A 57,671-nucleotide genomic window follows, 5' to 3' on the forward strand; every position below is an offset into this window, starting at 1 on the left:
CAATAGCACAATGGCGCGAAGGCCTGTTTTGTACGGACGGATTTGCTGTATGGTGTATCGTTGCGCATGGGTGGGGTGTTACCTACGGCGTTTGCATCCTGTTTTGGTGATGACGCCCTTGGGTCAAACTTTGAAATCGCAAGGTAATTTGTGAGCAGAGTACTTCGCCTTGTCAGCAGATTATTTTATCGTTTGTCTACTCATCCCCGTTCATGACCACTGTTACTGTCACTGTCAAACTCTTTGCGGCGTATCAAGAGGCTTATGGTATGCCGGAGATGACGTTGGATTTGCCTGAGGGGGCGACGGTTGCCTCAGTGCGCGATCGCCTACTGGCAGACAAACCAGAGCTAGAACAGTGGCGCGACTTGACTCGGTTTGGCGTCAATTTCCAGTTTGTGGAAGCGGACAGCCCGCTAGAAACAGGCGATGAGGTCGTCCTGATTCCACCGGTCAGCGGGGGATAGTTCCGTCTCTCAATACGGTGAGAACTAAAAGGGGCAAAACCCACAACGGCCCACTGTTTTTGCTGATGTCGCGATTCAAACTGCCGTAACAGGATCTCGACGCCCCACTGAGCAGGTCAACGATGTGGAAATTGAAACGGAAGATTCCTGCGTCGGGAACACCAGCGTCAGTACCAGTCGTCAACTCCAGGTAGGTGGTACAGGCCACGTTCGCCAAGAGCGACAAAGCCGTCATCGTATTGAAGGCGGTGCACCTGAATCTCGTCCGACAGGCCCTACGGTCGCTGTTCCTGTCGAGGTCCAGGTTGACGTTTACAATCCTGCGGAGCGCTTACGCCCTTGAGCAGGTATGTCTCTCTAAGTCGATTTTGAGGAGGTGGGTAATGGATCGTCAGCGCTGGTTATTAGCTATCGGTGTTGTGGTGGGATTGCAGATGACGGTGATGCCGTCATCCATTGCTCACGTCCCTTTCCTGAAGCAAATAAGCTGGACGGATGCGCTCAAGTCAGATTTGCCCAACAACTTTTTAGGTGACAACGACTCGAAGCTCGCGATCGTGCAATCCTCTCAAAGACAAACTAACACCATCACATTGGACTCGGCTGATTTATCGCTGCCCCACGAATTGACTATCGAAACGTCAGCTGCATTAGATGGGCAGATTGTGATCAATGACGAAAGTGTTCTGTCTCTCTCAACAGGAACGACCACCCTGGATGTGGCTCCTTACATCGCGGATGATGGGGCCACAACAATAGAATTAACCGGAACATATCGTCCTGGAAACGCTGTCATCAAGTTACAGTTCGAAGGACCCGGTATTTCCATCAGTCAGCAGTCTGCGGGTATGGGACAGCTGGACTACAGTCTCAATTTGGAGGTGGACTAGCCAATGCTTGGGAGGCGGTAGCGGTGTCTAGGACACTACGGCAGAAATAGGCTCATCCTTCAAAACATTGGGAAAGCCCATCTGCCTTAGTTTTTAACTTTGAGTTTTGAGTTTTGAATTCCGCGTAGTGGTACTAGTGGGTCATTTGCTGTGCATGCTGCCATTACACGTTGCGGCTTCGGCGCTAATGTTTGACCAGGCGCTGCGATCACACCACTTGTCATTGGTGTGAGGCTGCTGATTCGTCCATCTTTACCGCTGCTACTAAATCGTAGTTCTCTCATGTGGCTACCATCCAAGCTGCTGTGTGGCTTGAATGAGTTTGGGATGCACCCACCAAAACCCCAGAACGAAGAGGGTAATGCCTAGGTAGGACGGACGTAGGAATTCTTGCCACTTGATCTGCTGCTTGCCCTGCCACACGGCCAGAAAGGGAATGACGGAGGTTCTTTCCTTTACAGCTTCGAAGGCCGAGCCATAGCGGGCCTGCCAGCGACGATCGCCATGCCAGACCGCAAACAGGTGATGGGCAATCAGGCCAGCGGACGTTACCACCATGAACGTTGTGCCTAACCACAGGGTGTGCGCGATACACCAGATGACTTGCCCTACCATTTGAGGATGGCGCGTGATGCGAATGATGCCCGTCTCGTACAGATGAACCTGAGGCTTTTCGATGGCGGCAACCTCTAAGAGGTTGAAAGTTGCCGGATAGAGAAAGAAGAAGGAGATGACTGAGACAATCCAGACCGCCTCAAACATGCCGGGGACGCCCTGAACATTCCAAAGCCGGAGACCATCGTAGCGGTGGTTGATGAAGTAAATGATCAAAACGCTGGCTGCGGGAATGCTGACTAGGGCAAACAAAACTCGATAAGCCCTAGCACCAATGATTTTTTCGCCTTTAGGACGAAGGGCTGCCAAACCACTGTGAGCGATCGCAAAGCCAACCAAAAGCGCCAGCATGATGCCATGACTGGGCGATAACCAAGACCACAATGTCATAAGTACTAAAAGCGTCCGAACTGCGTACTTGCAACGATATCAAAAATCCAGGGTTGTCATGAAAACTAACCCTAGAAGAATAGCTGCGATCGCGCCAATCGTCGTGTTGATGATGTTGACCAGTTCATTGGTCAACCAGGGCAGATTATCTTGAAAGGCAGCACCAATAACACTTTCCAAGTTGGTCGCAATGAAGGCTGCAACTAAACATAGCAGCACGCCTATCAGCGTAATGAGTCCTGTAGACCAGCCGACTGCCGCAATTACAATCGAACCCAGCAGACCCGCTAAGGTTCCCTCTAAACTAACCGCACCTTCTGTTCCGGCAGGGACAGGCTGTAGCGTTGTGATTAAGAAGGTTCGCTTGCCATAGGCTTTACCAACTTCACTTGCGGTCGTATCTGAAAGCTTGGTAGCAAAGCTGGCGACATATCCTAGACTCAGCAAAGTCATCCAAATAGCGGAGATATTTGGCAAGACGTTGTAGTTAATCAGTGCTACGCCCAAGGCACACAGGGTTGCAGTTAAAGCTGACCCCCATACATTTTCTGGGCCTCTGACACCGGATCGTTTTTCTGCAATACCTGCTGCCTCTTTCTCAGCTTTGCCAATGCGAGTGACGACTGAACCCACCAAGAAATACACCATCACCACGGTGTATCCGCGCCAGCCTAAACAGCCCCAAACGAGCACGCCCAATATCCAAGCATGACAATAGCCTGCAGGTGTGAGGAGCTTTTTGGGCAGTAACCAGGCGATCGCGAGCAGTGCTGTATTAAGCGCAAGGGCAACCAGCCAGGGCATTAGCACGAAAGGCATGGAACGGTCTCCAGATTTCAGTAGCGCATCTACCCTTCAGCATGGAGCTTATGCTAAGAAGCGTCAATGGGCGGCGTCGATATAGACCGTTCGGCAAAGCGCTTACGAATGTGCAAACAGTTCTGGTTGTCAGCGCTTGAAGTGTACTCAACTAGGTCAGCGACTCGATACATGATGCGGAGACCTCGTCCGCCTTCGGATTCAGACGTTGTCGTTTCGAGTTTTTGCTCCAGCGTAGCGCGCAAATCAAATCCTGGACCCTGATCCAGAATTTTCATGTCTAGGTAGTCTTCGGTGACGGTGACCTCAATGAGGATAGGGGTTTCAGGAGGAAGTTCTTGGTGAGCATGGCGGACAGCGTTTGTGAACCCTTCAATCAGCGCAAGCTGACATTGAAGCCAATCTTCTTGAGGAATTGGCAATTCGTGAAAGTCATCAAACCAAGATAAAACGCCCTTTAAAGCTTTTGGGTCCGTTTCAGTCTTATAAGTGCTTTGCTTTAGGATGCTCAAGGATCTAACAACCGATAAGGCCCAAATCTTTCACATGACATCTGTTGTGAGTTGCAAACCCATCCAACAGATTTTCTACTTCAAATACTTTCAACGGTAGAGAACCCAAATCGGGCAAATCTCGCTTTTTTTTGATGAATAATTAATCCCGCATCAACGTCTATCGCAAAAGGTATAACCGTTACTCGTTCCATAAGGACAAGACGGCGAGCTATCTGGCGATGCGCTAGGCACCGAGTGCTGTGGGATACACAAGCCTAGATGGTTAAAGCTCTATCAATAGGACTGACACAAAGGATTTATTCGATTGTTGTAGCTAGCGTAAGGTGGACGTTGTCCGCTCTACCTGTAGACATTTGCGTGAGTAGCCCTGTTTAGACTAAGCGGTCATGGTGATAGGGTGTCTCTATCAAGCATTCCCAATCGCGATCGCCGCTGCTCAAGACAGTGTTAGGAAAGCAGGAATCTTTAATTGCATTTGAATATGCTTACAAATGCTTCGTAATAAAGATTTCTGCGGTACTCCGTTGCTGTGCCATAGCATCTGCATCCTATTGATTGGTTGCTCGTCAGGCATGCGCAAGCTAATCAAGCACTTCTCAGGGCCACAATCGGGTCCAACTTCGCTGCCTGACGCGCTGGAAATACACCGAAAAACAGCCCGATGCCCCCGGAAACCCCAACCGTCACTGCGATCGCGACAGCAGAAACACCAGCTTCAAACGGCGTCAAGACACTGATCAGGACAATGCCGCTGATGCCTAATCCAGTACCGACTAAGCCGCCTGCAATGGAAAGGATGATCGCTTCGATCAGAAACTGCATCAGAATGTCTTGCTGAGCCGCTCCGATCGCTTTTCTGAGGCCAATCTCCTGTGTCCGTTCCCTGACGGAGACCAGCATAATATTCATAATGCCAATGCCGCCAACGAGCAAAGAAATGCCTGCGATCGTTGCCAGCATCACTGTTAAAGCACCCGTAATGGTTCCTGCAATGTTCAGCAAGGTGTCTTGACTTTGAATGAAAAAGTCATCTTCGCCTCGAATGTTGTGTCGCAAGCGCAGCAGATTAGCAATCTGAAACTCCGCAGTACTCATACTTTCTCGGTCGTAGGTCGAGACCGAGATGAAAGAGACCTCGATACCGTAAGGTGACTGTCGTCTACCGACCAAACGACTAGCCTGCGTGGTGATGGGGACCAGCACGGCGTCATCGTAATCCAGACCTAAATTAGACCCCTTTCTCTCCATGACGCCGATCACTTCGAAGCTAGTTCCCTTGATACGGATAGATTCTCCAATCGGCGAGGCGTCGTCAAACAAACGCTCAGCCAGGGTTGCCCCGACGACGACGACCTGACGTCGGCGTTCTAAATCTAGTTCAGAAATAAAGCGTCCGTAATCAATCTCGAAGCTGCGAACTTGCAGAAACTGCTCGTTGGTACCAACAACGCTTGTATTCGTGTTCCGGTTCCGGTACGTTACCAAATTTCGTGAACTGAACTCTGGCGTGACTCCGGCCACAGTGGGCACTTGCTCTTGAATCGCCTCGGCATCAGAGACAACCAGCGTTCTTGGGATGTCGATACTACCGAGCTCTCGGGTTTCTCGATTGCCAGGAGCAATAAACAAGACGTTTGGTCCCAGAGCCTGTAATTGGTCATCGATGTAGCGTTGTGCTGCTTCGCCAATGCCCACCATTGCGATGACTGAAGCGTTGCCGATGACAATTCCCAGCATTGTCAGACTGCTACGGAGTTTATTAGCCGTCAGGGTTTTGACAGCCATTTGTAAGCTCTCACCAAGGTGCATTTAACTCACTTCACCATAAGGGCACTGTCTCTAGGAAAGCACAAACGACGAGATTTGGTGGTCGACCGATGGGGTTTACTCTTGCTCACCCGTTAAGGCCACATAGCCTCCTAGGGCGATCAGTCCAGTGCCCGTAGCGTATCGCTGGGTAGCCCGAAGCCGAGGGCTATTGTGTAACAGCTGACCGATCGGGCCTGCCAAAAGGATCACAATGAAGTCGACAGCGGTGTTCAGCAGAACCGAGATTGTGCCAAGCAGTAGGAACTGGACAAAGATAATGCCGTCCGGGTTAATGAATTGTGGAATGAAGGCCAGAAAAAACAACGCTGTTTTCGGATTAAGCACTTCAACAACAACGCCCTGAAAGAAAGCACGGTTGTGTCCGGTTTTTTGAAAGCTACCGACCTGGGTAGAACTGTCTTGCCCAAGAAGCGTTTTGACGCCCAGATAAATCAGATAGGCTGCGCCCAGGTATTTCACTATGGCAAAAGCGATCGCAGAGGCTGCCAGCACAATTGAAATGCCCAGAGCGGCAGCGACAACGTGGAACAGTCCTCCCGCTGAAGTCCCTAGAGCTGAAGCGATGCCTTCTTGTCGCCCACCCCTCAAGCTGCGAGTCATGACGTAGAGAATACCAGGGCCGGGGGTAATCGCAAGGGCGATCGCGGCACTCAAGAACACACCAAAAGTGATTAGATCAGGCATATTGCTCCATGTTTACTCAGGTTGGATAAGGAAATGGATTGTAGATAGAGCTTATGCATATGACCCAACGGTTGTGAAGTAAGCCGCTACAGCGCATTAGCTTTTATGACTGATCAAGTCTTTGATATCCCCAGCTACAGACTATTTTTTCATAGACTGGAAAAGTTTTTTTGAAAGCGTTAATCAATCGCTTCCCACCAAGGGTTACAGTTCCTTCATGGGACCAATACACAATAGTTCTCAACTTGAAATCTGTGATGCAAAGTTCGGAATGCCAGTAACCAAATCCCATTGGCGGAGATTCAATCCAAGCCTCATCATGCTCTGGAAAAACGTATACGCCCCCTGCTTGATAAAATTCTGTGATGAAGTCTTGAAACTCTTCTTCTGGCAGTTCTGCTTCCATTAGATTGCAGTCAAAAGCCAGCAGGTCATTTCGCGAAGCTGGCTCTAGTGGAAACCAATAATGACTGTTCCAACCCCATAGTCGTTTTAGCTCTTTTAAGGCAGACTGAAGCTTATCCTTATCGTGGCCATGATCTATGGGCGACATAATATAGAGACCAGTTTTTGGGCACTTCGCTTTCACATTTCAACTATTACGTACGCTCTGACTGGAAACGTCCCGAAATTTTTAACTTTGACCGGTACAGCACTGAATTTAAAGGGCTTATTGGGTATTTTTTCCAAATTGCATAAGTGCTCAACGATTGGGATATCAGCCCCCAACAACGTTGAGTGTACAGGCCGTGCTCCACTCGTTGTATCGTCAATATTCAACGAGTCAATTCCAACTAACGCCGCACCAGATTGCTTTAACCACTCGGCTGCTTCGGCGGTTAAATACGGGTGATTTTCGAAATACTGATCTGTTCTCCAGTGGCGATCCCAACCAGTCTGAATCAGTACAGCTTGCCCTTCCACCTCCAGACTAGAAAACAACTCAATACCAATTGGACGCTGCTCGGGATTGACTCGGACTATCACAGCGTCCAATTGGGCTACTGATTCCAGCGCTAATTGGGAAAGATCTTTCCCATCAGCATACCGATGAAATGGGGCATCAATATATGTTCCAGTGTTTGCCACCATCTCAATCTTGCCAATGTGAAACGTTGTCCCCTCGGCATAATGTAACTTGGAGGCTTCTCGACTCAAAAAATCACAAATAATGGGGGCGGGTAGCCCTTTGTATGTAATCATCCCGTCTTCTACGGTGTGACTCACATCAATTAAAGTGACCATATCGATTATTTCCACATCAATAGATTGATCTTAGGGTCGTTAAGGAGATTTCTGAAAACAAAAAAATACCCAGCTGTGGTGCCTTACACTGCGCTAATGACACCACAGCAGCGGTCAATTCTTTGATGGAGATCCCTCAACGATCTTAAGGGGTCTTGTCTTGTCCAAAAGGAGTTAGCCAGTGACGTTGGGTGGCAAAGGTGAGGAGCAGCGCCGTTAACCCGAATATGGCAAAGCTCTCGCCGCAAGCCGATAAAAAAGGCCAGAAATTTTGAGCGATCGCGGATCCGGCATCGACTTGAGCTAAGCCCCTCACCAACGTGAAGGCCAACACAACCCCTGCATTGAGTTGCACATTGTTATCTTGGCGGACGGCATAGCGATAGGTTAGGGCAAATAGCGCTCCAGACAGGGTTGCGATCGCAGCATTCACCAGCAAGGTCAGATTTGCCATACCGGCTAGAAGATCCAGTGAAATTAGCGTGAATCCAAATACCCATACTCGATGCAGACCTAGCAGCATTAGACTGACTGACCCAGCACACAGTCCGCCGAGGGCAGCAGCTTTTAAGGAGGTCAATCGCTCAGTAGCCGTGAAGCGAGAAGAAAAAGTCATCAGGAGAGTATTCGTTTCTTCACAATGGAAGGAAGCTCTCTCATTGAAGCACTCAATTCGCCCGATGAGGTTGTTCGCTCTTGATAGTTTGTTCGATTGGTGGTGTCTCTAAAGCGGCTTGACTCAAGATTTGGGAGAGTTCCTATCAGAGCTGCTAGGTAATCGAACTGCCTTGCGATGTGCTTTTGCGTGGCGCCGTCCTACTTTGCCTAATGTTTCTTGTAATGTTCCCATCGGGCAGAAGGCGCACCATGCTCTGGGGCGAGTGGCAATACCCAATGGAATGGCAATCAAGCTAGTCACCACACACATACTGATGAACACGCCACCGATCGCAACGGGATTGCCGCCGGTTGCCATTATGCGAGCAATGAACACACTCATGAAAAACCCCAACACGCTCCACCTGAACCATTTACGGGTTAGTAGTCGAGGATAGGAACGATCAAGCGTCAGGTAAGGCATCACGATGTCTAAAAAGGCTCCTCTGGGACAGAGATTGCCGCACCAATACCGAGCTTTGAAGTAGGAATAGATGACGAGAAAGACCATCATGGCCAACATCACGTATCCCAAAAATGGATAGAACAAGCCGCCGATCGCAATCAATGGGTAGAGCCAAATCATGATCCGCTGCGATCGCTTAACTTTGGATTTCCTAGTCATTTCTCCTATCCTCCTACCGCCACCAAGGTTGTTTCCCCGTTCGTGGATCAAGCTCTGTCCAGGGCGAAATCCAGATAGCTTCTCCTTCGACCAAAACATGAACGAGCTTGAGTGGACGATCTGCTGGACCTCGTACTACGGAACCATCAGGGGCAAAACGAGAACCATGACACGGGCATTGAAACTGTTGTTCACCATCGTTCCAAGGAAACGTACACCCTAGATGCGTGCAGTTGTCTACGATGCCGATCGCATCTAATGTGTCGGTTTCCGTAACGGTCAGATAAGTGGGTTCACCTGCTAACCCAGCAACCAACGCGCGACTTCCAGGAGGGTTGGCCAACAGTTGAGAGACAGGAATTGGATGACTCAACTGATCCTTAGCCAGGATTGCGCCCCCCTTTCCAGTTTTGGGAATAGGCATCAAGGATTTGACCGCAGGGTAAACGGCTGAGCCAGTTGTGACGGCAACTGCTGTCCCCGTCAAAAAGTTAAGAAACTGCCGTCGATTCAAATCAGAATTATCAAGAGAAAGATTAGTCTCCATGTCTGTGATCCTCCTGTTTTTAGAGATCAGGGAGCGATTTTGAAGTGGGTCTTGCGACTATGCTGAGTCTAGTTTTGGGGCGACTTATAGCCCTGTGCAGCTCTTGGTTCAGTACATCTCAGGGTCTGGGGGAGCGGGGAATAGGGCGCAGGGAATGGAGTGAGTTTGACTCAAATGCATGCCGCTATGTCTATATCAGGTCAGGACTAACGCAAATGGACGCATCGACTTCCAGAGCTAGCGTGAACCCTACCTGTCAAGTTCTGTGCAAGTCCTATCCGGTTGTTTGTTGTTGGAGCAGAAGAGGTTGGTAAAGAGCGGAATTGGGCATAGTTTTTGATCAGCACAAAGGTGGCGATCGCGAGCAAGAAATAGCCAAATCCTTTTTGTAGCTGACGCGCCGAAATGAACCGTCCCAAGTAGTTCCCCAATCCTGTTCCCAAACTAGCGGCGAAAGTAAAAGAAACCGTCAGCTGCCAATCCAGGTCAATTTGCCCCAGATAGCCCAGCAACCCCGCGATGGAGTTGCCTGCAATAATCAGCAGTGAGGTTCCGATCGCTTGTTTCATCGGAATTTTGCCGAGTAAGACCAGAGCAGGAACAATGGCGAATCCGCCGCCTACCCCGACTAAACCTGTTACAACGCCCACTCCGAGACCTTCGGTCATAAGCCACAGCCAGCAATATTTGCACACGGGGGGCTGATAAAACGCCTCGTGCTGCACGATGTCAGGAGACGGTTCAGATTTTGCAGTGCGGCGGATCATCAGTCCAGCTGCCAACAGCATGGCAACGCCAAATAACCCCATCTGAAACGTTGTCGTGATCCAGGGCTGAGTCGCTAACCGCGCTCCCAGATAGGCGCCTAGCATTGTGCTAGAACCGAACGAGATTGCTATTTTGCCGTTGAGATTGCCCTGTCGCCAGTGGGGCATCACGCCAATTAAGCTCACCAAACCCACGATGATCAGCGTCATCGCGATCGCCGATTTGGGCGGAATGCCCATGATATACACCAACACTGGCAGCGCTAAAACCGAGCCGCCACTCCCTAACAGTCCGAGACTCATGCCAATGGCGATCGCAAAGAGATGGCCCACTGCGTACAGCATCGTATCGCCTCAATTACAACCAGCGCTGTCCGATGCTGCGGTTATAGGGCAACTGAGCAAGCAGCATTCCCAGCACACAGGTATTGGTGACACCGGCAAAAACTAATCCCGTTCCCATAAAACCACTGAGAAGTAAGCCCCAAGGTAAAACTGTAGCGCCCAAGATGGTTCCTAACAGAACCAGCAACCCTACTGTTATTTGCACTTGGCGAAACAAACTGATGGGCGCATTGCGACTTTTTTCGAGTGGGTATGCTTCAGCTTTCCAAGCGGATAGCCCACACTGTAGTTCCATCACATTGATCGTGCCTGCGGATCTGAGCTGTGTCCCTGCCCGAGCAGACCGTTTGCCCGACTGACAATACACGACAAGGCGTTGTCCAGGTTGGGGATTAATCTGACTGGGATCTAATTTAGATAACGGACGAGAAACAGCCCCAGGAATGTGCTCATTGGCGTATTCCACAGGTTCACGAACGTCGATGAGCAGGACTGATTTCTGCTCAAGCCACCGCTTGAGCATGGGCGCAGCGATGGTTTGAGCAATGCGTGCTTGGATTTGAGTCATCATGAATTCCTTAGTGGACAATCATTAATTTGGACTGGTCGAGGCGATCGCTTCAGGGAGTGGATCTAAGTCGTCAGCGATGCAACATTGCCGCAGTGTTGGTTGGTTGGCACGGCTTCGGCGATCTTTTGAGGATCGGGCAAGTTTAATTCACTCATCAATTGCATAAATGCCTCTCGGCTTCGACCCGCCAATCGGGCATTCCATCGCTTTTCTTCGCCAATCGTGGAAACGGTTTGTCCTTGATAGTCATGTCCTGGATAAACCAGTGTGTCATTGGGCAAGGTAAACAACCGTTGTGTAATCGAATCAAATAAGATCGCTGCGTTGCCGCTTTGAAAGTCTGTACGACCGCAGCCACGAATTAGCAGAGCATCCCCTGTTAGCAGATGACTGCCGTTGATTAAATACGCCATGTGACTGTCGGTGTGTCCTGGGGTAGCGATCGCCTCAATGTCCACCACCCCAACCTGTAGGCGCTCGCGATCGCCAATCAACCGATCCGCACAGGCTATCTGGGCGGGTTGTGGCACCACACCTTCACATCCTGTCTGCTTCCGTAGCTCCGATGTCCCTGTAACGTGATCGGCATGAATATGGGTTTCTAAGCAATAGCGCAGGGTCAACCCCAATTGACTGAGCAAGGTCATATCCCGCTCTACCTGCTCTAATACTGGATCGACCAAAATGGCCTCTGCAGTTTGTGGGTCCGCTACTAGGTAAGTGTAAGTACTTGTAACCGGATCAAAGAGTTGTCGAAACAGCATAGCTACTTCTCCAGAACTGATTTAATCATCATACTACTATATAGTAATATAATAAGAGAAGGTAAGATTAAATTGAATCCTTTTCTTGAGTAACGGAGTTTCATGTCTCAGCTTTCTACTGCCGCCCTTGCCCAGGTTGCGGAGTATTTCAAAGTGTTGTCGGAACTAAGTCGACTTCAAGTTTTGTGTGCTCTCAAATCTGATCGCAAAAATGTCTCCGAAATTATGGAGATTACCGGCTTGGGGCAAGCTAATGTCTCAAAACATCTCAAAATTTTGGCGCAGGCGGGCATTGTGATCCGCCAGCCGCAAGGGGTCAATGTGTATTACGGCCTTGCTGATCCGTTGATTTTTGATTTGTGTGAACTCGTCTGCGGCAGGCTGGAAACTCGGTTGCAGGAGCAGTCACAGCAACTTCAGTCTCTGGAGGAGCTGCGTCAGCCATAATCGCCAATTTACGAGAGGTTCGCTATGGCTCATGTTGTTGTCATTGGTGCTGGATTGGGTGGTTTGCCGACTGCCTATGAACTTCGTCACCTCCTGCCCGACCCACATCAGGTCACTGTGATTTCAAAGGCACCTACTTTTACGTTTATTCCGTCATTGCCTTGGGTTGCGCTAGGCGTAACGTCTTTGGAATCGATTCAGATTCAGGTGGAACCGAACTTGACGTCACGTCGGATTGGCTGGGTGCAGGGTGAGGTCGACCAGCTTGATCCTGTCAGGCGCTTGGTTTGGGTGGGAGAAAGGCGCATTACCTATGATTATCTAGTTGTTGCTCCGGGTGCAGAACTGGCGCTGGATGCGGTCCCAGGTTTGGGGCCTGACGGAGGTTACACCCAATCGGTTTGTAATGCCCATCACGCCCACATGGCAAAGGCTGCATGGCAACAGTTTTTACAACAACCCGGTCCCTTAGTGGTTGGAGCCGTTCCTGGAGCCAGTTGTTTTGGACCAGCTTACGAATTTGCCCTGTTAGCAGATCGGCACTTACGAAAATTAGGGCTGCGCGATCGCGTCCCCATTACGTTTGTAACGCCGGAACCCTACGCAGGGCATCTGGGGATTGGCGGTATGGCAAACTCTGCCCAGCTAGTTACGAACCTCATGACAGAACGCCATATTACGGTGATTGAGAATAGGGCGATCGCTGCGATCGAACCAGATTGTCTGCACTTGGGCGATGGTCGTACTCTTCCGTTCGCATATTCCATGCTGCTACCCCCGTTTCGTGGAGCTCGTTTTTTGAGAGAAGTTGCAGGTCTAGCGGATTCCAAAGGATTCATGCCAACGTTACCGACCTATCAGCATCCTAACTATCCCTCCATTTACTCAGTTGGAGTGATTGTGCAACTTCAACCCCCTGAGCAAACCCCCTTGCCTGTTGGTGTTCCTAAAACTGGTCAGATGACCGAGGCAATGAGCATGGCCGTCGCACACAATATCGCGATCGCACTCGGGGTAATGTCTAGTCAACCCGTAACTCCAACTTTGGAAGCCATTTGCTTTGCCGACTTTGGCGATACTGGAATTCTCTTCCTTGCCGATCCTGTTTTGCCCCATCCTGAAACTGAAAAACGTCGCCGTTCTGTGGCTCTTCGAGGAATCTGGGTGAGTTGGATGAAAACCGCTTTTGAAAAATATTTTCTGATGAAAATGCGCTTCGGTAGCGCTGTTCCCTGGTTTGAGCGATTGGGACTGCGAGGGGTCGGCCTCTCACTCACCGAACGCATTCAGGTGAAATAGAACCTACAGGGTTGAATCTGAACTGAGCGAGTACCGCTGCGCAGAATTCAAAATTTGAAATTGAGAATTCATTGAGAATTCAAAGCTAGGGCAGATAAGCTTTCCTAATGTTTTGAAGGGTGAGCCTATTTCTGCCGTGGTGTACTAGTCCCACCGATGTTGACGAGCTTCATCAACTATCCCTTTAGCCTCTTCGAGTGAAATATCATAGCGGGTGCTCAACAGTTGAGGAATGAGATTGCAGTCGCGATTGGGATCGACATCAGGCTGTTGGGAATAAGCCGGCAGGGCAACATTACACAAGAAAGGTGAAGGTTTTGCCTCTAGTTGAAGCGGTTCAAGATTTAGAACTTCTCGTGAATTGATAAAAAATAGCAGGGCACCGCTGAAATTAGCATCGCTCAGGTTGGCATCGCTCAATAGGGTGCAGTTGAGATCGGCCCTGCTCAGGTTGGCATATCTAAGATCAGCGCCGCTGAGGTTGGCATGTCTAAGGTCGGCATCGCTCAGGTCAGCATATCTGAGGCCCGCACCGCTGAGATTGGCACCGCAAAGATTGGCACCGCTGAGGTTAGCACCGCTGAGGTTAACACCGCTGAGGTCGATACCACCAAGGTTAGCACCGCCGAAGTCGGCACCGATGAGTGCTTCGGTCTCTGAATTTTGTTGGGCTATACGAAAATTAAGCAGCAGGAAAATTCCACCGGCAACTACCGCTGTCATTCCCAGATCACTGGTGGGGGTTTCACTGTGGGGATAAGCAAGGGTTCCTTTTTTGGCCTGGAGTAGGCGATCGCCACCTGTTTGAAGGCTGCGATTAGGGAGTAACCCAAGCCACCACACCATCCAGAGAAGAATGGGAGTGGAGATCGCTCCCATCACCCACCACTTGTTGATTCTTATCCTTGACTGCCACTGCTTGAATCGTTCCTGCATACTTGAGATTTCTCAATGCTGAGCCTATTATTGCTTCCCTAATCCGGAGAACGTTCTGATCTTTATGCACGCTTAACCCTCCATTCACTCCAGAGTAAACAGGATTCTTTCAAGGGCTTCCAGACAGTGGTGCCCAGTCCTCTCCTTTTCCTAACTCAATCTCTGGTTTCTGCTGGCATTTCTGAAGAAACCAGAGATTGGGATCTGGGTTACTCAAACAAGCGGTCTCGCTGCAAGTAGCGCAACACGTCACCGGGGTCTTGGCGAATCAGCACACCGTTTTCCGGTACGTCGATCTTCGGACTCCACTCGATGCGCTCGATGCAGTTCCGCAGGTGGAACAGGTCGATCGCACTTTGGGTGTCTGCTTCGGTGCCGACGAGATAGAGGCGCAGGCGTTTGTGTCGTCGCTGGGGGTGAGTAGGATGACTCGGCAGCGACGGCGGTGCCGCCTCAGTGTGATGAGACGGCAAGAAGTATTGAATGGTAATCACGAGGATTCCTCCAAGAATCGGTTTGGGTTGGAATCCCCGAAGATTCAGTCGCCCTTAGACGAAGCGCTTCGGTGGGGCGACCTAAAATAGGCAAAGCCCGTACGACAGATTGTTCCTGTCTATGGGTTAGGCGCTGGTTTGTGTTGCTGCACTTGCCAGTGCCGCCGACTAAACGTTCGGGGACAGCAAGCTGCACGGATGCAGCTATGGTTGGTGATGATAATTCATTTGATCCCCCAGGGCAACCGTATAGAAAGGATGGAGACGCCATTGCTCCAAAAACGGCATTAAAACGGCATTAGGTGAGAAGTGATTAGCCTACTCAGTTGGTAGCAGCTGTTCGACAGCCTCAATCGTGAGACCCAAGGTGTCTGCAATTTGCTCTGAGCTGAGACCGAGGGCCGCAAGTTTGGGAACGGCTGCCCGCTGGGCTTGCTCGGCTTGTTCGGCGCGATCGCGTTCTTGGTTGCGAGCTTCAACCGATTCGGCATAGTTAGTTAGTTTTTCGCCAGTTTTAGGGTCAAACAATCGCAGCGGGCGAGGAATCTGACCTTGAGCCACCACTGTTAAAGCAGTGCTATCGGGTGGCGGCAGACAGAAGTCTAGATCCAGTGCGGCGCTGTGAATCATCAACTTGCCGTCCGGTTTTTCTGCCAGCGGGATAGGAACATAGCTACCGTCCACCAAGGTAAACCCCTTGAGTTGGGGAACGAGATAGTCTCCTGTCGGGTCGTACTGGAAGTATTCCTGCACGCCTAGCTGAGCATAGAGTTGAGGCTTGCTGTCTTCGTCCTGTCGGCGAGTCGTGCGCGAGGTGATTTCGAGGACGAAGGCGGGCACTTTTCCCCCTTCTTCCCAGGTTTTGTACACTCGCCGCTGACGCTTGATGACCCCGAAGACGACAAACACATCGGGTGAGACGACCTTGCGGGGATTGCCTTCCTCGTAATAGATGAACAGGTTGCCGGAGACATAAACCTGGCTGCGGCTTTGGAAAAAAAGTTTTAGCGCTTCAACACAGTAGGTCAAGTAGTCGCGGGTTGGGTCGCTTTCGGTCATGGGCTGCCCGTCAGATTCGGGATAGTGGAGGGCAGTGCTGAATTGAGAGGTCATGGCTCATCCTGCTTGCGGTCCTTCTGTGTATTTCCAATGCTAGCGAGCTAAAGCGGTTTAGAGTAGCCCAAAGCAGTTTTGGTTTTTTCCAAAGTCATGAGCGCGATCGCCTCAGCCTTTTCCCGTCCCTGCTGCAAGATGGATTCCAGATAGGTACGATCGCTCATCAATCCGTGAAATTTATCCTGAATGGGTTTGAGCGCCTCTACCATCGTCTCGGTTAGCAGCGGTTTGAACTGCCCCCATCCCATATCAGCGCACTCTGTCGCCACCGCTTCTTTCGTCTGTCCCGACAGCAGCGTATATAGCGTTAGCAGATTATTACACTCCGGACGCTCTGCATTGTCGAATTCCAAACCTCGCACTGGATCAGTCTTACAGCGCTTAATTTTGCGCTGGATCACCTCTGGTGGATCAACCAAATCGATTCGGCTCATCTCCGAGGGGTCAGACTTTGACATCTTTTTAGTGCCGTCTGCCAAACTCATAACCCTAGCTCCAGCCGCTTGAATCAGCGGTTCAGGCACTTTGATAATTGGGTTTTCCTCACTGCCGTATTGAAAGTTGAGACGATTGGCAATGTCCCGAGTTAATTCAACGTGCTGTTTTTGATCTTCTCCCACAGGCACCCGATCGGGTTCATAGAGCAAGATGTCGGCAGCCTGTAATACGGGATAGTCGAGCAAGCCTACGGTGACGTTCTCCCCCTGCTTGACGGCTTTCTCTTTGAATTGAATCATCCGCTCTAACCAGTTCAGCGGGGTTATGCAGTTGAACAACCAAGCTAATTCGCTGTGAGCAGAAATATGAGACTGCACAAACACAGTAGATTTTTGGGGATCAATGCCACAGGCAATGTAGGTGGCAGCGGCTTCGTAGGTATTCTCAGCTAGCTTTGCCGGATCGTGCGGCACTGTGATCGCGTGCAAGTCTGCCAGAAACAAGAAGCTGTCGTATTCCTCCTGCAGGTTGACCCAGTTTCGGATCGCCCCCAAATAGTTTCCCAAATGTAAATTACCGGTCGGTTGAATTCCGGAGAGAATACGGTTCTTGCCCATGAATAAGAGGTTATCAATCTGTATACTCTGCTTAAGTATTGTATAGGAAGCTCTCAAATAAGCTGAGATTTCAAATCTGTTTTTCTGTTGTTGAGACTTTAAAAAGCCCCATGAATAAGACCTCTGTACAGTCCCCAGTGCACGCTTTGGAAACTGCGATCGCCCTCGCCCAAGACTCTCAAAATCATAGTGAGGCTCACACCACATTTAATGACCTCTACGAATCGGTTAGGGCAGAGAACCCGCAAACTGCGACTATGCTTCAGTTACTCTGGCGCGAGTATGTCACGACCCAACGGTCAGCGGCTTTTTGGCAAGAGCTGTGCCAAGTTGAAAAACATCTTTCTGAGCGCATCACCGAAAGCCATATTCAACTGCGCCAAAACTATTTGCGATTAACGCAGGAACAATAAGCGATCGCATGATCTCCTATAGAGCGAGATATTTTCAGAGATTCTATTAATGATCTAGAAACCTGAATGACAAAGATATCTCGCTCCTGCCAATCCATCCCATTGCCCCCATCTCTATGCGCTCTCCTTACACCGCCGTCCTAATTGTGCCTACGGGCGTGGCAGCAACTATGGGGGGTTACGCTGGGGATGCTCTTCCCATTGCTCGGGCGATCGCTCAAGTTGCCGATACCCTCATCACTCACCCCAACGTGATGAACGGCGCCCAGCTCTATTGGCCTTTACCCAATGGCCTCTATGTTGAAGGCTATGGTTTGGATCAGTTTGCGGCTGGTCGATGGGGATTACGTCCGGTTCATTGCAATCGCATCGGGCTGATCCTAGATGCTGGAATTGAAGAATATCTGCGCTATCGACATCTTCAGGCCGCCGATGCGGCTCGGGCAACCTTGGGTTTAGCCATGACTGATTATGTTGTGACTGATGCGCCCGTGAACGTCACGCTAAAAACGGCAGTATCGGGATCATCCTGGGGCACCGTTTCCGACTCTGGCACCCTATTAAGGGCTGCTGAAAAATTGATGGGTATTGGAGCGGAGGCGATCGCTGTCGTGGTTCGCTTCCCCGATGATGAAGACTCCGAAGCTCTACAAAACTATCGCCAAGGTCAAGGGGTTGATCCTTTAGCAGGCGCAGAGGCTGTGATCAGTCATCTCGTGGTACGTGCCTTTCAAGTTCCCTGTGCCCATGCGCCTGCCTTACAGCCGCTACCGCTTGATCCAGCCCTGTCTCCCAAATCAGCAGCCGAGGAAATTGGACATACTTTCCTACCCTGCGTGCTGGCAGGACTGAGCCGTGCCCCCCAATTCATCACTGACCCAATATCATCCCCAAATGCGTTGTGGCGGGATCAGGTTGACGCCGTGATCGTCCCTGCTACAGCTTGTGGTGGTAGCGGCGTTTTGAGCCTTAGCAGTACTCAAGCTCAGATTATTGCGGTAGAAGAAAATGACACCGCTTTATCTGTTAGTCCTGAGCAGGTTGGCATCGGAGCAATTCGAGTCCGGTCTTACTTAGAAGCGATCGGAGTTATGGCCGCTCATAAGGCAGGGATCAGCTCTGCAGCGATCGCACCTAAAGTTCTGCCGCTTAAATCTGCCTAGCGAACGCCGTCTCTCACTCCCCTGAACCTTCTCCCCTTGAGTTCTTGCCCGTCTTCGAGATGTCTTCTTCGTAAGATAATCTAGACAGAAGCGAAGTCAAATTCTAGAAGCTGGATCAAAATGGGATTACGGGCGGGATTTATTGCTAGAGCAGGGTTTTTGGGAATTGGAATAATTGCTGGGTTACGTCCCGCTCCTGCGATCGCACGCACCTGTCAAGCCGTCGCCCCCATTCTGCCCAGTGATGAGCTGAAAGAGTTTCGCATTCATGCCTTCGATCTTGCGCTAAATATTCCAAGCAACTATCGCTCGATGTTACGGACTGACGGGCATATTACCTTTCATGATCCCGGCAGCTTTGATCTCATTCAGTGCTTAATACGAACGGGCGAGTATCGTGAGATCCCTCTTTATGCTGCTCTAGAAGTCCACTCAGGGATCGCTCCAGAAGAAGAGCTGGCAGACATTATTCGTATCAAGCGCCCTTGGGTGGATTACTATACCCCTGAATATACTCCAGTCGAATTTGCTGGACGTTCCGGCCTACGCTATGAGTACACAAATGAACTCTACGGAATTTCCATCTCGAACATCTCGTTTTTGTCTGAAGCTGGGGATACTTTACTCACCTTGACGGGACCAACTGTTCATCCCATCATGGCCGATGCATTGTCCAGCCTTGATCCCACGGCAACAGTCTCAGATCAATAGTTGCTGATTAACAGTGACGATCCGTCTACATGACTGCGCGATTTGGGTCAGGTAGTGCTACAACAAAGCAAACGGAATAATCCAACTTTCTTTTCTGGCATTATGTCTAGGGCGTTGCAATTTATCCAGTCTCAAATCCACCATCAAAACTGACAGAGTACCTTCATTGTCAACTCATCATGTCTGAAACCGTAGCTCCCACGGGGACTGAAAAGATTACAGAGGAAATTATTGAACAGCTTCACGGACTGGGTGTAGACGAGTTGCATACCATTCAGGAATTTGTGAGCTATTTAGCTTGGAAGCAGCAGCAGGCGAAGAAAAAATCGGCTGAAGAAAGAGCTATCGAACGGATGGGCGACAGTGGTGATCCCACAAAGTGGATCACTGTGGTTGAAGAAGGAGAAGAAATTGACGAGATTGCCTTAAATAATTGGTTAGAATCCCGTGGCTATAAAGAAGAGGTACCAAGTCAAACTTCATCAGAAAGTTACGGAGAGAGATCTGCCTGAATTGCCTACAGTTCTTCGAAATGACGTGGTTCAGTACCAGCGTGTTTTGTCGCTTGATCCAATCACGACTAAAAATATTCCGAATCACTCTCTCAAAGGAAAACTAGCCAATTACCGTGCTTTGGAGATTGACTGGAACGGGATTGCGTATCGTTTGGTTTACCGTATTTATGATTCTCCGGCTCCCAGAAGAGTAGACGTGTTGAGCTTTGCAGAGCACGATCCGGCTTACGAAAGGGCGATCGAGCGACGACGGTAACTGACGTACACCCGAACAAAAAAATGATTCGAATTTGATGCGAATCCCTGTAAAGAACAATTTCGAAATGTTAATGTGCTGTGGAAACCGATGCGGGATCCGTTATTAGTTCAATGTGTATGGCACTCAAGTTTTTATTCGCTACCGTCTCGGATGAGTGACCTCAAGCTTTGTAGGAAGACTTCCATTCGTTAAAGCATTTTGTTGACAGCAGTTTCGATCTGCTGATTAGATCCAAGAGCGCTTTCAAGCAGCGCTGATTATTGCTTCTTTTCACCCATTCCTGAAATGCTCCTCGACATCAGATGTTCTTGATGCTGGATTGAGAAGTCTTTGATCCCGTTGTACCGTGCCAGTCATGACACTGGCTTAAAAAATATATGAGTGAAACCAGCGCAATTTCCCAACCGTCACTTCTTCAGCATCACGAAGCTGATCCCCACTACAAGACGGGGGTTTGTGTCTGTATTCATGGGCATTTCTATCAGCCACCTCGCGAGAATCCTCATTTAGGAACAATCGAGGCACAGCCTGGTGCAGCTCCCTTTCATGATTGGAATGAGCGCATTCACCACGAGTGCTATCGACCTAATGCTTATGCTCGGGTCCTCAATGAGCACGGCGAAGTCATCGATATCGTCAACAACTTTGCCCACATCAGCTTCAACATTGGCCCGACGCTGATGAGTTGGTTAGAGCACCATGATCCCGAAACTTATCGCCGGATTCTGGAGGCTGATCGCGAAAGCTGCGATCGCTTCTCAGGTCATGGCAATGCGATCGCCCAGGTCTATAACCACATCATTATGCCGCTGGCGAACGATCGCGATAAACACACTCAGATTCGCTGGGGCAAGGCAGACTTTGCCGCTCGCTTTGGTCGTGCTCCCGAAGGGATCTGGCTAGCCGAAACTGCTGTTGACTATCCCACTTTAGAAGCGCTGGTAGACGAAGGGTTTCGGTTTACTATTTTGGCTCCCTCTCAGGTACAGCGATGTCGTCCGATCCCGAGTCCAGAACATCCAGAGCTGGATTGGTATGAGGTTGGAGGTGGTCAGATTGATCCCACCCGCCCCTATCGCTGCTATCTGCCTAGTGCTCACCCAGATGGTTCTCAGCGCTATATCGACGTTTTCTTCTATGACGGTCCTATCTCTAGAGATATGGGCTTCAACGATGTCTTGGATTCATCGCAGCACTTTGCGGGACGAGTGGGGCAAGCTGTGCGTGGGGATCATCGCCTCTCTCAAATGTTGGCGGTTGCCACAGACGGTGAAACGTTCGGTCACCACAAAGGTGGCGCAGAGAAAACCCTGGCCTATGCAGTCACCAAGGAATTCCCGAATCGCGGGTGGACTGTTACTAACTTTGCCTACTATCTGAAGTGCAACCCACCCACTTGGGAAGCCGTATTGAAACCTGTCACCGCCTGGAGTTGTTCTCACGGCGTTGATCGCTGGCAGGACGACTGTGGCTGTGGCGGGGGCGGCCTGTGGCATCAAAAATGGCGTCGTCCTCTAAGAGATGCTTTAAATTGGCTGCGTGATGAACTCGCCGATATTTTCGAAGTAAACGGTGCTCACTTCTTTAAAGATCCGTGGATGGCTCGCGATGCTTACGTGCACGTGATTCGCGATCGCACCGAAAAGAGCCGCGAAATCTTCCTAGAAGCACACCAGACTCACGAGCTGACCCCTGCTGAAAAAGTCGATGCCTTGCGTCTACTGGAAATGCAGCATCATGCTCTGCTGATGTATACCAGCTGTGGCTGGTTCTTTGACGAAATTTCCCGTCCTGAAGGCACCCAGATTTTGCGATACGCGGCCCGAGCGATTGAACTTGCTGGGGAAGTGGCTGGCGTAGAACTCGAATCGCAGTTTGTCGAACAGCTAGAGCCGGGATTGAGCAATGTCCCTCAGTTTCGCAATGCTGCCGGCGTTTATCGACAATTGGTGATCTCTTCTCAGGTGAGCCTTGAGCAGGTGGCGGCTCACTATGCCATGAGTTCTCTCTTCACGCCCTACCATCGTGAACAGCAGCTCTATTGCTACACCATTCACCAGCATGACTATCAGGTCCAGCGGATGGGTCCCCTCTCCCTTGCCGTGGGTCGGCTCCAGATCACGTCTGACGTGACGGGCGATCGCTCTGATCTGAGTTTTGCCATGCTGCATCTTGGCGGCTGGGACTTCCATTGCTGTGTTCGTAGCTTCCGCCGTCGTCTGGACTACCAACGGGCTAAAGATACTGTGATGACGGCTTTTACCAGCGCTAGCTCAGCTCAGGTCATTCTTGCGATAAATGAGGTCTTTGGGAATCATGCCTACAACTTACAGACCCTTTTTACTGAAGAACGCCATCGCATTATGCAACTGCTGAGCCGCGAAACCTTGCAGCGACTCGATCAGCTCTACAGCCAGGTCTATCGCAACAACCATGGGTTAATCAAAGCTTTCCAAAGGGATGGATTACCTGTACCTAAAGAGCTTCAGGTAGCAGCAGAGGTGGCAATCAGACATCGCGTTTTAGAAGGACTGCGAGCGCTGGAGCAAGAGACTAGCGACCTCAACGGGGGACCTCTCCATCGAAGGTCGGTCTATCTGACAGAGCTTGAGTCAGTCGCTCACGAAGCTCAACAATTTAACTGCGACTGCTGTATGCCCGAAGGCCAGCGGATGTTAGAGGGCGTCATCTGGCGATCGCTGCGCCGCTTCCTTAATGCTCCTCGTCCTGAACATATTCTGGACGATGTGGATTGGTTGAGGCGACTAATTGAGTTGGGTCGTAACCTCGGCGGCATTTCTCTCGTTCGCCATCAAGAACTGTACTGGAATGACAGGGATAATTGGCTGGCATTCTTGCGTCAGCAAGAGCCTATGCCAGCCAAGGCAATGATGAAGGCATTACTCAAATTGGCTCAGCACTTAGCTATTGATCCCAATGCGCTGCTAGTCCATGGCGCCGACCTGCATCATCTGGTGGAAATCCAGTAGCGATCGCTTTACGTATCGAACTAGCGGTAGCACCCTACTCAGCTAAGGGAAACGATCGCGCTGCAAAAATTCAACTCTGGGAGGCATGGGATCGCTGACTAGGCCAACGCCTGAAAATCCCCAACGACTCAGCAAGTCCTTAATTTGGTAAGCCGGAACCGATTCAACTGAGAAGCGATCGCGCAAATCTGATGCATGGGTGCTCAAATACGACAGTGCCTCGTAATCCGCTGAAAACATGAGCAAAAATGTTTTCTCTGTTTCAGACCCATCAGGCCGAGCCGCTAAATGCCGACCATCCTGTTTCGACCGAAGCAAATAATAAACCTGTGAATACATGGGTGATATCGCTAAAGGCGGAAGGATAAATTGAATGCTTCCCCTCAAGCACTCCTAATTCATTTCCGAAAGCTTGATACGGGGATCCGCTATGGTCAGTGCAATATCAGCGAGTAGGTTACCCACAATCAAAATGACGGCTCCCATCATCAAGCTTGCCATCACTAGATAAAGGTCCTGGGCCTGTACGGCTTGCAGAATGAGTCGTCCTAATCCAGGCCAGTTGAAATAGTTTTCAGTAATAAAAGCCCCTGCCAAAATGTTGGCGAACTCAAAACCCAACAGGGTGATCATCGGATTGATGGCATTTCGCAAAGCATGGACGTAGATTACGCGATCGTCCGGTAGTCCTTTAGCCCGAGCAGTACGAATGTAGTCCTGACGCAACACATCTAGCATTTGTCCGCGCATGATGCGCTGTAGACCTGCATAGCTCGTGATGCTTAGTGCCAGGGTTGGCAGTATCAAATGCCAACCCACATCTAGGATTTTGCCGAACCAGTTCAGATCAGCATGATTGATGCTGGTAATCCCGCCAATGGGAAACAAAGGCGCTGTCATCTGAGCAAAGAACAGCAGCAGTAGCCCGGTAATGATAGTGGGCAATCCCTGCCCCAGATAGCTAATCACCCGCAAGAACTGATCTAGAAATTTGTTTTGTCTAACTGCGCCAATGATGCCTAACGGGATCGCGATCGCCCACGTTAGCAAAATTGACGACAGCGATAATAGCAGCGTATTAGGAATTCGCTCCCAGAGCACCTCTGCAACTGAACGCTGGTAAGCAAAGCTGATGCCAAAGTTGAAATGAGCTACCACCTGTACAAGCCACTGCCAGTACTGCTGGAGCGCAGGTTTATCCAACCCAAACTGTTCTTCCAACTGTTGAATCGTTTCAGCCGAGACTTGAGGATTTTGTCGATAAAGATCTAGAAAGTTACCTGGCGTCAGTTGAATGACAAAGAAACTGAAGATAGAGGCCAGAAACAGGGTCAATAGAGCCTGCAAAATACGCTTGAAGGTATATAAGCTGGTTTCACTTGTGAGAAACCGCTTAACGACATACCAACCTTCAACGGGCGATCGCTTGGGGTTAGGCTGAAATGAGGGTGTTGGAATTTGAGTCATTCAGGCAGAGAGCAAATAGTTTCATCCATATTAGTACTGCACCAGGCTAACAACAGGTACATCAGGTAACTTTTCGCGTCCTTTCAAATCCAGCAGCTCGATAACAAAACCGAAGCCAGCCACCACACACCCGGTCTTTTCAACCAGTTCTGCTGCCGCTGCTGCCGTTCCCCCAGTCGCAATGAGGTCATCAATAACGAGAACTCGACTCCCGCTCATAAAGGCATCCTGATGCAGCTCCAGCTGATCCGTTCCATACTCTAGGTCATATTTCACTATGTGAACGGCTGATGGCAATTTGCCAGACTTTCTGATTGGGGCGAAGCCTATTTTCAGACGATCCGCTAGCGGTGTACCAAAAATAAATCCTCTGGACTCAATTCCTGCAACATGGTCAGGCTGCATATCCTTGCACTGAACTTCCAGTTGGCCGATGGAATAGCTCAACGCCTGAGGATTAGCCAGGATTGTTGTGATGTCTTTGTATGAAATTCCCGGTTTTGGAAAGTCTGGAACTTCTCGAATGAGACTTTTAAGATCCATAAGCTATCAAGAGAAGCAGATAAACCGTGAGTAAAACGCACCGTAATCCTACCATTAAGATTTATCGCTTCAGCCATCTAGGATAGTGCACCTAACAGCGTCTAGGTTCTTAGCGCATTGCTAGATGGCTCGTCGTCTTGTCTTGACTGATTAACGGCAAACCTGCTCGTCGTTCGCAGATGTCAACGAAAAAGCATCGAATTCATTCCCTTCAAATTCTCCAGTTAGGGTGACAATGTCGCCCTCGGCAACATATTGAACTGTGTTGTCACCACAGACTTCCCAGGTGTCTACTCGAAGTATGCGATCGCTCGTTTCGAGACGCAAGCCATCTTCCCAAACTTGCTGCACGTTGCCTGTGAAGGTAGTTTCCTGCTGGCGAGATCTGACAGACCCCGTTGCTAGACCGACCCCCAGAATCACCCCTAAACCTCCTAACAAAACTAATCCCACAGCCAGCTTTTTCATGATTAACCTTCTCTAAATAGATAAAAGTCAATGGTTCTTTTATTGAGCTAATCCTAACTCAGGTTGGCAGGGAGCATATTGGGATTTCTAATGGCAATCCAACCGACATAAGCTCGCCATCCAAGTTGGTGATCTGGCAAGCTTTTGCCTTTGGGAGAGTTCGACAAAAAGAAATTGCCTGGACAAGCTAAGGCGGTAGGTTGCGGTTGATGTTAGGAAACTCGACAGAATAGAGGCTTTGAGCATGTTGGGTCTCGTTCCTCGATACCGACCTACGGAGGGATATTCATAGCTAGAAAACGTCTTAGCTACAGGGATCTTGATGTCACTTAAAAAAGGAGCCTTTGCAGTTCAAAGGCTCCTTTTTTTGCTATGAACCGTCCGCGAGGCGGTTTGATAGACACGCAAGGACTACATGATGTCGCTGTTATCGTCGATCAACAAGTCATCATCTAGTACGGCGCCGTTTGGCTGCGAGGACGAATCACCATTGTCATTGGGGGTCTCAGCTTGATTTGAAAAGCCGACCATTTCGTCATCTTTCAGAATGCCGCCTAAACCTCCTTCAAGGTTATAGCTGCGTGCAGTTTCATCGTCCAATACGACATCCCGAGCAAGAGCATCGTCGATCAAGGCTCCGTCGTAGCCTGCTGAGATATCTGTATCAAGCGTTGGTGCTGGCTCCTCATAAGCATTGAAGCCCGTACCAGCAGGAATCAAACGTCCGATAATGACGTTCTCTTTCAAACCTCGTAGCCAATCCGACTTTCCTTCGATCGCAGCTTCAGTCAGAACCCGTGTTGTCTCTTGGAAGCTGGCTGCTGAGATGAAACTGTCTGTATTCAAAGAGGCTTTGGTAATACCCAATAGTACAGGCGTGTACTCTGCTGGAGCACCTCCCGTGATGGACATCGCATCATTGACTTGTTCGATCTGATAAATTTCCATCAGCTCGCCCGGCAGCATAGTGGTATCACCACCATCCTCCACGCGGGCCTTAGAGGTCATTTGTCGGACGATAACTTCAATGTGCTTGTCTGAAATATCAACCCCTTGAGACTGATAAACAGACTGCACTTCATTCACCAAGAAGGTTTGGACTTGCTGCAAGGCTTTCATTGCAGCATCATGGGTGCCTTCTCCCTGCGACAAGTGATACTTAAAGAAGACTTCCAAAATCTGGTGCGGATTAGCAGGTCCATCGGTCAATGGTTCGGCTGCTTCAACGTACTGACCATCGTTGATCAATAGATTTTGTCCAGGGCTGAGGGGATATTCTGTGACAACGCCATCTTCCTCGACCAACTTGATGTTGGCAGTCTCATCATCGGTAAAGACAACTTGGGCAGTGCCAGGACGCTCTGCAAGAATGCAGGCTTCCTTCGGTTTACGAGCCTCCAAAAGTTCCTCAATTCTGGGTAGACCTTGAATGATATCTCCCGTTTTCGCCCGCTCAAATACCAGCAGTACCAAACTGTCACCCCGCTGAACTAGATCTCCGTTTTCGATATGGAGAACGGCTCCTGTCGATACTCGATAGGGTCTAGCAAGGCGTAGGGTTATATGCGTATCGGTAATAGCGGTAATCTCACCAGATTCTTCCAGCGTGATGCCAGGCGCAATCTCGCTACCATCAACGACGAGATCGCCGACCTGAACGGTGGGTTGTTGACCGTCCAGGGTGACCTGAATGCGATCGCTATCACGAACAACGAGAATTCGGCGAATAGCCTCCATTCCCTCTCGAATTCCTCGAACTTCACCCGCTTCCTTACACTGAATTTCAGTCCGCGCGACAACCGCTCCTGGTTCAATTTGCTGGCCGTCTTCTACAAGAATGCGAGTTAAAGTGCTGCCCTGCGTTTGGTCTGCAATGACATCCCGACGAATAATGATGGACTCCAGAATGACGAGCTGCAACCGCATGACATCTGGATTAGTCTCGTCAGGGACGCATTCAATATCAGCCTCTAGGTGAGAAGACTCTTCCCCGATCTCTAATACTAATTGCGTGCGCAATAGCTCCTGACCTTCGACAGAGCGGACGCGATCGCCATCCTTGAAGGAAACTCGCTGCATCGCTCGCAGACGAATATGACAGCCAGAATCACTTGTAGAATCCTGACTCGGCACGGACGGCTCATCGGGTACCGTGTATTCTTCCACGGGGCGAATGAGTAGCGCAGGTCCTTCTGGGGACTCAACAAATTCAACGTAAGACAAAATTGAGGTGGACAGTCCTGCCATCAGTTCCTCGCCAGGAGGCACAATGGTGGCATCCCGATCCATCACCTCTTCAGGGTTGTCCACCATATGTAGATCACCAGGCTTAATGACGATCTCTCGAAGGATGTCATTCTTCTGCGTTACCTCAACGACGCCACTGCTCTGGCAAAAGATATCTTTGACAACTTCGGTGCCTGCTTCAACGTACTGACCGTCTTCTACCAGTAGCAGAGATAAATCCTTGTTGACTTCATGGGTTTCTTCAGGAATCCACAACAGCTGGCCGCCTTTGGTGACTTCGTAACCCTGCTTACCTTTACCCTTCTTCGCGGCTTCAATACCGGAATACTTGACCATACCTCCAGTACTGGTGTGGTAAGTCGTATCCTCTAGTTCCGCAACGACGCCACCACTGGAGAGCTTGGTTCCAGGCGTTGAAATCAGGGAGAAGCGCTGACCATTAGCCGTCTCAATGACATAGTGCTCACCCCCTTGTCCGCTCTCCATCTTGACCTCGGCCTGGTCTAAGAGCACTGACGCTGTGATGACTTCAACTTCACGGGCATCCTTGCCTTCAGTCACTTCAGGAAGACGCACAAGGCCGCCACGTTCGCTCATCTGACGAGTTTCTGCGATGATGCCGTCGGCTACAATCCCGTCACCGTTCTTGACAACGGGCTCTGCGTTGGGAGGCAGGTTATAGACTTCGCCGGACAAGACCCAAATTAATCCACCTCGTTGGGCTAAACGAGTTGTATTGCCCTGGCGGTCAATTTTTTCCTCCTGAACCAGTCCGGCAAACTTGACCTCACCAGACAGGTCACTGTTCACATCTTTAGTGGCCTTCTCCGTGACCTTACGAACTCGGCTAGAGGTCGGCATTTCAGCAATCAACTGATCTTTAAGGACGCGATCGCCTGGGTTAACAAACAAAATTGCACCTTGTGGTAACGTTTCTGTTTGTGGTCTGCCGGTCTCACCCTGAACCGTAAGCTTAGTGGTATCCTCGATTAGCAGTGAATCTTCCCCGTGGCGGGTCCGGAAAGGACGACTTCTAAGCTGAGGGGGTAGTTCAACAATACCTTCGCGCTTGGCTCGAATCTGAGGCGTCATTTCTCCGGTGAACGTTCCGCCAGTGTGGAAAGTCCTCATGGTGAGTTGGGTGCCAGGCTCACCAATCGATTGGGCTGCGATGATGCCTACAGCTTCTCCCAAATCCACCATTTCTGAGTGCGCCAAGCTCCAGCCATAGCAATAGCGGCAGACAGAACGAGTCGCTTCGCAAGTCAGGGCAGAACGAACAACCACCTCTTCAACGCCGGCATTGTAAATGTCGTCTGCTCTACTTTGAGAAAGCGCTTCATTGCGCTTGGCGACAACTTCACCCGTTTTGGGATGAATGGCATCTTCGGCTAACACCCGTCCTAACAAACGATCCCCTAGCGGAATGAGGATCTTATCGCCAGCTACCATACTGCTCAAGCGAATGCCTCGCTCAGTGCCACAATCGCTTTCACGAATGATGACGTCTTGAGAGACATCCACCAGCCGTCGGGTTAGATAGCCTGAGTCGGCAGTTCTCAATGCAGTATCTACGAGTCCTTTACGAGCACCGTAGGACGAAATTACGTATTCCGTAACGGACAGCCCTTCACGAAAGTTCGTTCGGATCGGCTGGTCAATAATTTCCCCTTGTGGATTCGCCATGAGGCCCCGCATGCCCACTAGCTGACGCACCTGAGAGATATTTCCCCGGGCGCCTGAAAAGGCCATCATGTAAACGGAGTTCAGCGGATTATTCTCCTTGAAGTTTCTGACAACCTGATTCTTTAGCTCCTCGCTAGTTCCGTTCCAGGTATCGATTACTTTTTGGAATCGCTCGACCTCCGTAATCTCCCCGCGAGTATATCGCTCCTCAGTGGTGCGAATTTCTTCATCCGCTGCATCCAGCAAATCCCGTTTAACTGCAGGTACCTGTAGGTCTTCGACGCTAATGGATACCCCTGCCCGGGTTGCATAGCGAAAGCCCAATGTCTTCATCTGGTCGGCCATTTGAGCTGTTCGAGCCGTACCAAAGCTTTCAAAAGACCAAGAGATCAGCTTTTTGAGTTGCTTTTTGTCAATCACTCGGTTTCGGAAAACCATGGGAGTTTGCTTGGATTCCTGCTCAGCCATTTGCCCTCTCTGCCTTGTCCGGTTTACTTCTCAAAAATTCCAATGGAAGCAGTCTGCCTGCTGCTTTCCGCGATCGCACTGCTCAAGACTAATTCGCTAAAGCGTCATGCACCGTCTTGTTGTAAATCACTCGCCCTGTTGTGGTTTTGATGTACTGAGAAATCAAGTTGCCGTCTGTATCTTCTCGGGTGCGGCGGTCCTGATATAGTCTTCTCACCGTTCCATCGGCCTCAGTAGATTCCTCAACTAAACCATCACCTCCACCGGACTCAACCGGTCCATCAAACCGCAACCATATCTCGGCATGAAGATCGATCGCGCCCTGCTCAAAAGCCAGAATGGCATCTTCCATAGAGCCAAATGTCCGTCCTGCACCCCTCTGCTGATAGGGGTTTTCAGCCGTGAGGTAATAACAACCCAAGACCATATCCTGACTAGGGGTAATGATGGGTCTACCCGTTGCAGGCGACAAGACATTATTAGAGGCCAACATTAAAAGTCGCGCTTCTGATTGGGCTTCCAAAGATAGGGGCACATGCACTGCCATCTGGTCACCATCAAAGTCAGCGTTGAAAGCTGGACAGACGAGCGGATGCAGTTGGATGGCACGTCCTTCTACCAAGATGGGTTCGAAGGCTTGAATGCCTAAACGGTGCAGCGTTGGTGCCCGGTTAAGCAATACTGGGTGGCTCTCAATCACCTCTTCTAGCACTTCCCAAACGCTGGGATCATTGCGCTGAATTAGCTTCTTGGCAGCTTTAATGTTGTTCACCATGCCCTGACGAATCAGACGATGGATGACAAAAGGCTGGAACAATTCGATCGCCATCTCTCGGGGCAAACCGCACTGATGAATCTTGAGGTTTGGACCCACCACGATGACAGAACGGCCTGAATAGTCAACCCGCTTGCCCAAAAGGTTCTGTCGGAAGCGCCCCTGTTTTCCTTCAATAATGTCCGAAAGGGATTTTAGCGGGCGGTTGTTAGCACCCACAACAGTCCGCCCACGTCGTCCATTGTCAATTAGCGCATCAACGGCCTCTTGCAGCATCCGCTTCTCGTTTCGGACGATAATTTCAGGCGCTAAGATTTCTTGAAGTCTAGCCAGGCGGTTGTTGCGGTTAATAACGCGGCGATAGAGGTCGTTCAAGTCCGACGTAGCAAATCGTCCACCATCAAGTTGGACCATTGGCCGTAAATCTGGGGGAATGACGGGAATGACATTGATAACCATCCATTCGGGTTTGGATCCCGTGGCAATGAAGTTATCGATAACCCGTAGGCGCTTAATGAGCTTGGCCCGTTTTTGTCCCTTAGAAACTGCAATCTGTTCTCTCAGACCCTCAGCTTCTTCCTCAAGGTTGAGGTCTTGTAACAAGCGCTGAAGTGCTTCTGCGCCAATGCCAACTTCAACCCCCACTAGTTGGGACTCTTCGTCATACAGCTGATCCTCAATCTCAATCCACTGATCTTCGGTCAGCAGCTGCTTATAGGACAAGTTGTCGGCATTGCCAGGATCAAGAACCACATAAGCATTGAAGTAGACGATTTGTTCGACGTCCTTCAACGGCATGTCTAGCAGAATGGCGATATAGCTGGGAATTCCCTTGAGGTACCAAACATGAGCAACCGGAGCAGCTAGCTTGATATAGCCCATGCGGTGACGGCGCACGCGCGACTCCGTGACCTCAACGCCACACCGTTCGCAAACAATACCCCGGTGACGAACCCGCTTGTACTTGCCGCAATGACATTCCCAGTCCTTCGCAGGGCCAAAAATCCGCTCACAAAACAGGCCGTCCATCTCAGGCTTGAGGGTCCGGTAGTTGATTGTTTCGGGCTTGGTCACTTCCCCCACAATCATGCCGTTGGGTAAAGTCCGCTCTCCCCACTGACGAACCCGATCAGGAGATGCAATACCAATCTTGACGTAATCAAAACGCTGTTCCAGCTTAGCCATGCTTAGCTCTTTCCTTCCACAGATATGCGCTTGTGTTCAACAAATCAGTTTTAGGGCTGAGGTTAGTCCCAGCCCTTAGGGGTTTAACCCTCTGCCTCTTCCATCTCTTCAGGTGCAGCAGGCGTGATGATGGATTCGTAAGTCGGTCGAGGCGGTGTGCGACGGTTGCTCAGGTCAGACATCAAATCAACTTCAACATCTCGACTAGTGCCGTCTTCCTGGGTTTCGACCTTGTGAACGGCAATATCAAGTCCTAAGGACTGCAACTCTCGCATGAGGACCTTGAATGACTCGGGGGTCCCTGGTCGAGGAATTGCCTTACCCTTAACGATCGCATTCAGCGCCTCGTTCCGCCCTTGCATATCGTCAGATTTCACGGTTAGCAATTCTTGCAGTGTATAGGAAGCGCCATAGGCCTCAAGTGCCCAAACCTCCATCTCACCAAAACGCTGCCCCCCTTGCTGTGCTTTACCACCCAAAGGCTGTTGAGTAACCAAGGAGTAAGGCCCTGTGGAACGAGCGTGAATCTTGTCATCCACTAGATGCACCAGCTTCAGCATGTAAGCAACCCCGACTGTCACCGGGCGATCAAAGGGCTCTCCAGTCCGACCATCATATAGCTGGATCTTGCCCGGGTCATCTGGGTTATACACCCAGTCCTTGCGGGTTCGGTCGCGCGCTGCCTGAAGCTGCCCATGGGTTGTGTTCCGAGAAGCTTCCTTGTCGTACATCTCATCGAAGGGGATGATCTTGAACCGAACATCCAGATTGTCGGCGGCCCAACCCAATAGACATTCAAAAACTTGGCCCACGTTCATACGAGAAGGTACGCCTAAGGGATTGAGAACAATGTCGATAGGAGTACCATCCGGCAGGTAAGGCATATCTTCCAAAGGCAGAATTCGAGAAATAATGCCTTTGTTGCCGTGGCGACCCGCCATCTTGTCACCCACCTGGATCTTACGTTTCTGAGCCACGTAGACCCGTACCACCATATTGGCACCTGGAGGAAGCTCATCCCCTTGCTCACGGGTGAAGACACGCACATCTACTACGCGACCTTTTTCACCGTTAGGGACTCGCAGGGAATTGTCTCTGACATCCCGAGCTTTTTCGCCAAAGATAGCCCGCAGCAGCTTTTCTTCAGGAGGTTGGTCAGACTCTCCCTTAGGGGTCACTTTACCAACCAAAATGTCACCCGACTCCACCCAAGCACCAATGCGAATGATGCCTGTTTCATCTAACTGACGTAAGGCATCTTCGCCCACGTTGGGAATTTCGCGGGTAATCTCTTCAGGCCCTAACTTAGTTTGACGCGCTTCAATCTCAAATTTCTCAACGTGAATTGAGGTGTAGACATCCTCAAATACCAGCCGTTCGCTAATCAAGATAGCGTCTTCGTAGTTGTAGCCTTCCCAAGGCATGTAGGCGACAACTACGTTCTGGCCGAGGGCAATTTCGCCCCCTTCAGCTGCGGACCCATCTGCCAAGACCTGGCCCGCTTGCACGTGCATCCCTTGAAAAACTAAGGGGCGCTGATTCAAACAAGTATCTTGGTTCGATCGCTGATATTTCTGTAGCGGATAGTCATGGATTTGGCCCTGCTCGTCCTGAACCTGAACCAGATCAGCATCAACGTAGACAACATTCCCAGCCGTCCGGCTGACAAGTACCATGCCCGAGTCGCGAGCTGCTTGAGCCTCTAGCCCCGTACCGACCAAAGGCCGCTCTGGACGCAGTAGGGGAACTGCCTGCCGCTGCATGTTGGACCCCATCAAGGCTCGGTTAGCGTCATCGTGCTCCAGGAAAGGAATTAGCGAGGTGGCTACCGAAATAATTTGGACAGGCGATACCGCTACGTAATCAACCTCTTCCGGAGGAGAAACGGCAAAATCCTGACGATAGCGTACAGGTACCATGTCGCCGAGGATGTATCCGTCTGCATCCGTTGGTAGATCACCTGCAGCAACCCGCAGATCGTCCTCTTCGTCCGCTGTCATGTAGGCCGGTGGCAGATCGCGCCGCACGCGACCATTCTCCACCCGGAAGAAGGGCGTCTCGATAAACCCAAAATCATTGACCCGTCCGTGGGTTGCCAAAGAACCAATTAGACCGGCGTTAGGTCCTTCAGGGGTCTCAATGGGACAAATACGACCGTAGTGAGACGGATGAATATCCCGCACGGCGAAACCAGCCCGTTCCCGAGTCAGCCCGCCTGGCCCAAGGGCGCTCAGACGACGCTTGTGAGTCAGCTCGGCCAGTGGATTCGTCTGGTCCATGAACTGCGACAGCTGGCTAGAACCGAAGAATTCCTTAATGGCGGCAACCAGAGGCTTCGGGTTGACTAGGGATGCCGGAGTCAACGATTCAGCATCCGATACCGTCATACGTTCTCGGATAATCCGCTCCAAACGGTTAAGACCCACCCTCACCTGGTTTTGTAACAGCTCACCCACGGAGCGCACGCGACGGTTGCCAAGGTGATCGATATCGTCGACCATGCCGATATCGAATTCTAAGTTAATGAGGTAGTCGATCGCTGACAGAATATCCTGAGGCGTCAATACCCGAGTCGAATCAGGAATGCTGAGGCGCAATTTACGGTTAAGCTTGTGGCGACCGACTCGACCTAGGTCATATCGTTTGGCATCAAAGAAGCGAGATTCTAAAAGCTGCTGACCACCGGAAACCGTGGGCGGCTCACCGGGTCTTAGCTTACGATAGAGCTCTAAGAGTGCTTCGTCTTCGCTGAACTGCCCCTCTTTCTCAATAGTTTTCTGGAAATATTCGGGATGACGAAGGGAATCAAAGATCTCAGCATCTGTCAGTCCCAGGGCCTTTAGTAAAACTTGGGCAGAGATTTTACGAGTTTTGTCGATTCGGACCCAGACTAAGTCGTTCTTATCCGTCTCAAATTTCAGCCAAGCACCTCGGTTAGGAATGAGATTGGCATTGTAGGTACGACGTCCGTTTTTATCAGTTTCCGCCTTGTAGTAAACTCCGGGACTGCGAACAATCTGATTGACAATAACCCGCTCAGCACCATTGATGATGAAGGTACCGCGATCGGTCATCAGAGGCAAATCTCCGATGAAGACTTCTTGCTCTTTGATTTCGCCGGTTTCTTTGTTAATCAAACGGGTAGGGACATACATTTGTACGCCGTAAGTTGCATCCCGTCGCTTCGCTTCATCCACCATGTACTTAGGACTTTTGAGTTTGTAGTCCTTCCCGATAAAATGAAGCTCTAACTTGCCGGTGTAGTCTGTGATGGGTGAAAAACTGTCTAATTCCTCAATTAATCCCTCTTCCAAAAACCATCTAAAGCTAGAACGCTGAATTTCGACTAGATCGGGCAGCGTGAAAGTGGAAACCGTGGTAATTTGGTCGGTCATGCGTCTCCTCAGGCGGACAAACCCTACAATCTCTACAGAAAAAGTCCATCAAACAAAAAGCAACTACCCCAAATGATATGGGGTAATTTTCAAAAAGCATCTTCTAGAGCGGCACAGAAACTCCGTGCCCTACCTCTTTTTTTTTCAACAAAGCCGTACCCACAAATTTATTCCGTTTAGGTTCTTACAACGAATAAACATCTTCGAGCCAGGATAGCCCTCTTTATCCAGCAGCGAAGCAGCGCTTTCTAGACGAATCAGAATACCTCTGAATGGCCCAAAGCGACATATTATCTAAGACCGGATCTGTCAACACCTCATATTTCAAACCAGCTTAACAAAAAGAACGTACTTTAAGTTATTTGTCAACACTCATTTCTCGGTAGAGAGTATTAAGACTTTGTCAACTCACCCCTGTAGGCTCTGAGAATCTGTTGCCCTCTCGACTAGCTTCACAGTCCTTCTCTTTAGCAGAAGACAACTTGAACAACCGCATTGCATTCGCTGTAGTGCGCTCGGCCAAGAATTCGAGAGGTTCCTGCCGCAGTTCTGCAAGATAGTTTGCTACGTGAGCAACATTGGCAGGCTGATTGCGGCGCTCCTTTCTCTTAGGTACTGGTGTTAAAAAAGGGCAATCGGTTTCTACCAAGAGTCGGTCAGTAGGAACCTGGCAGGCAGAAGCCTTAACCTGATGAGCATTTTTGAAGGTGACAATGCCGCTGAAACTAATGTAAAAACCCAAATCCAAAAATAATTGGGTTTCCTCTGGTGTTCCTGACCAACAGTGCATCACGCCGGCTATGGCCCCTCTTTCGGCTTGAAAGGTTTCAATCAACCTAGCGGCCTCTATCGCAGCGTCTCGGCAGTGAATGATGACGGGGAGATCAAGCGACTTAGCAATTGTAAGCTGCTCCCAGAAGGACTTTTCTTGAACGAGCTTATCGTCAGCTTTGTAAAAGTCAAGTCCAGTTTCTCCGATCGCAACGACCCGCCGATCAGAGCGAGCCAGCGTCTCAATCTGGGCAGCAATATCTGGTGTCCATTTGTCCATGTCTAAGGGATGTAGCCCAACTGACAAAGACACCTCAGGATAGCGATCCGCGATCGCCTGCATTCCCTCAAACTCACTCGGCTCCACACAGGAGTGAATTAGATGGGTGATGCCAGCAGCACGCCAAGCAGCAGCCACCTCGTCCAAATCAGGACGAAATGTCTCGAAGTTAATGTGAACGTGGGTGTCAATCAACTGCATAAGCAGTCTCCAGACCTCCTAACTTAGGATGCTTCAGCCTGCTGTGATTCTACGGATTTGAATGCCTGACTCAAGCGGGACTTGCGACGAGCGCCCGCATTGCGATGATAGACACCGCGCTTGACAGCTTTGTCGATCTGACTGAAGACCGCAGACAGTTCCTTCTGAGCGGCTGCCATCGTTTCTGAGTTAGGATCAGCCGAGTAGTTTTCGAGTGCTGCAAGGTACCGTTTCGTAAGCGTTTTAACCGCAGACCGATAAGACTTATTGCGCAGACGATTGCGTTCTGCGACCTGGATACGTTTGATTGCAGACTTGATGTTTGCCACGGCTTACCCAAACTCAGATATAACATTAAACAGATTAAGTATCATAGCATCGATTTTCAAAACTGTTTAGGAATCTACGGATAGGCAAATGAAACCGCGTTAAGCTATAAGACAGTAGGGGCTTCCTTGCATACCAAGTTTGGAATTTGAGAGTTGATTCTCCATACCTCCAGGCTCTATCGCTTATTTAAGTCAGGTTTTGTGCGAAATGTTGCGCATTATCAACCAGTTAGCTGATGCTCAGGTAGAGTTGCAGCGCATCTGTGACCGCACCCACGATGATCAGGTTTTTCACAAAGAATCTACGGTGAGAGAAATCCTGCAGGCTGTACAGCGCAAGGGGGATGAAGCCCTGCTGCAATACACGGCGGATTTTGATAACCAAGTATTGGTGGCGGATGACCTGCGCGTGCGGGGATCTGAGTTCGATGCTGCTTATCAACAGGTCTCCAAAGAGCTGATCGATGCCATTCGTCTAGCTCATAGGAACATAGAGGCTTTTCACCGTAAACGCATCCCCTCTAGCTGGGTGGAGTTTGAAGAAGATGTCGTTTTGGGGAAACGCTACTCTCCGGTTGATAGGGCTGGTCTCTACGTACCCGGTGGTCGGGCGTCTTATCCCAGCACTGTTTTGATGAATGCGGTTCCTGCCAAAGTGGCAGGCGTTGAACGTATTGTCATGGTGACGCCTCCGGGCGATCGCGGCGCCATCAATCCAGCCGTTCTGGTTGCTGCCCAAGAAGCGGGAGTCACTGAAATTTATCGGGTTGGGGGGGCCCAGGCGATCGCAGCATTAGCCTATGGAACTGAGACCATTCCCGCCGTCAACATCATTACAGGTCCCGGTAACATTTATGTGACGCTAGCGAAGAAGCAGGTATTTGGTACCGTTGGCATCGATTCTCTGGCCGGGCCTTCAGAAGTCTTAATTATTGCTGACCACACCGCTAATCCGGTATACGTCGCGACTGATCTGCTCGCTCAAGCAGAGCATGATCCCATGGCGGCGGCGATTTTGATTACAACGGACATGTCCCTTGCTGAACAGGTTGCCGCTGAGGTTGCTAGACAATTGGATGGTCATCCTCGTCAAACGTTAACCGAGAAAGCGATCGCCAATTACGGTGTGTCTGTTGTTGTCGATAACTTACAAACAGCTGTGGCTCTGTCGAATGAATTTGCTCCAGAGCATTTGGAACTCGAAGTTGAAGACCCGTGGGCTCTGCTAGAGACTATTCGTCACGCTGGAGCTATCTTCTTAGGACACGCAACGCCCGAAGCTGTTGGTGACTATCTGGCAGGCCCTAATCACACATTGCCGACTTCAGGAGCAGCCCGATATGCGTCTCCTTTGAGTACTGAGACGTTTATGAAACACTCCAGTTTGATTCAATATTCGTCAGCTGCTCTATATAAAGTTGATGGCGCGATCGCCCGATTAACAGAAGCAGAAGGCTTGCCGTCTCATGGAGATTCGGTCAAGTTTCGGACCAATCCTCAAAAGCGTTCCGATAGGCTCTAAAGGTTCTCTAAATGTCCTTGACGTTGATCAAGAGGACTCAGCTGAGTCCTCTTGATTTATGACTTCAGCCATCTTGTTTATGACACTGATGGCCCTACGTAATGGCAGATTGTTTAACGATCAGGGACTAGGAGTACCCCTTCACCATCCTTTAGTTCAAACGAGCGAAGATCATGTCCGTCGCCTCGCAATTCCAGTCCGGGAGTTGCCAATGCGACCCGCCAGGCAGACATCTCTAGCTGTAGCCAGTCTCCTGGACTTACCATCATGGGTTGCCCCCCCATGTGCGTCATGAGGACAACTTCTTGAGGTCTCCCTTCTGGATGAGGCTCACTGCGATAGCCATAAAAAATAGTGCGGCAATCATCACTGATGCGGTTGAAGCGATCGCGTCCGGTCAAGTTTTCTCGCAGCCAAGGATGACTGAGGCGAAACTGTCGCAATTTAAGACTAAAGCGAGTAATTGAGCTGTTTAAACCCTCTAAATAGCGGCCCACGTTACACATATCGTGACTGTCTTCCATGAAGGCCATAGCAAATGTCTTCAGCTTGGGCACATCAAGCGTGGCCAAAAAGCGGGGTAAATGAGCCTCTTCGTTGAGTTCTTCCAACGCAGGTACCTCACAGGCAATACCATCAGGGTCACCTAAACAGTGCTGACAGATTTGAGCGACGGCTCCTAAGTCATAATCGGTTTCAAGCATGGCGTCTCTCAGGGCGTAAGCAAAGTCGCGCAGCTGCTCGTATTCTAGAAAGCCCAGTGCTTTGAGCCTTAGGAAAGCATCGGCATCAGCATACATGTCAGGCTCAATTTCCCAATCCAGAAAGCCGACTTCCTCAGACACCACTTTGACCCCATAGCGATCGTCTGTGTTGCGGAAAAAGCCCCACGGCGTCTCGACTGTGGCATTCAAAAAATCCATAGGTAATCCAGGCGAAAAGCCATGCACCCATAAGAGCGTGGCCGGATTGTTATAAGCCCTATGTAACACCTGAGGCAAGGTTTTACCTAAGTTCCAGTTGATATCAGCATTGGTCTCAACCTGATTGCCTCGCCGGACAGTATCATGATTGCCGCAACCTGTGATCCAGTGGTCGCCTTGAAAAATCACTTCACAGACCCGGCGCCACTTGCGGTCCCAAAATCCCTTTACGGTAGGCGTATTGTGCGCAAAAATGAGAGGCCCCCACTGGAATGAACCCGGCTTCATTTCTACCAATTCGCGATAAGTTGACTTTTCTTCCCACCCCTCTTCCGGCCAAGGGCGACCGTCTTCAAAGATGGTAAACATCAGTCGCCGATAACCCTGAATATTTTGCACAACATCGCTCATCCCAAGTAGGTAGGCGTCGTCTTGCTCCACCCTACCGGAAAGAGGATTAAAGAAACGGAAATCTTGTCCTCCGTCGACGCGCACCCCATCAGCCCCAGTATTAATCTTGCGGCGCTGCATTTCTAACAAAATTGCTCGCACCTGAGGCAGTTGATGGTTCAGGTCTTGCCCATACATGTTAGGCCCCTTGAAGAACTGCTGGGCTAACAGTTCCAGACCTTGATTGTCCGAATGACCGTAAACGAGGTCATAGATCAGATGGATAGGCCCGCCTGCGAAATTATGTAAGGTCGCAATAAAGTCCACCGTTTCATCCGGTCGTAAGGTGCCTAACACAGCTGGATTGGTTGCCGAAGACGCCAAAATAGGAACGTCATATCCCCAGTTTTGGGTGTTTGGCTTGCGCAGAGTCACTAAGACTGCATTGTGAGGACTATTGGTTGACTTCTGTGCTTCATCCGCTTGAGTGACATCCTTTAGTGTCGCTTCCTTCTTTTCTAAAGCGGTTTCCTCATTGCCTTCAACGTCCTCCAGAACCGTTTCCCCATCACCATCGACGGGAACCTTTTTCTCTGCGGGCTGTTCGTTTTCAGCCTTTGAACTGGCAGGCGCTTCAGACGAAACTGGCAAAGACTGTATCGCGAAAAACTCATGCTCGCCGCTGGTATCTTCTCGCCGATACTCAATGGTTGGCTCCACGGGCAAGAGTTGTACCGCATCGTATCCAGCATAGACCTCGTCAGCTGGAGTCAGCGTCTCACCAGCCGCTATCTTTTCAGAGACTCGTTTGAATTGATGGGTTAATCCTTCTAGGGTTCCTTCAGGAGAAGCCGTCTTGACGTGAATCTGAAGAATATTGGTAGGTGTAGGAACGCGAGGAATTTCCGCATCAGCAACTCCTTTAGGGGCAGCCGTCCGTCTGAAATAGCTCAAATCAGCCCGTCGCCGCTGCAGACGCCGCATATCGTAGACTTCTGCGGGACCAAAGATGCCGTAGGGGGTGGAGTAGGCTAGCGGATCACGAATGATATGCACTCGCTGATCGGCATCAACGTATCGTAGCCAGTAGAAAGCGCCAGCGGTTGTCCGGTTTCCAGCTTTGACGCCAGAAACCACTGCCCACAAAAACTCTCCCTGCTGTCTCACGGGTACCAAATCCCGCTGAAACTCAATTGTCTGACGTGGCTCGTGAAACTGGATAGGAACTAGGGGGGTAAAGATTTCCAGTTCCAGCGATCGCTCCGACTGGATGACGTTAGCGGTTAATTCAGGTGTCCAAAAGCCGAACTCGGTCAATCCATCGCGACGATAGTGACAGCCTAAGCGTTTAGCTAATCGCTGACCTCGATCAAAATAGGTGTCATCCGAGGCCATAACAGATGATGCCCAGTTCAGCAGGGTTTGGGTTTCATCGTCTACAAGGCAGATGTTGGGGATACGAATACTCTTGACTGGCACGGTGTCGCTTCTCTTGTTATGCGGAGATGTGAGGGTAATTAGGCAATTGGTCTTTAAACAATTGGTTCAGTGGGGAGAGTGTCCCTTCTCTACTCTGACAAACCTGTCGAACAGCTGAAAGGCTATTGCTGCACTGCCTACAATACGAGCAGTTCTCTCTAAAATCGAGAAGGTTCAATAAACCTAAAAATTTTTTAAAAAATAGAAAATAGCAGCTAGCTTAGCTGCGAAACATTGAACAGCAGATCTGTTTCAACTCAATTAGCAATTGAGCTCACTATGGCTCATGGTGCAATTACGTTCTTCATAGGGGTTCGAGATAGGGGTTCGAGATCAAGTCAACATTTCTGTTTTAGCAGAACAGTTCTTCAGACGATCGCCAAAATCCGCAAAAATGCGGACCTCTACAAAGTCTTTAACAGGAACACAGTTTTGATGAGGATCGTCTTCTTCATATTGCATTCATTGCAGCATTTATTCGCGAGCAAGTTTTGTCAGCAGCAGAGTAGCCTGTCAAAAAAGCAAACGTAGAGAGCCGTATAGGCTGGTGCTGCATAAAGGGTAGAGCTTTGCCTTTGAGGGGTAAACCAATGCTGACAGTCGTCTTGTTAGGCGTCCCGACGCTATCTAGCCTGCATTTTCAGGGTGGTTTGCCCCCTATGACAATCCGAGTTGGTGACAGGGTGAATAAGAGTAATTATCCAGCAGACTTATTGCCCTTGCACCCCTGCTCTGTATTCAGACTACTGCTCTAAGTGGGTTGAATCATGGCAGTATGACACAAGCATCAGTGAATTAAGTTTGTCGTGGATATGGGTTAGAATCCGGGACTACCCGCGAGGACTCACTGTTTTTCCACCGCTCAACTAGTCAGGAGAAGCTGATATGAAATCTGCCCTTGTCATCCTCTACCATCGCGAACCCTACGATGAGGTTGTTGTAAATGGCAAGACTGTTTATCGAGACAAGAAAAGTCCTAACGGTATTGTGCCGACATTAAAAACCTTTTTTGCCAACGCCGAAAGTAGTACATGGATTGCATGGAAGCAGATCACCGCTAAGCAACAAGCCAACTTCGAAGAACGAGTTGTGATGGAGGGAGGCAATGAGAGCTGCAAGGTTCGGCGTATTCCGCTCAGTGCTCAACAGGTTAAAGACTTTTATCACATCACCGCAAAAGAAGCATTTTGGCCCATCTTGCATTCCTTTCCAGAACATTTTACTTACGAAAGCTCAGACTGGGAAAACTTTCAAGCGATCAATCGGCTTTTTGCTGATGCGGCCTGCGAAGATGCTGCCGAAGATGCCCTGATTTGGATTCACGATTACAACTTGTGGCTAACGCCTTATTACATTCGCCAGAAGATGCCGAATGTGAAGATTGCGTTTTTCCATCACACGCCATTTCCAGCGGCTGATGTGTTCAATATTTTGCACTGGCGTCAGGCGATCGTAGACAGCCTGCTCTGTTGCGACCTGTGCGGTTTTCATATTCCTCGGTATGTTGAAAACTTCGTGTCTGTTGCTCGGAGCTTACGCGAAGTTGAAATAGCTGAAAAGGGACCCGTACGGCCTGCTTTTACGCCCCACGGATTAGCGTTAGCAGAGCCTGAAATGACCTCTAAGTTGACATACCAAGGGCGGATAGTTCACCTAGATGCTTTCCCAGTAGGCACTAATCCTCAATACATCGCCGATGTTGTCCAGTCGCCGGAGGTGCAGGAACGAGCACAGCAGATCCGGAATGATATTGGTGATAACAAATTGATTGTTTCGGCGGGCAGAGTTGACTATGTCAAAGGCGCTAAGGAGATGTTGCTGTGCTACGAGCGACTGCTAGTTCGGCGTCCCGAACTTCAAGGTAAGGTCAACTTAGTGATGACGGCAGTGAAAGCGGCGGCTGGAATGCGTGTTTATAAAATGGCGCAGAGCCAAATTGAGCAGCTTGTCGGCAAAATCAACGGACGCTTCTCTAAGCTGAATTGGACCCCCATTTTGCTATTTACAGAGCCAGTGCCTTTCAATGATTTGATGGCGTTTTATCGGACGGCTGACATTGCTTGGATTCCACCGCTCCGAGACGGGCTTAACTTAGTTGCCAAAGAGTACATTTCTGCCCATCAAGGTCAAGACGGCGTGCTGATTTTGTCAGAATTCACGGGGTCTGCGGTGGAGCTGCCTGATGCCGTTTTAACGAATCCCTATTCAGACCAGCACATGGACGAATCTATTGATTTGGCCCTCGACATGAGTCCTGAAGAACAGAAAGAACGTATGCAGAAGCTCTATGAAGTCGTTCAGCAGTATGACGTGCAGGAATGGGCGAATCACATGTTCCGGGAAGCCAATGCGACAGCGGTATCGGTGGAGCCTGCGTTAGTCTAAGTGCAAGAAGAGCGCTATTAGAGTCCATACCACGGTAGATGAGTTAAATAGCCAAAAAAATTACGATAAAAATCGTGATTTTTTTGGCCCACCAGGGTTTTATGGAGTTGAGTATCAATTGAGCGTCCATCTGCCAGTATTTTTACTGCTTAACTGACGGCCTATTTTTAACTTGCAGCACTCAAGGATCTTAGATGAGAGATTTACAAGCAATCCAGAGCCGTAGCTATGATTTATTTGTCATTGGTGGCGGCGTTAATGGCGCAGCAACGGCGCGAGACGCCGCCTTAAGAGGATTATCAGTACTGCTGGTTGAAAAGAACGATTTTGCCAGTGGGACTACAAGCTGGTCGACTCGATTAGTCCATGGCGGATTGCGATATCTTGAATATTTTGAATTTAATCTAGTTAGGGAATCTTTACGGGAAAGGGAGATTTTACTGAAAAGTGCTCCTCACTTAGTCAAGCCCATTCAGATGACGATTCCTATTTATGGCAGCGGTACACGCAGCTATTGGGAAATTCAGGCCGGAATGGTTCTCTACGATATCTTGAGCTATGACAAAACGTTGCCCAATCACCGAATGCTCTCGCAGGCAAAGTTACGTCAGTTATTCCGCTCGGTTGACCATGACAATGCCAAGGGAGCTGCTCAGTATTATGACGGTCAGGCTGAACATGCTGAGCGCCTTTGCTTAGAAACACTCTTGGATGCTAAAGCTGCTGGTGCAGATATTCTCAACTATGCAACGGTCACTGGTCTGAAGCGGGAGGGCGATCGCCTGACTAGTTTCAGTATCTACGATCAGATTGCAGACCAAGACTTCACCGCTTCTCTTAAGGAGACCGGAGTTGTTGTCAACACCTCTGGACCTTGGGTTGATCGCGTCTTGGGTTTGGGGGAAAGAAATGGAAAAGCCGAGCCGATTGGCAGCGATCGCAAAATTGGTGGTACTAAAGGCAGCCACATCATCGTTGATCCTTTTCCTGGAGCACCCAGCAGCGCGCTGTACGTCGAGGCAAAATCGGACGGACGTCCCTTTTTCATCGTTCCTTGGTGCGGACAGTTCCTTATTGGCACGACCGATTTGAAATATACGGGTGACCTCGACAAGGTTAAAGCCGACAATGACGAAATTGACTACCTTGTCAGCGAAACGAATCGCGTTGTGCCAACGGCCCGCCTAACTCGTGAGGATGTGAAATTCACCTATTCTGGCGTGCGGCCCTTACCCTATTCAGAAGGCAAAAAAGCAGGCAGCATCACTCGTGCCCATATTTTGTATGACCACGAGAAGGAAGGCGTTCGCAACTTAGTCTCTTTAATTGGCGGCAAACTGACAACCCATCGGCAAGTGGGTGAAGAAATGACTGATTGGGCCTTCAAAAAGATGGGTAAAGCGGTCAAGCCATCGCCAACCCGTCACCGCCCCCTACCAGGCTGCATTTGGCCAGATGACGATCGCCTCACAACCGCCTACGAACGCTATCGCGATCAAGTTAGCACTGACAGCCTCAACTACCTGTTTGAAACCTATGGAGTACGGGCTATTGATCTCCTTGCCTTGGTAGACAATGCCCCCGACTTAGCGGAGCCACTCACTGAGACCCATCCCAACATCCGAGCTGAGGTTGTCTTTGCAGTGCAGCAGGAGATGGCGCACACCTTACTAGATATCACTCGCCGTCGTACCATCCTGGCGATGAACGCAAACTACGGTTACGACGTTTTGGCACCCATCTTGGAAACGCTGCAAAAGCACTGCGGCTGGACAACTGATCAGTGTCAGGCACAAGAACGCGCCTATCGCCAGTTCATGGAAGAGAATTGCATTCCAGACTACGCAATAGAGAGTGGCATTGAAGGGCGATCGCTCCAGGCGGTTTAAGCAAGTTCTAAGGATATAGCCCTGCCCGTGTGCTCTCCTATTCCTTCGTGACTGGCATACTTGACTTTGCGGGAGGGACTAAGCCTCCTATGATTGCAGTACAAACGTGATTGGCCGATGACCTATGGACGCATCTGCAACTTCTCCTATTTCTATTGATGCTCAACAAGTGCAAGAGGCATCAGCCGAATTGACCATTTTGGGGGCGGGCGCATGGGGAACCGCCTTAGCCAAGCTGGTCAGAAAAAACGACCATACCGTTTGTCTATGGTCTCGCAGAGGTGAGACAACGCTTGCAAACGCAGTTTCAGGTTCCCATATTATCCTCTCCGCAATTTCGATGAAGGGCGTATCCGCCACTGTCAAACAGTTACAGGAGCTGAACATTCCGCCTGAGACGATTTTGGTGACTGCAACGAAAGGCCTTGACCCAGAAACAACCCGGACGCCCTCTCAAATTTTTCAAGATACCTTCCCTGATAATCCTGTTGTCGTTTTGTCAGGTCCTAACCTTTCCAAGGAAATTGAACAGGGCTTACCAGCAGCAACCGTTGCGGCAAGTACCCATCCTGAAGCTGCAGAGGCCGTTCAGTACTTATTCGCTTCAGATATTTTCCGGGTCTACAGAAGTCTGGATCCGTTAGGGGCTGAACTCGGCGGCACGTTGAAGAATGTGATTGCGATCGCAGTGGGGGTGTGTGAAGGACTCAACCTCGGCTCCAATGCCCGCTCAGCCCTGATTACCCGAGCGATGCCTGAGGTGATTCGTATTGGCACCCATTTAGGAGGACAAATGGACACCTTTTTCGGTTTGTCTGGGTTAGGAGACATGTTAGCCACCTGCACAAGTTCCCTGAGCCGAAACTATCGAGTGGGATATGGATTAGCCCACGGAAAACCTTTAGACCAGATCTTAGATGAACTAGGCAGTACCGCAGAGGGAGTGAACACCGCCAACGTCCTTATTCAGATTGCCAATCGAGAGGAGATACCCGTACCCATTTCGCGGGAAGTCTACCGATTATTGAATGGCAAAATTACTCCGAAAGAGGCCGTTGAAGCTTTGATGGAACGCGATCTGAAGGCAGAAGCTTGCCTATTAAATTAGGACACTTCGAGCCTCTGCTGCAAAAACGCCTTACCCATCTCCAAGTCAGTTTGTGATCGCATTCTCATGTCGTCTATGAGGGAATGTTTCACACCTACTGTAATATGAACGGTTATGTAGATTGGTTGAGGATGATGCGATCTATGCAACCTTGGGCTTGGAGTGTGGGTCTGTGTGTGTTAGTGGGTTATGGAGGTGTGCTTCGACCGGTTGAAGCGATCGCCTCAGATGACCTGTCAGTGGAAGAAGCGCTGACTACGGAAGACATTTTTACCGATGATCACAGCGATCAAAATGAGGCTGCGATCATCCCTCAACCTAGGTCCATAACGCTGCTCCGGTTTGAAACCCAGCACTACATCGTACGCATCTATCAAGACAGTGAGCTAACCTACCTCAACGTTTATAACAAAGAGACTGGCTTTACTGATAAGAACGGGGTGTTAGCTATCCTCGCAGAGCCGGAAGACGAGGAAGACTCTTGGCTCACCTACATGAACCTGTATGGCGATTTGGAATATCGCGCCAGGGTTAATCCAGAGGGCGAGACAGAATTAGAAATTCGGGTTGCAGGTGGCCCTCCAGCCCAACCTGAGTTGGGATTTAACGCATCTTATAGTTTCCCTCACGTGTATTTAGGCGCAGACGTCGAGAACACGGTGGCTATTCTGACGGAGTCAGGGTGGGTGGTCGATTTTACCGATCAATCTGCTGTCGAACTTACCCGGGATGAAAGCGTTCTAGGCATCAAGTTTGACCCAGATACACAGACGATTACCTATACTCAGCTCGTCGACTTGCTGTAGCGCTCGTTGGTGGCTTGACTGTCGCGTAGAGCGGAATTGTATTGATGGTTTTGTACAGCCTACAGTCATGATGTTTGTAATTCAGACTATGGTCTTACGAAGGGTGTAAGGAGGCTTCCTTGCAGCGAATTGTTGTCGATGTCGCGCAGGTTGACGGAGATTTACTCCGATTGACACCTGATCAGCAGCACTATTTGGAACGAGTGCTGCGGCTACAGCGGGGCGATCGCTTCCTGGCATTAGATGGTCAAGGGACTATCTGGCTATCAACCCTTTCCTCCATAGAGGGGCAAGCTCATCTTTCCTCATTGTCAGACTTTGGTGATACCCAGTTAGCTCCTGATCAGCCTTACATTACGCTGGCAGCCTGCTTACCTAAACAGGGATTCGATGAAGTTGTGCGACAAGTTACTGAGTTGGGCGTTCATCAAGTTGTGCCCATTCTGAGCGATCGCACGCTATTGCGACCTAGTGTTAACAAGTTGGAACGATGGCGGCGGATTGCGACTGAAGCAACGGAACAATCAGAACGTTTGGTGGTTACCCAAGTTAGAGAACCGATGGCTTGGTCGAAATGGTTAGAAACCGATACGTCTGACCAGCGCTATCTCTGCGTAGCTAGGCGCTCTGCTCCTTCGTTGCTATCTGTTTGTTTGTCGAGACAAGCTACGTCTATCGTTGTTGCAATTGGTCCAGAGGGCGGATGGACCGAGATCGAGGTCGAAGGGGCAATCACAAAAGGTTACCAGCCTGTGATGCTTGGCAGAAACGTGTTAAGAGCTGTGACAGCTTCGGTAACGGCACTTTCGATACTCCAAGCTAGCTTAGTTTTCGCTAGTATTGACCCATTCCAGGTAGACCAGTTATGAATACTGTCAAGACGACGCTAGAGACCGAAACCTCAAATTGCTTAGCTGGGTTTCATGCGCTTTCTGATCCCCTTAGAGTTCATGTTATCGAGCGGTTACGTACGCAGGAAATGTGCGTATGTGACCTTTGTGGAGAGCTTGATGTCAGTCAGTCCAAATTGTCTTTCCATTTGCGAGTGCTGAAAGACGCAGGTTTGGTACGAGCTAGACCCCAAGGACGCTGGACTTATTACAGCCTTAATTTGCCCCAATTTGTTGTCCTCGAACAGTACTTGTCAGACTATCGGCGATACAGCCCGATCATTCCAACAAGACTGTGTGATGATGGCGAATAAGTAGATCGGGACGTTTAATCATATTTTCCTCGCTGTTCTGTTGTTGCCGTTAGGGATGACAGGTAAGCTTGGTATATATTGATAATGGTTAGGAATTAGCCTGTGGAACAGGGTGCACTGGGTCAAGTAATTGACGCGCTTCATTTTGCAGCCTATAAGCATCGATATCAGCGGCGTAAGGATGTTGAACAAACGCCTTATATCAACCATCCCATTGAACTTTTGAGAATTTTGTTCGAGGATGGCGGTGTTCGAGATCCGGTTGTTTTGGTGAGTGCTCTACTGCACGACACTGTGGAAGATACTGAGACAACTTTAGAAGAGATTCGATCTCGTTTTGGGGCTGATGTTGCTGCGGTCGTTGAGCAGGTCACGGATGATAAATCCCAGCCCCAGGATGTCCGCAAACAGTTGCAGATTGACCATGCTGCGGATTTGAGCGATCGCGCTAAGCTCGTCAAGCTGGCTGATAAAACCGCTAATCTAAGAAACGTCGCTCAATCGCCACCCCCTGATTGGTCTCTAGAACGGCGTGCTAACTATTGCAATTGGGGTAAACGTGTCGTTGATGAGATGCGAGGCATTCACTCAGCGTTGGAAGCCCTATTTGACGAGACTTATGAAGCAGCCTATAAAACTTGTAACCCACAGTTCACGCTGGAAAAATAGCTCAGTGTTGACAACAGCTATGCCGGCTGGGTCATATTTTCTAGAATCCTGTTAGCCTTCTGAGACTTAGCCTACAGCAACCTAAACAGGATGTTTGTGGACGCAAAGCGTCGATGACAGGCGAATGGGCTAGTATGGTTGCTTGAGTCGCATTCGTCGTTGGAATTATTGGGTCATGAGCAAGGGCACGCTTTTTGATAAGGTTTGGGATTTGCATACAGTCGGCACACTTCCATCGGGACAAACCCAGCTTTTCATTGGCCTGCATTTAATTCATGAAGTTACCAGCCCTCAAGCATTTGCCATGTTGCGAGAGCGGCAGCTCAAGGTCATGTTTCCAGAGCGCACGATCGCTACAGTAGACCACATCGTGCCAACGGATAACCAGGCGCGTCCGTTTGTGGACGTTTTAGCCGAAGAAATGATGCAGGCACTGGAAAACAACTGTCGCGAGAATAACGTTACTTTTTACAATATCGGTTCGGGTAATCAGGGTATCGTTCATGTCATTGCCCCCGAACAAGGTCTCACCCAGCCTGGAATGACGATCGCCTGCGGTGACAGTCATACATCGACTCATGGAGCCTTCGGCGCGATTTCGTTCGGCATTGGAACCAGTCAAGTGCGTGATGTTCTTGCCTCTCAAACCTTGGCTTTGGCTAAGCTTAAGGTCCGGCGTATTGAAGTGAATGGCACTCTTGCCCCTGGCGTTTATGCCAAAGATGTGGTTCTTCACATCATTCGTCAGCTTGGTGTGAAAGGGGGCGTGGGCTATGCTTACGAATACGCTGGAACAACCATCGAAGCGATGTCGATGGAAGAGCGGATGACCCTTTGCAATATGTCCATCGAAGGGGGGGCTCGCTGCGGCTATGTCAACCCAGATGTCGTGACCTATGACTACTTACGAGGTCGCAAATTTGCACCTGGTGTGGAGCAATGGGATGAGGCAGTTGCTTGGTGGGAAAGCATTCGCAGCGATGCTGATGCTGAGTACGACGACGTTGTTGTGTTTGACGCAGCTGACATTCCGCCGACGGTCACTTGGGGCATTACACCGGGTCAGGGAATTGCCATAAACGAGCATATTCCAGCGCTGGATGATGTCGAAGAGAGCGATCGCGCGATTGCCGAAGAAGCCTATCGATATATGGGGCTACAACCGGGCACGCCGATTCAAGGGATTAAAGTGGATGTCTGCTTCATTGGGAGCTGCACGAATGGTCGTTTAAGTGATCTGCAAGAAGCCGCAAAGATTGTCCAGGGTCGCAAAGTGTCTAAAGCTGTAAAAGCCTTTGTTGTTCCAGGGTCAGAGCGTGTTAAACAAGCGGCTGAAGCTGAAGGATTGGACACGATTTTTGAGGCGGCTGGATTTGAATGGCGAGATGCTGGCTGTTCGATGTGTTTGGCGATGAATCCTGATAAACTTCAGGGCGATCAACTGAGCGCTTCTTCTTCTAACCGGAACTTCAAAGGTCGTCAGGGATCTTCCTCCGGGCGCACGCTGTTGATGAGTCCAGCCATGGTTGCCGCCGCGGCGATCGCCGGCCAGGTCGAAGACGTTCGCACGTTGCTTACATAGACATCTGCATCTGTAAATTGGCTTCGCGTTAATTAATTATTAAACTTAGTTTCGCCCTATCTTAAGAACCATTGTTGAAGATGACTGGTAGGAATATCTATCAGTTCAACTTGGTACTCAAGTGTGAGGCAAGGTGTTCTGCAGGAAGCCCTTCAGCCAGCTAGAGGGCAGGTCAGATATTTTTGTGATGTTCTCCGGGAAAATCCAACTGTGTTTGCAAAACCCTCTTTGCTTCCAAGCCCTGCCGTAAATTCTCATCGCCACGATTTTGTCGCAGTGCTAGAGCAACTTTATCGGGAGCGTACGCTGACTCCCTACACGGCGGGGCGAACGATTCCCTTACGCCTCAATGAAGTTCTTATCGTCTGTCGTGGAGTGGTCCAGCTGTATACGATTCAGCAGGATGGTAGTGAGACGCTGCTGGGTTTAGCGGGACCATCAATGCCAGTAGGTTTGCCACTGACGGTGGTTGATCCCTATTGGGCGACAGCATTGACTGATGTCGATGTGCTGCCTCTTCCGATGACGGAAATTGAGTCTTCACCGCTGCTGATGGCCGGTATTTGTCGTCATCTTATGCTGAGGCTTCAGCAATCAGAAGCGTGGTTGGCCATTTCAGGAAAGCGATTAGTTGCAGATCGGCTAAGGCAGCTATTGCTGCTGATTGCTCAGGACTTTGGTCAGGTTGAAACCTGCGGCGTACGAATTCCAGTCAAACTAACTCATCATCAGTTGGCGACTGCGATCGGAACCACTCGCGTCACGGTCACCCGCTTGCTGAAGGAATTTAAGGAAGAGGGCTGGCTACAAACTCAACAGCGATATCTCATCATTCAGCTAGAGCAGCTCCACAACAGCAGCTGGTCTCGAATGTATGCTTAGGGTACTGCGCCCAGACCTATGAAACTTGCCAATGCCAATGGTTGTCATAAAGTTCGATGTAGCGCCAGAAGAGCTGCATCGAATGAGCCGATGACGCTTCTTCGGACGGGTTAGAGTGCTGCGATCGCTCTAAGCTAATCTTTGAAAGCTGGCTCAGATAGGGTAGGTCTTCTAACATCGTTAAGCTGGAAGCAATGATAAGGATGGCTTTCAAGAGTTCCCTCGGCCATTGCAGATCGGTAAACATTTGTACCGAGAGAATGTGCTCCTCTTCATTCAAGGGCAATACGCTGAATAGAACGTGAATACACTTCTGTCGGTATGCCGGAACGCGCAGTTCAATTTGATAAGGCGTATGTAGAATCAAATCGACCTCCACGCTGGGATTTCGCCACATCCTCAGGATGTTGGTTGATGAATCTAATACCGTTCGAAACCGCATCATGCCTCCGGTTTCGGTCTTTTGGAACTGACTAACTTTGGTGACCTTTAAGTTACCGAGACTGAAACGGTGAATCTCTTCGAGATGCTTGAGATTCAACAGGTGATAAATCTGGCACTGATGGGAAAAAGGGAGTCGATATTTCTGCTGAGCAACACAAGGCGCAGGTAAAGTTACGCCAGAAAAGCGATCTTCTATGGGCTGAGGCAACTCGATGGAGTCAGTCTCGGAAAGTCCGTGGGGGTTGGCAGCCATACCCACAATAAACCAGATCGATAGAGCTGCTAACGCAACCATACAGTGAGAAGACGCGGTAACTGCTGCAGCGCTTCCACCGAATGCTGCTAAGCCTCGATCAATCGCCCCATAGAGAAACGCTGGAATACCTAGCAGCCAAACACCACACATAAAGATGTTGCGCTTCAGAAAGTCTGCGATCGGTAAAGTAGGGCGGCTGATCCTTTCTAAATAGCTCTCGGCATGTTGAAGCTGATGCATAGATGCTCCTTCCCAGAGCCAAACATTAACAAATCTAAACTGACGTTAATTAACTTTTTGTGAAGTTGCCCTCGTCCTGACGGCAGATATCTTCCACAGCAAAAAATAATAGATTCGTACTATAACCTTAGCCATCTAGTTCTTATGCGCCCAATCGCATTCGGAGGCTTAGCGTATCGTCAGAGGGTTCGCTGTCTTCTGTTAGGTCTAGCTTTCAGTGTCCTTGTCTATGCCTAAATTCTTGCAAGCTTGGCAGCCCTTACAAACTGATGGCTCCCTTTCAGATGAACCTCTATCACTTGGCTCCTTCATTTCTTTCGGCAGACAGAGCTACAAGACCAGAGTGAGTATGTAACCTCCTAGTAAGCCATATGCCTTCAGTCTAAATGTGGTTTTGCTGCTCTCGTAATCATCTAGGAAACATGACGACTTCTTTGAATCAGTGGCCCAAGTTGCCAAAAGCGCAGGGCAAGCTTGTTTCCACTTTGATGATTATCATTACGGTCATCCTGAGCATTCATATTCTGAAATTGACTCGCCCTGTAGTCTTGCCGATCGCCTTCGCGTTCTTCATTGCGGTCTTGGCAGCTCCTCTACAAGAATGGTTGGAGCGGCATTTGCCGAAGTGGGTCAGTATGGTAGTCGTGCTGCTGGTGTTCGGTGGCGTGGTGGGCGTTTTCGTTGGAGCGGTCATCCTGAGCTTAGAACTCATCGAACCCAAGCTGCCTGAGTACGGAGATCGTTTGCAGCAGCTTATACAGTCTGCACAGGCTTGGTTGAGTAGCTATGGTTTACCTATGGGTGAAAATGGCCAAACCAACGGAGCTATTTCTCAACTGCTACAACAAGCACTTGGTGGAGTGCAGTCATTGTTAGGAGTACTGAGTTTGTTAGTGTTGGTGGCCTCTTTTTTAGCGCTATTGCTGTTGGAGATTGGTCAGTATCGCGATCGTACGCAAAAAGCTTTTCCTGGCAAGGCAAGCGATCATATTATTCATGCCGTTTCTAGCATGGGTAACAAGTTGCGTCGCTACTTTATGGTGGTTGCATTTACCAGTTTTTTGACAGGCATTTTAACGTCGGCTTGGTGTCTAATATTAGGCGTTGACTTAGCCTTTGTATGGGGATTGTTGGCCTTCATACTCAACTTTATCCCTACGCTAGGCTCAATTATTGCGGCAGTTGTTCCAGCTCTTGTAGCAACTTTGTTTCAAGGACCTGCAATTGGTGCGGCAACTTTAGTCGGTTTAGCCATTATTCAAACAATCTTGGGTAACTTTGTTGATCCTAAGTTGCAAGGCAAGTATCTGAAACTTTCTCCCTTTGTAGCTCTCCTATCGATTGTCTTTTGGGGTTGGGTTTGGGGAATTCCTGGAGCCTTTTTAGGTGTGCCAATGACTGCCGCAATTGTATTGTTTACTAATGAGTTTGAGTCTAGTCGATCTATTGCCATCATGCTAGGAGGAACAGATTGATTGGAGTATGTCGTGTTTAAAGTATGATGTGGCTAGTACCGCTGCGCGAAATTCAAAGATTTAAAATTGAGAATACTCTGCGAGAAGAGCAAAACTCTACAAAACTAAGACAGATAGGTTTCCTCGTATTTTGAAGTGAGCATATTTCTGCTTCAAGACCAATGGACTGCTAGATGGTGATTAAAACTCTATAGACGGCTTTTTTTAGATCCTCTTCTACCTAATAATTTATAGGCATATTTCTATGGATCTATTTCATTAGGAATAGACCATAACAAAGAATTTCTATCAACAATCAAACCTATAGGCAGATACCGACTATCGGCAGAGTTTATAGACTTGACCTCAGAGTTCATAGAGAGATTTTTTTGGACTTGTAGGACCAGTGAATGTAAGCAGTTTCGAGGGTTGTAGCGTCGCCAGTTCCATGAGGACAAGCCGGCGAGCTGTTTAGCGATGTGCTAGGTGCCTGGATCGATTAGGTACACAAGCCTAGAGGGCTAAAGCTATCAATACCTATTGAAGCGAGTGTAAAGATATCGAGCTGAGTCGTTCAAAGAACATAAGAGTCTCACTACGAATTGATGTCATTGAAGAGGACTTTATGAAGACCTTAAAGCAGTTTTTAAGTAAGATTTCAATGCGGCACTTGTTGGCTACTTTCTTAGCAGGGGTACTTGTGCTATCTAGTGTTGCTTGCAGCAATAGCCCAACAACTTCAAAAACAACAGTGCCTCAAACACCTACCGTTCGTGGAACCGTTGATACGCCTCAGGCTGCCAACCCTAATTTGGCTGACCAAGGAATGTACCCTTATAAAGATACACAGCGCGACACAACTGTTGCTGATGCAAAAGCAGATCGATCGATTAAGCAAGCTGAGCGTCGTCGCCGTCAAAAGCTTCAAACTGGAGGCTATGTAGATGATGTAGCTCCAGCTAAATCTATTAGGGAACAAGCTAAGGATATTGGTCGCTCTGCTGAGCGTGCCGCTGAGAACGTTGGTGATTCAACTCAGCGAGCTGCTGATAATGCTGTTCAGAACACCAAGAAGGGTTTGCAAAATTTGCGAGAAGGTGCCAGCGACGCTGCTGAGCGCGCCGCTGATACGATCGATCCAGCAACCTAATGTCTAGGCTTTTGGTAGCAGATGGGACTTGCGCAAAAGGGCAACCCGGTAAGAACGAGCTGTCCATAAAAGCATCAATTCCATAATTTAGGCGTGAGTAATAAAGTCGTGCTTAATTGGGACATGAGTTCGCTGCCCACAAGATTTTAGTGTTATGAGCGGGAGCAGTAGGTGTGCTGCTCCCGCTTTTGCATAGATTCGACAAGGAGGGTTAAAGGGGCCAAACAATCGTCAACTGCCTGGCTCCCCTAATATCCTAAATAGATTTCAAGCTGTCATATGGAGTCGTCCCCGTACCCTAAATTCGAACAATATTGAAATTTAGAAGGAGGGAACTTGTAGGGGTTCGCCAAACCATTCTTGAGAGAGACGTTCAAAATCCCCTGAAAATCGCTTGTGACGGATAAATACGTTAACCCACTCCAACATATCGAGATCACCGCGACGAACACCGATATAGCAAGGGGAATTTTTCATCACAAACTTGTTTTCAATGCTTGCATCTGGATTATCCTGGATGACCTTTGCCGCGATGGTGTTACCCGTGGCGATGAGATCGACTTGATTAGCAAGCAGCGCTGATATGGTGACGCTGTTATCTTCAAAACGCTTGATCTCAACGCCTTCAGGTGCTTTCTCAGATACTTCTAAGTCTTCCAAGGCACCTTGAGTCACACCGATGGTGTATCCACTTAGATCTCCATAGCTGGAAACATTGGCATCGGTTGGCCCATAAATTCCGGAAAAGAAAGGAGCATAAGGCGTCGACGAAAAGTAGATGGATTTTGCCCGTTCAGGCGTTGCGCCTAAGCTGGAAATAACCAGATCAGCCCGACCAGTTTGTAGATAGGGAATCCGGTTGGTGCTAGTTACCGGAATGAGTTCCAAGTCAACCTCTAGATCCTCTGCGATGAGTTGGGCTACATCGACGTCATAGCCTTGAGGGTCACCGTCTGTCCCCACTGAGCCAAAGGGTGGACTGTCTTGGGGAACGGCGATTTTAATAGCACCAGCACTCAAGACACTATCGAGGGTTCCCCCCGCAACTGAAACCTCTCCTTCAGGAACCTCGGTTTGAGCATTAGCGACATCGCTGCCTGCAACGTCTTGAGAGGTGATAGAGCCGCCGGAACAGGCCACAATTCCGATCGCAAATAGCCCGCTTAAGACCAGCGCCGCGATCGCCTTTCCTCTGGCGGCACGCAATCCCAACTTTTGAATCAGTGAACGAAAAACAACATTAACCATAGCTAACCTCGTAGAAAAAAATAGTTTTAACTGCCGTATGCGAAACGACTTTCCAGCCGTTTGCTCCACAGAGACAGGGGGAAGCAGAGACAGAAGTAAATAACGGCGGCAAAGGAATAAACCAAAAAGGGTTGGAAGGTAACATTACTGATAGAAGACGCTGATCGCGTTAACTCAATAAAGCCAATGACTGACGCCAACGACGTTCCTTTGATGACTTGTACAGCAAAGCCCACCGTGGATGGGATGGACAGCCTCACTGCCTGCGGCAATATCACCTTTATGAGTTGCTGAAAGTACTTCATCCCCAGCGCTCGTGAAGCTTCCCATTGACCCAGCGGCACGGCTTCGACTGAACCTCGCCAAATATCGGCCAAATACGCACTGGTGTAAGTTGTCAGGGCAATGCTGGCAGCCGCCCAAGCCGATAAATTCCAACCAAATAGAACAGAGATGCCGAAGAAGACCAAAAACAACTGCATCAGGAGTGGAGTGGCTTCGAAGAACTCGATGTAGAGTGTGCTGATGCCTTTGATAATTGGATTTGGGGAAATTCTCATCAACATCAGCAGAAAGCCAACGATGCCGCCGCCAACAAACGCGATCGCTGATAGTGCGATCGTCCATCTTGTTGCTATCAACAGATTGGTTACGATTTGGGCCAGCGTAAAGTCCTGCATAATTGTCGCTCCAGCACTAACGAATGTATTGAGTAAAGGCAAAAAACCGCTTTTGAATTAGGAACGCCATCCCTTTGATGCACCACACTAGAACGACATAAATGAGGGAAACCGTTAGATAGACTTCAAAGCTGCGAAACGTTCGGGACTGCAAGTAATTGCCCACGAAAGTTAATTCCTCAGCGGAAATTTGAGAGACCACACTGCTAAAAAGGACCGCAAGAACCACTTGACTCACTAAAGCCGGATAGATTTTGCCTAACGCTGGAATCAAAACGATGTGACGAAAGATTTGCAGTTTCTTGAACCCCAAAGACATTCCCGCTTCAATCTGTCCTTTGTCAATGCCCTCAATCCCGGCTCGAATGATTTCTGTCGAGTAGGCACCAAAGTTGATCGCCAATGCTAAGACGGCA

The 57,671-nt window shown here is 49.6% G+C and carries 55 protein-coding genes (1 of these 55 running past the window's edge); 23 read left to right on the forward strand and 32 right to left on the reverse strand.

Translation table 11 applies throughout. The features are described 5' to 3' along the window. Positions 1-212: 212 nt before the first annotated feature. The 3 genes from PN498_RS01485 to PN498_RS01495 all read left to right on the forward strand — a co-directional run bounded on the left by PN498_RS01485 (position 213) and on the right by PN498_RS01495 (position 1,357). Entirely contained in the window at positions 213-467 is a 255-nt protein-coding gene (locus tag PN498_RS01485) for a MoaD/ThiS family protein (protein WP_272060901.1), read from the forward strand. Between the two features lie 124 nt (positions 468-591). Next, positions 592-810 carry a hypothetical protein gene (locus tag PN498_RS01490; RefSeq protein ID WP_272060902.1) on the forward strand — a complete coding sequence of 73 codons (219 nt, stop codon included), beginning with the start codon at positions 592-594 and terminating at the stop codon, positions 808-810. 40 nt (positions 811-850) lie between these two features. Continuing rightward, complete coding sequence (locus PN498_RS01495) at positions 851-1,357, forward strand: hypothetical protein (protein ID WP_272060903.1); 507 nt, start codon at positions 851-853, stop codon at positions 1,355-1,357. Between the two features lie 288 nt (positions 1,358-1,645). Here the strand turns inward: PN498_RS01495 and PN498_RS01500 are convergent, their stop codons facing one another. The 13 genes from PN498_RS01500 to PN498_RS01560 form a co-directional block, all read right to left on the reverse strand. Continuing rightward, the gene (locus tag PN498_RS01500) at positions 1,646-2,362 is read right to left on the reverse strand and encodes an NnrU family protein (RefSeq protein ID WP_272060904.1); all 717 of its coding nucleotides are present in this window, start codon (positions 2,360-2,362) and stop codon (positions 1,646-1,648) included. Positions 2,363-2,401: 39 nt separating this feature from the next. Further along, a complete protein-coding gene (locus PN498_RS01505) occupies positions 2,402-3,181 on the reverse strand; it encodes a TIGR00297 family protein (RefSeq protein ID WP_272060905.1) in 780 nt (259 codons plus the stop codon). A gap of 53 nt (positions 3,182-3,234) precedes the next feature. After that, the gene (locus tag PN498_RS01510; protein ID WP_272060906.1) at positions 3,235-3,693 is read right to left on the reverse strand and encodes an ATP-binding protein; all 459 of its coding nucleotides are present in this window, start codon (positions 3,691-3,693) and stop codon (positions 3,235-3,237) included. Positions 3,694-4,281: 588 nt separating this feature from the next. Continuing rightward, positions 4,282-5,505 (reverse strand): ABC transporter permease, encoded by a 1,224-nt coding sequence (locus tag PN498_RS01515; protein ID WP_272060907.1) that lies wholly within the window; start codon positions 5,503-5,505, stop codon positions 4,282-4,284. Between the two features lie 75 nt (positions 5,506-5,580). Further along, on the reverse strand, positions 5,581-6,210 hold the full coding sequence (locus PN498_RS01520) for a LysE family translocator (protein WP_272060908.1): 630 nt from the start codon (positions 6,208-6,210) through the stop codon (positions 5,581-5,583). A 103-nt stretch (positions 6,211-6,313) separates the two neighbouring features. Continuing rightward, on the reverse strand, positions 6,314-6,616 hold the full coding sequence (locus tag PN498_RS01525; protein ID WP_272060909.1) for a hypothetical protein: 303 nt from the start codon (positions 6,614-6,616) through the stop codon (positions 6,314-6,316). A 179-nt stretch (positions 6,617-6,795) separates the two neighbouring features. Next, positions 6,796-7,455: a cyclase family protein gene (locus PN498_RS01530; protein WP_272060910.1), complete on the reverse strand. Its 660-nt coding sequence runs from the start codon at positions 7,453-7,455 to the stop codon at positions 6,796-6,798. A 145-nt stretch (positions 7,456-7,600) separates the two neighbouring features. Continuing rightward, complete coding sequence (locus PN498_RS01535; protein WP_272060911.1) at positions 7,601-8,071, reverse strand: hypothetical protein; 471 nt, start codon at positions 8,069-8,071, stop codon at positions 7,601-7,603. Between the two features lie 123 nt (positions 8,072-8,194). Beyond that, positions 8,195-8,737, reverse strand: coding sequence for a 4Fe-4S binding protein (locus PN498_RS01540; RefSeq protein WP_272060912.1), 543 nt, complete (start codon positions 8,735-8,737; stop codon positions 8,195-8,197). A gap of 13 nt (positions 8,738-8,750) precedes the next feature. Further along, complete coding sequence (petC, locus tag PN498_RS01545; protein WP_272060913.1) at positions 8,751-9,284, reverse strand: cytochrome b6-f complex iron-sulfur subunit; 534 nt, start codon at positions 9,282-9,284, stop codon at positions 8,751-8,753. 206 nt (positions 9,285-9,490) lie between these two features. After that, the gene (locus PN498_RS01550) at positions 9,491-10,396 is read right to left on the reverse strand and encodes a sulfite exporter TauE/SafE family protein (RefSeq protein ID WP_272060914.1); all 906 of its coding nucleotides are present in this window, start codon (positions 10,394-10,396) and stop codon (positions 9,491-9,493) included. Positions 10,397-10,409: 13 nt separating this feature from the next. Then, positions 10,410-10,967 carry a rhodanese-like domain-containing protein gene (locus tag PN498_RS01555; RefSeq protein ID WP_272060915.1) on the reverse strand — a complete coding sequence of 186 codons (558 nt, stop codon included), beginning with the start codon at positions 10,965-10,967 and terminating at the stop codon, positions 10,410-10,412. Between the two features lie 62 nt (positions 10,968-11,029). Further along, positions 11,030-11,731 carry an MBL fold metallo-hydrolase gene (locus tag PN498_RS01560; RefSeq protein ID WP_272060916.1) on the reverse strand — a complete coding sequence of 234 codons (702 nt, stop codon included), beginning with the start codon at positions 11,729-11,731 and terminating at the stop codon, positions 11,030-11,032. A 102-nt stretch (positions 11,732-11,833) separates the two neighbouring features. On the opposite strand from PN498_RS01560, the gene PN498_RS01565 reads away from it, so the two are divergent. Together PN498_RS01565 and PN498_RS01570 are read left to right on the forward strand one after the other, a co-directional pair. Then, positions 11,834-12,178, forward strand: coding sequence for an ArsR/SmtB family transcription factor (locus PN498_RS01565; protein WP_272060917.1), 345 nt, complete (start codon positions 11,834-11,836; stop codon positions 12,176-12,178). Positions 12,179-12,202: 24 nt separating this feature from the next. Continuing rightward, a complete protein-coding gene (locus PN498_RS01570; RefSeq protein WP_272060918.1) occupies positions 12,203-13,477 on the forward strand; it encodes an NAD(P)/FAD-dependent oxidoreductase in 1,275 nt (424 codons plus the stop codon). 144 nt (positions 13,478-13,621) lie between these two features. On the opposite strand, the gene PN498_RS01575 is transcribed toward PN498_RS01570, so the two are convergent. The 4 genes from PN498_RS01575 to trpS form a co-directional block, all read right to left on the reverse strand. Then, positions 13,622-14,413, reverse strand: a complete 792-nt coding sequence (locus tag PN498_RS01575; RefSeq protein ID WP_272060919.1) for a pentapeptide repeat-containing protein — start codon at positions 14,411-14,413, stop codon at positions 13,622-13,624. A gap of 209 nt (positions 14,414-14,622) precedes the next feature. Further along, the gene (locus PN498_RS01580) at positions 14,623-14,907 is read right to left on the reverse strand and encodes a hypothetical protein (protein WP_272060920.1); all 285 of its coding nucleotides are present in this window, start codon (positions 14,905-14,907) and stop codon (positions 14,623-14,625) included. Positions 14,908-15,225: 318 nt separating this feature from the next. Continuing rightward, positions 15,226-16,020: a Uma2 family endonuclease gene (locus PN498_RS01585; protein WP_272060921.1), complete on the reverse strand. Its 795-nt coding sequence runs from the start codon at positions 16,018-16,020 to the stop codon at positions 15,226-15,228. 47 nt (positions 16,021-16,067) lie between these two features. Beyond that, the gene (gene trpS / locus PN498_RS01590; RefSeq protein ID WP_272060922.1) at positions 16,068-17,078 is read right to left on the reverse strand and encodes a tryptophan--tRNA ligase; all 1,011 of its coding nucleotides are present in this window, start codon (positions 17,076-17,078) and stop codon (positions 16,068-16,070) included. 110 nt (positions 17,079-17,188) lie between these two features. Here trpS and PN498_RS01595 point away from each other — a divergent pair, with 110 nt between their 5' ends. The 6 genes from PN498_RS01595 (at position 17,189) to PN498_RS01620 (ending at position 23,129) form a co-directional block, all read left to right on the forward strand. Next, entirely contained in the window at positions 17,189-17,491 is a 303-nt protein-coding gene (locus PN498_RS01595) for a hypothetical protein (protein WP_272060923.1), read from the forward strand. A gap of 116 nt (positions 17,492-17,607) precedes the next feature. Next, positions 17,608-18,654, forward strand: a complete 1,047-nt coding sequence (locus PN498_RS01600) for a DUF3326 domain-containing protein (RefSeq protein WP_272060924.1) — start codon at positions 17,608-17,610, stop codon at positions 18,652-18,654. A gap of 120 nt (positions 18,655-18,774) precedes the next feature. After that, entirely contained in the window at positions 18,775-19,365 is a 591-nt protein-coding gene (locus PN498_RS01605; RefSeq protein ID WP_272060925.1) for a hypothetical protein, read from the forward strand. Between the two features lie 179 nt (positions 19,366-19,544). Then, entirely contained in the window at positions 19,545-19,877 is a 333-nt protein-coding gene (locus PN498_RS01610; RefSeq protein WP_272060926.1) for a hypothetical protein, read from the forward strand. Positions 19,878-19,902: 25 nt separating this feature from the next. Further along, positions 19,903-20,136, forward strand: coding sequence for a hypothetical protein (locus tag PN498_RS01615; protein ID WP_272060927.1), 234 nt, complete (start codon positions 19,903-19,905; stop codon positions 20,134-20,136). Between the two features lie 380 nt (positions 20,137-20,516). Continuing rightward, positions 20,517-23,129: a DUF3536 domain-containing protein gene (locus PN498_RS01620; RefSeq protein ID WP_272060928.1), complete on the forward strand. Its 2,613-nt coding sequence runs from the start codon at positions 20,517-20,519 to the stop codon at positions 23,127-23,129. A 42-nt stretch (positions 23,130-23,171) separates the two neighbouring features. Here the strand turns inward: PN498_RS01620 and PN498_RS01625 are convergent, their stop codons facing one another. The 9 genes from PN498_RS01625 to rpsT all read right to left on the reverse strand — a co-directional run bounded on the left by PN498_RS01625 (position 23,172) and on the right by rpsT (position 36,944). Continuing rightward, positions 23,172-23,468, reverse strand: coding sequence for a hypothetical protein (locus tag PN498_RS01625; protein ID WP_272060929.1), 297 nt, complete (start codon positions 23,466-23,468; stop codon positions 23,172-23,174). Between the two features lie 54 nt (positions 23,469-23,522). After that, positions 23,523-24,596: an ABC transporter permease gene (locus PN498_RS01630; RefSeq protein ID WP_272060930.1), complete on the reverse strand. Its 1,074-nt coding sequence runs from the start codon at positions 24,594-24,596 to the stop codon at positions 23,523-23,525. Positions 24,597-24,626: 30 nt separating this feature from the next. Next, complete coding sequence (locus PN498_RS01635) at positions 24,627-25,139, reverse strand: adenine phosphoribosyltransferase (RefSeq protein WP_272060931.1); 513 nt, start codon at positions 25,137-25,139, stop codon at positions 24,627-24,629. Between the two features lie 150 nt (positions 25,140-25,289). Further along, entirely contained in the window at positions 25,290-25,607 is a 318-nt protein-coding gene (locus PN498_RS01640; RefSeq protein ID WP_272060932.1) for a hypothetical protein, read from the reverse strand. 411 nt (positions 25,608-26,018) lie between these two features. Continuing rightward, positions 26,019-30,008 (reverse strand): DNA-directed RNA polymerase subunit beta', encoded by a 3,990-nt coding sequence (locus PN498_RS01645; RefSeq protein WP_272060933.1) that lies wholly within the window; start codon positions 30,006-30,008, stop codon positions 26,019-26,021. Between the two features lie 88 nt (positions 30,009-30,096). Beyond that, entirely contained in the window at positions 30,097-31,968 is a 1,872-nt protein-coding gene (locus PN498_RS01650) for a DNA-directed RNA polymerase subunit gamma (RefSeq protein ID WP_272060934.1), read from the reverse strand. A gap of 83 nt (positions 31,969-32,051) precedes the next feature. Continuing rightward, positions 32,052-35,363 (reverse strand): DNA-directed RNA polymerase subunit beta, encoded by a 3,312-nt coding sequence (gene rpoB / locus PN498_RS01655; protein ID WP_272060935.1) that lies wholly within the window; start codon positions 35,361-35,363, stop codon positions 32,052-32,054. A 403-nt stretch (positions 35,364-35,766) separates the two neighbouring features. Further along, on the reverse strand, positions 35,767-36,615 hold the full coding sequence (locus tag PN498_RS01660; RefSeq protein WP_272060936.1) for a TatD family hydrolase: 849 nt from the start codon (positions 36,613-36,615) through the stop codon (positions 35,767-35,769). Between the two features lie 23 nt (positions 36,616-36,638). Continuing rightward, a complete protein-coding gene (gene rpsT / locus PN498_RS01665) occupies positions 36,639-36,944 on the reverse strand; it encodes a 30S ribosomal protein S20 (RefSeq protein WP_272060937.1) in 306 nt (101 codons plus the stop codon). Positions 36,945-37,152: 208 nt separating this feature from the next. Between rpsT and hisD the strand changes: the two genes are divergently transcribed. After that, the gene (gene hisD / locus PN498_RS01670; protein ID WP_272060938.1) at positions 37,153-38,466 is read left to right on the forward strand and encodes a histidinol dehydrogenase; all 1,314 of its coding nucleotides are present in this window, start codon (positions 37,153-37,155) and stop codon (positions 38,464-38,466) included. Positions 38,467-38,579: 113 nt separating this feature from the next. Here the strand turns inward: hisD and gghA are convergent, their stop codons facing one another. Further along, positions 38,580-41,258: a glucosylglycerol hydrolase gene (gene gghA / locus PN498_RS01675; protein ID WP_272060939.1), complete on the reverse strand. Its 2,679-nt coding sequence runs from the start codon at positions 41,256-41,258 to the stop codon at positions 38,580-38,582. Between the two features lie 333 nt (positions 41,259-41,591). After that, positions 41,592-41,720, reverse strand: a complete 129-nt coding sequence (locus PN498_RS01680) for a hypothetical protein (RefSeq protein WP_272060940.1) — start codon at positions 41,718-41,720, stop codon at positions 41,592-41,594. Positions 41,721-42,143: 423 nt separating this feature from the next. Here PN498_RS01680 and ggpS point away from each other — a divergent pair, with 423 nt between their 5' ends. The 9 genes from ggpS (at position 42,144) to PN498_RS01725 (ending at position 51,783) form a co-directional block, all read left to right on the forward strand. After that, entirely contained in the window at positions 42,144-43,643 is a 1,500-nt protein-coding gene (ggpS, locus tag PN498_RS01685; RefSeq protein ID WP_272060941.1) for a glucosylglycerol-phosphate synthase, read from the forward strand. A gap of 194 nt (positions 43,644-43,837) precedes the next feature. Continuing rightward, positions 43,838-45,532, forward strand: a complete 1,695-nt coding sequence (glpD, locus tag PN498_RS01690; RefSeq protein ID WP_272060942.1) for a glycerol-3-phosphate dehydrogenase — start codon at positions 43,838-43,840, stop codon at positions 45,530-45,532. A gap of 124 nt (positions 45,533-45,656) precedes the next feature. Further along, positions 45,657-46,640 (forward strand): NAD(P)H-dependent glycerol-3-phosphate dehydrogenase, encoded by a 984-nt coding sequence (locus PN498_RS01695; protein ID WP_272060943.1) that lies wholly within the window; start codon positions 45,657-45,659, stop codon positions 46,638-46,640. Positions 46,641-46,771: 131 nt separating this feature from the next. Continuing rightward, on the forward strand, positions 46,772-47,446 hold the full coding sequence (locus tag PN498_RS01700; RefSeq protein ID WP_272060944.1) for a hypothetical protein: 675 nt from the start codon (positions 46,772-46,774) through the stop codon (positions 47,444-47,446). A gap of 119 nt (positions 47,447-47,565) precedes the next feature. Next, the gene (locus PN498_RS01705) at positions 47,566-48,315 is read left to right on the forward strand and encodes a 16S rRNA (uracil(1498)-N(3))-methyltransferase (protein WP_272060945.1); all 750 of its coding nucleotides are present in this window, start codon (positions 47,566-47,568) and stop codon (positions 48,313-48,315) included. Continuing rightward, positions 48,312-48,650 carry an ArsR/SmtB family transcription factor gene (locus PN498_RS01710; protein ID WP_272060946.1) on the forward strand — a complete coding sequence of 113 codons (339 nt, stop codon included), beginning with the start codon at positions 48,312-48,314 and terminating at the stop codon, positions 48,648-48,650. Before PN498_RS01705 ends, PN498_RS01710 begins: the two co-directional genes overlap by 4 nt. A gap of 102 nt (positions 48,651-48,752) precedes the next feature. Continuing rightward, positions 48,753-49,319 (forward strand): HD domain-containing protein, encoded by a 567-nt coding sequence (locus PN498_RS01715; protein WP_272060947.1) that lies wholly within the window; start codon positions 48,753-48,755, stop codon positions 49,317-49,319. A 175-nt stretch (positions 49,320-49,494) separates the two neighbouring features. Next, positions 49,495-50,901 (forward strand): 3-isopropylmalate dehydratase large subunit, encoded by a 1,407-nt coding sequence (gene leuC, locus PN498_RS01720; RefSeq protein WP_272060948.1) that lies wholly within the window; start codon positions 49,495-49,497, stop codon positions 50,899-50,901. Between the two features lie 228 nt (positions 50,902-51,129). Next, positions 51,130-51,783 (forward strand): Crp/Fnr family transcriptional regulator, encoded by a 654-nt coding sequence (locus PN498_RS01725; protein WP_272060949.1) that lies wholly within the window; start codon positions 51,130-51,132, stop codon positions 51,781-51,783. A gap of 16 nt (positions 51,784-51,799) precedes the next feature. On the opposite strand, the gene PN498_RS01730 is transcribed toward PN498_RS01725, so the two are convergent. Continuing rightward, positions 51,800-52,723: a hypothetical protein gene (locus tag PN498_RS01730; RefSeq protein WP_272060950.1), complete on the reverse strand. Its 924-nt coding sequence runs from the start codon at positions 52,721-52,723 to the stop codon at positions 51,800-51,802. Between the two features lie 422 nt (positions 52,724-53,145). On the opposite strand from PN498_RS01730, the gene PN498_RS01735 reads away from it, so the two are divergent. Next, positions 53,146-54,198, forward strand: a complete 1,053-nt coding sequence (locus tag PN498_RS01735) for an AI-2E family transporter (RefSeq protein WP_272060951.1) — start codon at positions 53,146-53,148, stop codon at positions 54,196-54,198. Between the two features lie 604 nt (positions 54,199-54,802). Beyond that, positions 54,803-55,327 carry a DUF6658 family protein gene (locus PN498_RS01740; protein WP_334312213.1) on the forward strand — a complete coding sequence of 175 codons (525 nt, stop codon included), beginning with the start codon at positions 54,803-54,805 and terminating at the stop codon, positions 55,325-55,327. A 321-nt stretch (positions 55,328-55,648) separates the two neighbouring features. Here PN498_RS01740 and PN498_RS01745 read toward each other — a convergent pair whose 3' ends face one another. The 3 genes in view from PN498_RS01745 to PN498_RS01755 are tightly spaced (at most 26 nt apart) and all read right to left on the reverse strand, a layout consistent with a single transcriptional unit that may run on beyond the window. Continuing rightward, on the reverse strand, positions 55,649-56,575 hold the full coding sequence (locus PN498_RS01745) for a transporter substrate-binding domain-containing protein (RefSeq protein ID WP_272060953.1): 927 nt from the start codon (positions 56,573-56,575) through the stop codon (positions 55,649-55,651). Positions 56,576-56,601: 26 nt separating this feature from the next. After that, complete coding sequence (locus PN498_RS01750; protein WP_272060954.1) at positions 56,602-57,255, reverse strand: amino acid ABC transporter permease; 654 nt, start codon at positions 57,253-57,255, stop codon at positions 56,602-56,604. Between the two features lie 16 nt (positions 57,256-57,271). Further along, positions 57,272-57,671 carry the 3' portion of an amino acid ABC transporter permease gene (locus PN498_RS01755; RefSeq protein WP_272060955.1) on the reverse strand. It continues 275 nt past the right edge of the window, so the window shows 400 of its 675 coding nt (coding positions 276-675); its start codon lies beyond the right edge, outside the window; its stop codon occupies positions 57,272-57,274.

The sequence above is a fragment of the Oscillatoria sp. CS-180 genome (genome assembly GCF_028330965.1).
Lineage (GTDB): Bacteria > Cyanobacteriota > Cyanobacteriia > Phormidesmidales > Phormidesmidaceae > Halomicronema.

What these genes read in the sequence shown, in the direction of transcription:
- PN498_RS01485 (WP_272060901.1), top strand. Translation starts at nt 213, where the DNA reads ATGACCACTGTTACTGTCACTGTCAAACTCTTTGCGGCGTATCAAGAG.
- PN498_RS01495 (WP_272060903.1), top strand. Translation starts at nt 851, where the DNA reads ATGGATCGTCAGCGCTGGTTATTAGCTATCGGTGTTGTGGTGGGATTG.
- PN498_RS01500 (WP_272060904.1), bottom strand. Translation starts at nt 2,362, where the DNA reads ATGACATTGTGGTCTTGGTTATCGCCCAGTCATGGCATCATGCTGGCG.
- PN498_RS01505 (WP_272060905.1), bottom strand. Translation starts at nt 3,181, where the DNA reads ATGCCTTTCGTGCTAATGCCCTGGCTGGTTGCCCTTGCGCTTAATACA.
- PN498_RS01515 (WP_272060907.1), bottom strand. Translation starts at nt 5,505, where the DNA reads ATGCACCTTGGTGAGAGCTTACAAATGGCTGTCAAAACCCTGACGGCT.
- PN498_RS01520 (WP_272060908.1), bottom strand. Translation starts at nt 6,210, where the DNA reads ATGCCTGATCTAATCACTTTTGGTGTGTTCTTGAGTGCCGCGATCGCC.
- PN498_RS01525 (WP_272060909.1), bottom strand. Translation starts at nt 6,616, where the DNA reads ATGGAAGCAGAACTGCCAGAAGAAGAGTTTCAAGACTTCATCACAGAA.
- PN498_RS01530 (WP_272060910.1), bottom strand. Translation starts at nt 7,455, where the DNA reads ATGGTCACTTTAATTGATGTGAGTCACACCGTAGAAGACGGGATGATT.
- PN498_RS01535 (WP_272060911.1), bottom strand. Translation starts at nt 8,071, where the DNA reads ATGACTTTTTCTTCTCGCTTCACGGCTACTGAGCGATTGACCTCCTTA.
- PN498_RS01540 (WP_272060912.1), bottom strand. Translation starts at nt 8,737, where the DNA reads ATGACTAGGAAATCCAAAGTTAAGCGATCGCAGCGGATCATGATTTGG.
- petC (WP_272060913.1), bottom strand. Translation starts at nt 9,284, where the DNA reads ATGGAGACTAATCTTTCTCTTGATAATTCTGATTTGAATCGACGGCAG.
- PN498_RS01550 (WP_272060914.1), bottom strand. Translation starts at nt 10,396, where the DNA reads ATGCTGTACGCAGTGGGCCATCTCTTTGCGATCGCCATTGGCATGAGT.
- PN498_RS01555 (WP_272060915.1), bottom strand. Translation starts at nt 10,967, where the DNA reads ATGATGACTCAAATCCAAGCACGCATTGCTCAAACCATCGCTGCGCCC.
- PN498_RS01560 (WP_272060916.1), bottom strand. Translation starts at nt 11,731, where the DNA reads ATGCTGTTTCGACAACTCTTTGATCCGGTTACAAGTACTTACACTTAC.
- PN498_RS01565 (WP_272060917.1), top strand. Translation starts at nt 11,834, where the DNA reads ATGTCTCAGCTTTCTACTGCCGCCCTTGCCCAGGTTGCGGAGTATTTC.
- PN498_RS01570 (WP_272060918.1), top strand. Translation starts at nt 12,203, where the DNA reads ATGGCTCATGTTGTTGTCATTGGTGCTGGATTGGGTGGTTTGCCGACT.
- PN498_RS01575 (WP_272060919.1), bottom strand. Translation starts at nt 14,413, where the DNA reads ATGCAGGAACGATTCAAGCAGTGGCAGTCAAGGATAAGAATCAACAAG.
- PN498_RS01585 (WP_272060921.1), bottom strand. Translation starts at nt 16,020, where the DNA reads ATGACCTCTCAATTCAGCACTGCCCTCCACTATCCCGAATCTGACGGG.
- trpS (WP_272060922.1), bottom strand. Translation starts at nt 17,078, where the DNA reads ATGGGCAAGAACCGTATTCTCTCCGGAATTCAACCGACCGGTAATTTA.
- PN498_RS01595 (WP_272060923.1), top strand. Translation starts at nt 17,189, where the DNA reads ATGAATAAGACCTCTGTACAGTCCCCAGTGCACGCTTTGGAAACTGCG.
- PN498_RS01600 (WP_272060924.1), top strand. Translation starts at nt 17,608, where the DNA reads ATGCGCTCTCCTTACACCGCCGTCCTAATTGTGCCTACGGGCGTGGCA.
- PN498_RS01605 (WP_272060925.1), top strand. Translation starts at nt 18,775, where the DNA reads ATGGGATTACGGGCGGGATTTATTGCTAGAGCAGGGTTTTTGGGAATT.
- PN498_RS01610 (WP_272060926.1), top strand. Translation starts at nt 19,545, where the DNA reads ATGTCTGAAACCGTAGCTCCCACGGGGACTGAAAAGATTACAGAGGAA.
- PN498_RS01620 (WP_272060928.1), top strand. Translation starts at nt 20,517, where the DNA reads ATGAGTGAAACCAGCGCAATTTCCCAACCGTCACTTCTTCAGCATCAC.
- PN498_RS01625 (WP_272060929.1), bottom strand. Translation starts at nt 23,468, where the DNA reads ATGTATTCACAGGTTTATTATTTGCTTCGGTCGAAACAGGATGGTCGG.
- PN498_RS01630 (WP_272060930.1), bottom strand. Translation starts at nt 24,596, where the DNA reads ATGACTCAAATTCCAACACCCTCATTTCAGCCTAACCCCAAGCGATCG.
- PN498_RS01635 (WP_272060931.1), bottom strand. Translation starts at nt 25,139, where the DNA reads ATGGATCTTAAAAGTCTCATTCGAGAAGTTCCAGACTTTCCAAAACCG.
- PN498_RS01640 (WP_272060932.1), bottom strand. Translation starts at nt 25,607, where the DNA reads ATGAAAAAGCTGGCTGTGGGATTAGTTTTGTTAGGAGGTTTAGGGGTG.
- PN498_RS01645 (WP_272060933.1), bottom strand. Translation starts at nt 30,008, where the DNA reads ATGGCTGAGCAGGAATCCAAGCAAACTCCCATGGTTTTCCGAAACCGA.
- PN498_RS01650 (WP_272060934.1), bottom strand. Translation starts at nt 31,968, where the DNA reads ATGGCTAAGCTGGAACAGCGTTTTGATTACGTCAAGATTGGTATTGCA.
- rpoB (WP_272060935.1), bottom strand. Translation starts at nt 35,363, where the DNA reads ATGACCGACCAAATTACCACGGTTTCCACTTTCACGCTGCCCGATCTA.
- PN498_RS01660 (WP_272060936.1), bottom strand. Translation starts at nt 36,615, where the DNA reads ATGCAGTTGATTGACACCCACGTTCACATTAACTTCGAGACATTTCGT.
- hisD (WP_272060938.1), top strand. Translation starts at nt 37,153, where the DNA reads ATGTTGCGCATTATCAACCAGTTAGCTGATGCTCAGGTAGAGTTGCAG.
- PN498_RS01680 (WP_272060940.1), bottom strand. Translation starts at nt 41,720, where the DNA reads ATGCAATATGAAGAAGACGATCCTCATCAAAACTGTGTTCCTGTTAAA.
- ggpS (WP_272060941.1), top strand. Translation starts at nt 42,144, where the DNA reads ATGAAATCTGCCCTTGTCATCCTCTACCATCGCGAACCCTACGATGAG.
- glpD (WP_272060942.1), top strand. Translation starts at nt 43,838, where the DNA reads ATGAGAGATTTACAAGCAATCCAGAGCCGTAGCTATGATTTATTTGTC.
- PN498_RS01695 (WP_272060943.1), top strand. Translation starts at nt 45,657, where the DNA reads ATGGACGCATCTGCAACTTCTCCTATTTCTATTGATGCTCAACAAGTG.
- PN498_RS01700 (WP_272060944.1), top strand. Translation starts at nt 46,772, where the DNA reads ATGATGCGATCTATGCAACCTTGGGCTTGGAGTGTGGGTCTGTGTGTG.
- PN498_RS01710 (WP_272060946.1), top strand. Translation starts at nt 48,312, where the DNA reads ATGAATACTGTCAAGACGACGCTAGAGACCGAAACCTCAAATTGCTTA.
- leuC (WP_272060948.1), top strand. Translation starts at nt 49,495, where the DNA reads ATGAGCAAGGGCACGCTTTTTGATAAGGTTTGGGATTTGCATACAGTC.
- PN498_RS01730 (WP_272060950.1), bottom strand. Translation starts at nt 52,723, where the DNA reads ATGCATCAGCTTCAACATGCCGAGAGCTATTTAGAAAGGATCAGCCGC.
- PN498_RS01735 (WP_272060951.1), top strand. Translation starts at nt 53,146, where the DNA reads ATGACGACTTCTTTGAATCAGTGGCCCAAGTTGCCAAAAGCGCAGGGC.
- PN498_RS01740 (WP_334312213.1), top strand. Translation starts at nt 54,803, where the DNA reads ATGAAGACCTTAAAGCAGTTTTTAAGTAAGATTTCAATGCGGCACTTG.
- PN498_RS01745 (WP_272060953.1), bottom strand. Translation starts at nt 56,575, where the DNA reads ATGGTTAATGTTGTTTTTCGTTCACTGATTCAAAAGTTGGGATTGCGT.
- PN498_RS01750 (WP_272060954.1), bottom strand. Translation starts at nt 57,255, where the DNA reads ATGCAGGACTTTACGCTGGCCCAAATCGTAACCAATCTGTTGATAGCA.